At 73.4% G+C, this 48,455-nt stretch carries 31 protein-coding genes and 1 pseudogene; 22 read left to right on the forward strand and 10 right to left on the reverse strand.

The window, feature by feature from the left end:
• Window positions 1-186 precede the first annotated feature (186 nt).
• Entirely contained in the window at window positions 187-1,410 is a 1,224-nt protein-coding gene (locus ABZ951_RS22605; protein WP_344094333.1) for a glycerophosphoryl diester phosphodiesterase membrane domain-containing protein, read from the reverse strand.
• Window positions 1,411-1,588: 178 nt separating this feature from the next.
• Here ABZ951_RS22605 and mtnA point away from each other — a divergent pair, with 178 nt between their 5' ends.
• From mtnA to ABZ951_RS22645, 8 genes and pseudogenes are all read left to right on the forward strand, one after another.
• Window positions 1,589-2,746 (forward strand): S-methyl-5-thioribose-1-phosphate isomerase, encoded by a 1,158-nt coding sequence (gene mtnA, locus ABZ951_RS22610; RefSeq protein ID WP_344094335.1) that lies wholly within the window; start codon window positions 1,589-1,591, stop codon window positions 2,744-2,746.
• A 142-nt stretch (window positions 2,747-2,888) separates the two neighbouring features.
• A complete protein-coding gene (gene mtrA, locus ABZ951_RS22615) occupies window positions 2,889-3,566 on the forward strand; it encodes a two-component system response regulator MtrA (RefSeq protein ID WP_005486885.1) in 678 nt (225 codons plus the stop codon).
• Between the two features lies 1 nt (window position 3,567).
• Window positions 3,568-5,586: an MtrAB system histidine kinase MtrB gene (gene mtrB / locus ABZ951_RS22620; RefSeq protein ID WP_344094339.1), complete on the forward strand. Its 2,019-nt coding sequence runs from the start codon at window positions 3,568-3,570 to the stop codon at window positions 5,584-5,586.
• The gene (locus tag ABZ951_RS22625; RefSeq protein WP_344094341.1) at window positions 5,576-7,417 is read left to right on the forward strand and encodes an LpqB family beta-propeller domain-containing protein; all 1,842 of its coding nucleotides are present in this window, start codon (window positions 5,576-5,578) and stop codon (window positions 7,415-7,417) included. Before mtrB ends, ABZ951_RS22625 begins: the two co-directional genes overlap by 11 nt.
• Before the next feature lie 123 nt (window positions 7,418-7,540).
• Window positions 7,541-8,275, forward strand: a complete 735-nt coding sequence (locus tag ABZ951_RS22630; protein ID WP_344094343.1) for a ComF family protein — start codon at window positions 7,541-7,543, stop codon at window positions 8,273-8,275.
• Window positions 8,276-8,590: 315 nt separating this feature from the next.
• Complete coding sequence (gene raiA / locus ABZ951_RS22635) at window positions 8,591-9,280, forward strand: ribosome-associated translation inhibitor RaiA (protein WP_344094346.1); 690 nt, start codon at window positions 8,591-8,593, stop codon at window positions 9,278-9,280.
• A gap of 206 nt (window positions 9,281-9,486) precedes the next feature.
• Entirely contained in the window at window positions 9,487-10,230 is a 744-nt protein-coding gene (locus ABZ951_RS22640; protein ID WP_344094348.1) for a response regulator transcription factor, read from the forward strand.
• Between the two features lie 64 nt (window positions 10,231-10,294).
• Window positions 10,295-10,411, forward strand: a pseudogene (locus ABZ951_RS22645) (LuxR C-terminal-related transcriptional regulator); the annotation flags it as partial.
• A gap of 76 nt (window positions 10,412-10,487) precedes the next feature.
• Here the strand turns inward: ABZ951_RS22645 and ABZ951_RS22650 are convergent.
• Window positions 10,488-11,699 (reverse strand): crosslink repair DNA glycosylase YcaQ family protein, encoded by a 1,212-nt coding sequence (locus tag ABZ951_RS22650; protein ID WP_344094351.1) that lies wholly within the window; start codon window positions 11,697-11,699, stop codon window positions 10,488-10,490.
• Window positions 11,700-11,759: 60 nt separating this feature from the next.
• Entirely contained in the window at window positions 11,760-12,353 is a 594-nt protein-coding gene (locus ABZ951_RS22655; RefSeq protein WP_344094354.1) for a GNAT family N-acetyltransferase, read from the reverse strand.
• 222 nt (window positions 12,354-12,575) lie between these two features.
• On the opposite strand from ABZ951_RS22655, the gene secA reads away from it, so the two are divergent.
• Window positions 12,576-15,398 carry a preprotein translocase subunit SecA gene (secA, locus tag ABZ951_RS22660; protein WP_344094356.1) on the forward strand — a complete coding sequence of 941 codons (2,823 nt, stop codon included), beginning with the start codon at window positions 12,576-12,578 and terminating at the stop codon, window positions 15,396-15,398.
• A 55-nt stretch (window positions 15,399-15,453) separates the two neighbouring features.
• Here the strand turns inward: secA and ABZ951_RS22665 are convergent, their stop codons facing one another.
• Window positions 15,454-15,909 (reverse strand): Rv3235 family protein, encoded by a 456-nt coding sequence (locus ABZ951_RS22665; protein ID WP_344094359.1) that lies wholly within the window; start codon window positions 15,907-15,909, stop codon window positions 15,454-15,456.
• A 323-nt stretch (window positions 15,910-16,232) separates the two neighbouring features.
• Between ABZ951_RS22665 and ABZ951_RS22670 the strand changes: the two genes are divergently transcribed.
• From ABZ951_RS22670 to ABZ951_RS22685, 4 genes are all read left to right on the forward strand, one after another.
• Window positions 16,233-16,736, forward strand: coding sequence for a hypothetical protein (locus ABZ951_RS22670; RefSeq protein WP_344094362.1), 504 nt, complete (start codon window positions 16,233-16,235; stop codon window positions 16,734-16,736).
• 51 nt (window positions 16,737-16,787) lie between these two features.
• Window positions 16,788-17,468: an HAD family hydrolase gene (locus tag ABZ951_RS22675; RefSeq protein ID WP_344094364.1), complete on the forward strand. Its 681-nt coding sequence runs from the start codon at window positions 16,788-16,790 to the stop codon at window positions 17,466-17,468.
• A gap of 374 nt (window positions 17,469-17,842) precedes the next feature.
• The gene (locus tag ABZ951_RS22680; RefSeq protein WP_344094366.1) at window positions 17,843-22,846 is read left to right on the forward strand and encodes an NAD-glutamate dehydrogenase; all 5,004 of its coding nucleotides are present in this window, start codon (window positions 17,843-17,845) and stop codon (window positions 22,844-22,846) included.
• A gap of 84 nt (window positions 22,847-22,930) precedes the next feature.
• Window positions 22,931-24,088, forward strand: coding sequence for a hypothetical protein (locus ABZ951_RS22685; RefSeq protein ID WP_344094368.1), 1,158 nt, complete (start codon window positions 22,931-22,933; stop codon window positions 24,086-24,088).
• Here the strand turns inward: ABZ951_RS22685 and ABZ951_RS22690 are convergent.
• Window positions 24,016-24,531, reverse strand: a complete 516-nt coding sequence (locus tag ABZ951_RS22690; protein ID WP_344094386.1) for a GtrA family protein — start codon at window positions 24,529-24,531, stop codon at window positions 24,016-24,018. The two genes, ABZ951_RS22685 and ABZ951_RS22690, sit on opposite strands and share 73 nt — an antisense overlap.
• A 193-nt stretch (window positions 24,532-24,724) precedes the next feature.
• Between ABZ951_RS22690 and ABZ951_RS22695 the strand changes: the two genes are divergently transcribed.
• The 6 genes from ABZ951_RS22695 (at window position 24,725) to ABZ951_RS22720 (ending at window position 33,737) form a co-directional block, all read left to right on the forward strand.
• The gene (locus ABZ951_RS22695) at window positions 24,725-25,804 is read left to right on the forward strand and encodes an NDP-sugar synthase (RefSeq protein ID WP_344094371.1); all 1,080 of its coding nucleotides are present in this window, start codon (window positions 24,725-24,727) and stop codon (window positions 25,802-25,804) included.
• An 81-nt stretch (window positions 25,805-25,885) separates the two neighbouring features.
• Complete coding sequence (locus ABZ951_RS22700; RefSeq protein WP_344094374.1) at window positions 25,886-26,695, forward strand: polyprenol monophosphomannose synthase; 810 nt, start codon at window positions 25,886-25,888, stop codon at window positions 26,693-26,695.
• A gap of 184 nt (window positions 26,696-26,879) precedes the next feature.
• Window positions 26,880-28,391 (forward strand): hypothetical protein, encoded by a 1,512-nt coding sequence (locus tag ABZ951_RS22705; protein WP_344094376.1) that lies wholly within the window; start codon window positions 26,880-26,882, stop codon window positions 28,389-28,391.
• Window positions 28,388-29,656, forward strand: coding sequence for a glycosyltransferase 87 family protein (locus tag ABZ951_RS22710; protein ID WP_344094379.1), 1,269 nt, complete (start codon window positions 28,388-28,390; stop codon window positions 29,654-29,656). The genes ABZ951_RS22705 and ABZ951_RS22710 overlap by 4 nt, the downstream gene beginning before the upstream one ends.
• A gap of 2 nt (window positions 29,657-29,658) precedes the next feature.
• Window positions 29,659-32,589: a CDP-glycerol glycerophosphotransferase family protein gene (locus tag ABZ951_RS22715; protein WP_344094381.1), complete on the forward strand. Its 2,931-nt coding sequence runs from the start codon at window positions 29,659-29,661 to the stop codon at window positions 32,587-32,589.
• Window positions 32,586-33,737: a glycosyltransferase gene (locus ABZ951_RS22720; protein WP_344094384.1), complete on the forward strand. Its 1,152-nt coding sequence runs from the start codon at window positions 32,586-32,588 to the stop codon at window positions 33,735-33,737. The genes ABZ951_RS22715 and ABZ951_RS22720 overlap by 4 nt, the downstream gene beginning before the upstream one ends.
• A 91-nt stretch (window positions 33,738-33,828) precedes the next feature.
• Here the strand turns inward: ABZ951_RS22720 and ABZ951_RS22725 are convergent, their stop codons facing one another.
• The gene (locus tag ABZ951_RS22725) at window positions 33,829-35,478 is read right to left on the reverse strand and encodes a glycosyltransferase family 2 protein (protein WP_361280549.1); all 1,650 of its coding nucleotides are present in this window, start codon (window positions 35,476-35,478) and stop codon (window positions 33,829-33,831) included.
• Between the two features lie 83 nt (window positions 35,479-35,561).
• Here ABZ951_RS22725 and ABZ951_RS22730 point away from each other — a divergent pair, with 83 nt between their 5' ends.
• Window positions 35,562-37,142 (forward strand): glycosyltransferase family 39 protein, encoded by a 1,581-nt coding sequence (locus ABZ951_RS22730; RefSeq protein ID WP_344097988.1) that lies wholly within the window; start codon window positions 35,562-35,564, stop codon window positions 37,140-37,142.
• A gap of 188 nt (window positions 37,143-37,330) precedes the next feature.
• Here the strand turns inward: ABZ951_RS22730 and ABZ951_RS22735 are convergent, their stop codons facing one another.
• From ABZ951_RS22735 to ABZ951_RS22750, 4 genes are all read right to left on the reverse strand, one after another.
• The gene (locus ABZ951_RS22735; RefSeq protein ID WP_344097989.1) at window positions 37,331-38,212 is read right to left on the reverse strand and encodes a carbohydrate ABC transporter permease; all 882 of its coding nucleotides are present in this window, start codon (window positions 38,210-38,212) and stop codon (window positions 37,331-37,333) included.
• A complete protein-coding gene (locus ABZ951_RS22740; protein ID WP_344097990.1) occupies window positions 38,209-39,558 on the reverse strand; it encodes a sugar ABC transporter permease in 1,350 nt (449 codons plus the stop codon). The genes ABZ951_RS22735 and ABZ951_RS22740 overlap by 4 nt, the downstream gene beginning before the upstream one ends.
• A 13-nt stretch (window positions 39,559-39,571) precedes the next feature.
• The gene (locus ABZ951_RS22745; RefSeq protein ID WP_344097991.1) at window positions 39,572-40,951 is read right to left on the reverse strand and encodes an extracellular solute-binding protein; all 1,380 of its coding nucleotides are present in this window, start codon (window positions 40,949-40,951) and stop codon (window positions 39,572-39,574) included.
• Between the two features lie 189 nt (window positions 40,952-41,140).
• Window positions 41,141-44,518: an FtsK/SpoIIIE domain-containing protein gene (locus tag ABZ951_RS22750; protein ID WP_361280552.1), complete on the reverse strand. Its 3,378-nt coding sequence runs from the start codon at window positions 44,516-44,518 to the stop codon at window positions 41,141-41,143.
• 556 nt (window positions 44,519-45,074) lie between these two features.
• Between ABZ951_RS22750 and ABZ951_RS22755 the strand changes: the two genes are divergently transcribed.
• Window positions 45,075-46,847, forward strand: a complete 1,773-nt coding sequence (locus tag ABZ951_RS22755; RefSeq protein ID WP_344098147.1) for a serine/threonine-protein kinase — start codon at window positions 45,075-45,077, stop codon at window positions 46,845-46,847.
• Between the two features lie 194 nt (window positions 46,848-47,041).
• Complete coding sequence (locus ABZ951_RS22760) at window positions 47,042-48,358, forward strand: serine/threonine-protein kinase (protein ID WP_361280554.1); 1,317 nt, start codon at window positions 47,042-47,044, stop codon at window positions 48,356-48,358.
• Window positions 48,359-48,455 lie beyond the last annotated feature (97 nt).

The following is a 48,455-nucleotide window of genomic DNA, read 5'->3' on the forward strand; positions in this document are numbered from 1 at the left end:
CATGGGGGACCGTGTGGGAGAGTAGGACGCCGCCGAACAATTTTTGATGAAAGCCCCGGTGGGAACTTCGGTTCCTACCGGGGCTTTCTGCATTTCCCGAACGAATACGAATACGATCCCGAACGAATGCGACGCACACACAAACGTGCCGGGCCCTTCCGTAGAAGGGGCCCGGCACGTTTTTTGTCATTCACCCGCGGCGCGCGCGAGCTCCAAGTCCAGGGACTCACGACGAATGCGCTGATCCATATACAGCAGCGCCGTCATCCCCGCAGAGAGCGGAAGAGCGATCGTCGAGCTGATGACAGCTCCGATCCCCGCACTCACCAGGCCCGCCCAGCTCATCGGATCGACCGAAGCGCCGCCGTTGACGAGCATCTCCACCAGACCGATGGGCAGCTGCACCACCATCGAAATCACCAGAGTGAGGAACAGCGCCAGCAACTGCACACCGAAAACCCGCCACCAGGCACCCTGCACCAACTTCGCGGAGCGTCGCATCGCCGCGAGCACACCCTGCTTCTCCAGCATCAGCGCCGGCGCCGCCAGGCTGTACCGGATCCACAGCCACGTAGCGACCACCATCGCCACGAGACCACCCAGAACAGTGATCCCGCCCGCCGCACTCTCGGCGCCCGCCGCGTAGAGCAGCACCCCGCCGCCGAGCCCCACGACACAGACACCGGCCATGAGCAGCGGCACCAGGACCAGCAGCCCGCACATACGGCCCAGCTGCGGCCGGGCACTGCGCCACGCCTCCCCGGCCGAGGTCGACCGCCCCAGCACCGCGCGGCTGACCATGACCGTCAGCATGGCCGTGGCGATGATCGAGCCCAGCAGACCGACCGCCCAGGCGACACCCGTACCGGAGAGACTGTCACCTATGGTCCGCAGGAACTCCCCGGGGTTCGCCGTATCGGCTTCCGAGAGCTCCCGCAGGTCCGGCACGTCCTTCAGCCACAGGCCCGTGACCACGGTCGCCACCGATTGAGTGGCGAGGGCCAGCGGAAAGGAAATGCCCAGAACCGTGCGCCAGTTCAGACGCACCGTGCGGATCGTGCCCTCGATGAGCTCGCCGACGCCCAGTGGACGCAGCGGGATCACGCCGGGCTGCGGCGCACGCGGGGGAGGGGCCCAGCCGTTGCCGCCCCAGCCCCCGTGCCCGCCGTTCTCCCGCTTTCCCCCGGTGCTCCGGGCGCGGTCCCGGGCCGGACGGCGGGGGGCCGGCGGGCCCGCGGCAGGAGTGGACCAGGTGCCCTCGGGCGGCTGCTGCCGGGCCCACTGCGAAGAGGGCGCCGCCTCGTCCGCACCGGTGGCCCGATCCGCCGGAGCGGGCTGTTCCGGAGCGGGTGGCGCCTGCTCGTCGGAGGGGGAGGGCCCGGGCGAGACCCGGCCCGGAGTGTCGTTCATTGTCAGTCGCTCCTTCTCGGTGCCCGTTCGCCGGGTTCGGCGATGACACGAATGCTGGCAATCGTGTCACGGCGCCGGGGCGCCCGACGGGCCACGGCGGGGCGCGCACCGGAGCTCGTACGAGGGAGGTCGACAAGGGCACCTTCAATACTCGGAGCGACACGGGCAGACTGGACAGATGGCCGATCAGTACGCGGTACCCGCGGAACCCGCCCTTCCTTCCGACGTGCCCGCCCTGCGCTGGGACGAGCCCCCCGAAGGGCCGGTGATCGTCCTCCTCGACCAGCGCCGGCTCCCCGCCGAAGAGGTCGAGCTGGTCTGTACGGACGTTCCGGCGCTGGTCGAGGCGATACGCTCCCTCGCCGTGCGCGGCGCGCCGCTGCTGGGGATCGCCGGCGCTTACGGCCTGGCCCTCGCGGCCGTGCGCGGCTTCGACGTCGACGACGCCGCCGAGACCCTGGCCCACGCCCGGCCCACCGCCGTCAACCTCGGTTACGGAGTGCGGCGTGCCCTGCGGGCGTACCACGCCGCCGCCAAGGGCGGCGCCGACAGCGAGCGCGCCGCCGCGGCCGCCCTCGCCGAAGCCCGCGCCCTGCACCGGGAGGACGCCGAGGCCAGCGCGCGCATGGCCGGACACGGGCTGGCCCTGCTGGAGGAACTGCTGCCCGGCGGCGGCTACCGCGTCCTGACCCACTGCAACACCGGCGCCCTCGTCTCCGGGGGCGAAGGCACGGCCCTCGCCGTAGTGGCCGCCGCGCACCGTGCGGGGCAGCTGAGGCGCCTGTGGGTGGATGAGACGCGGCCCCTGCTGCAGGGGGCGCGGCTGACCGCGTACGAGGCCGCACGGGCCGGTATGGCGTACACGCTGCTCACCGACAACGCGGCCGGGTCGCTCTTCGCGGCGGGTGAGGTCGACGCGGTCCTCATCGGCGCGGACCGGATCACCGCGGACGGTTCGGTGGCGAACAAGGTGGGCAGCTATCCGCTGGCTGTGCTCGCCCGCTACCACCACGTGCCGTTCATCGTGGTGGCACCGGGCACCACGGTCGACCTCGGGACCGCGGAAGGCGCGGACATCGAGGTGGAGCAGCGGCCGGGGCACGAGGTGACGGAGTTCGCCGCGGTGCCCCCGGCCGGAACGGGTGGCGAGGTGGGCACCGGCGTGCCGGTGGCACCGCTGGGGACGCAGGCGTACAACCCTGCGTTCGATGTCACACCACCGGAGCTGGTGACCGCGATCGTCACGGAGAACGGCGTGGTCTCGCCGGTCACACGGCAAGGTCTGGCGGAGCTGTGTGCCAGAGCGCGAACGGGACTTGGGAGTGTGCCGGGCTGATTTCCACAGGCGATATCCGCACCGGGCGGCAGGGCCCGAAGGTGTCCCTGGTCAATGGGACACACCGGAAAGTGTCACTCACGACAGGTGAGCTGTGTCACCCGGCTCTATGGACCGGATGCGAAAATGGGATGATGTCGATATGAAGGGACGCGTCCTTGTCGTCGATGACGACACCGCACTGGCCGAGATGCTCGGCATTGTGCTGCGTGGTGAGGGTTTCGAGCCGTCGTTTGTAGCGGATGGCGACAAGGCACTTGCTGCTTTTCGTGAGGCAAAGCCGGATCTGGTGCTGCTCGACCTCATGCTGCCCGGACGGGACGGCATCGAGGTCTGCAGGCTGATCCGGGCCGAGTCCGGAGTGCCGATCGTGATGTTGACCGCCAAGAGCGACACGGTCGATGTGGTGGTCGGACTGGAATCCGGGGCTGACGACTACATCGTCAAGCCGTTCAAACCGAAGGAGCTGGTGGCCCGTATCAGGGCACGTCTGCGCAGGTCGGAAGAGCCGGCGCCGGAGCAGCTGGCGATCGGTGACCTCGTCATCGACGTGGCCGGGCACTCGGTCAAGCGCGAGGGCCAGTCGATCGCGCTGACCCCGCTGGAGTTCGATCTGCTCGTCGCCCTGGCCCGTAAGCCGTGGCAGGTGTTCACCCGTGAGGTGCTGCTGGAGCAGGTCTGGGGCTACCGGCACGCGGCCGATACCCGGCTGGTGAACGTGCACGTCCAGCGGTTGCGCTCGAAGGTCGAGAAGGACCCCGAGCGGCCGGAGATCGTGGTGACCGTGCGGGGCGTGGGCTACAAGGCCGGGCCGAGCTGACATGTCGGGCAACGGTGCCGCCCCGGAGCGGGGCGTGGGGCGGCCCGTCGACACGGCGGGCGGCATATCTCTCCGCCGGCGGCTGCGGCGCGCCGGACGGCTGCTGTCCGACGGCGCGGCCGCCGGGTCCGTCCACCCGGTGCTGAGGCTGTACGTGCGCTGGGTGCGGCGCCCGCTGCTGCCCGCGATGCGGCTGTGGCGGCGCAACATTCAGCTGCGGGTGGTCGCGACGACCCTGCTGATGTCGGTCGGCGTGGTGCTGCTGCTCGGCGTGGTCGTCATCGGACAGGTGCGCAACGGGCTGCTGGAAGCCAAGCGGCACGCCTCGCAGAGCCAGGCCGAGGGCGGATTCAAGGCGGCGCGGGACGCCGCCGACAGCGACACCCGGGGCGGTCAGGACGCCGCGCAGTCCGGCGCGCGCGGGACCACCGACTCCGGGGCCTGGCTGACGGCCCAGGTGCAGCAGCTCGCCAGCGGCGGCCAGGGCGTCTACCACGTGGTGGCCCTCAGCTCGGGCGGCACCAGCGCCTCGGCCGGCGGCCCGCGCGGCCCCAGGGCCTCCGGCGAGGTCGACCCCGAGCTCAGCATCCCCGCCGACCTGCGCAAACAGCTCGACACCAAGACGGGCGCGCTGGAGCGGTCCGGGACGGTGAAGCACGACGCTTCCGACGAGGGCGAGCCCGCGCTGATCGTCGGCAAGCGCATGTACGACGTCAACGGCGAGCCGTACCAGCTCTACTACCTCTTCCCGTACACCCAGGAGGAGAAGTCCCTCAGCCTGGTCAAGGGCACGCTGGCGACCGCCGGGGTGTTCGTGGTCGTCCTGCTGGGGGCCATCGCCTGGCTTGTGGTGCGGCAGATCGTGACGCCCGTGCGGATGGCGGCCAGCATCTCCGAGCGGCTGGCGGCCGGTGTTCTGCAGGAACGGATGAAGGTCACCGGCGAGGACGACATCGCCCGTCTGGGTGAGGCTTTCAACAAGATGGCACAGACGCTCCAGGTGAAGATCCAGCAGTTGGAGCAGCTGTCGCGGATGCAGCGGCGGTTCGTCTCCGACGTCTCGCACGAGCTGCGCACCCCGCTGACGACCGTACGGATGGCCGCCGAGGTCATCCATGAGGCGCGGGGCGACTTCGACCCCGTCACCGCGCGCTCCGCGGAGCTGCTGTTCGGGCAGGTCGACCGCTTCGAGTCGCTGCTCTCCGACCTGCTGGAGATCAGCCGTTTCGACGCGGGCGCCGCGGCGCTCGAAGCCGAGCCCGTCGACCTGCGGGATGTGGTCAACCGCGTCCTCGAAGGGGCGCAGCCGCTCGCCGAGCGCAAGGGCACCGGCCTGATCGTCCAGGGTGCCGAGCAGCCGGTGATCGCCGAGGCGGACGCGCGGCGCGTCGAGCGGGTCCTGCGGAACCTCGTGGTCAACGCGGTCGAGCACGGTGAAGGACGGGATGTGGTCGTGCGCCTGGCCGCCGCCGGCGGTGCCGTCGCGGTCGCGGTGCGTGACTACGGTGTGGGCCTGAAGCCCGGCGAGGCGACGCGGGTCTTCAACCGCTTCTGGCGGGCCGATCCCGCCCGTGCCCGGACGACGGGCGGCACCGGCCTGGGCCTGTCGATCGCCGTCGAGGACGCGCGGCTCCACGGCGGCTGGCTGCAGGCGTGGGGCGAGCCCGGCGGCGGTTCGCAGTTCCGGCTGACGCTGCCGCGGACGGCGGGGGACGCGCTGCGCGGTTCGCCGATCCCGCTGGAACCCGACGACTCGCGGCGCAACCGCGGACTGAACGAATCCGGAGTGCCGCCGACCGTGGCGGGCCGCAACGGCGGAGTGCCGGCGCAGGGCCAGGGGCAGTCGCCCGTGCCCGCGCAGACGCGCAGCGCGCCGCCGTCGGTGGACCCGACGGCGCTGCCGGGCAGCGGGGCACGGGTCGTCGCACGGCCCGGGGGCGCGCCCTTCGACAGGGCCGACGGCGCCGGGGCAGGACGGGCCGGACGGGCCGGACACGAAGGGCAGTCGCGTGGGCGCTGAACGAAGACGACACCGCCCGGAGCGGGGTGCGCGGCGGCGCTCGGCTGGTCTCGGCGCGCTCGCGCTCAGCGGCGCGCTGCTGGCGGGCTGCGCCTCCATGCCGGACAGCGGAGAGGTCACCGAGGTCGACTCCTCGCGGCGGGCCGACGCCGACTCGCAGGTGCGGGTGTACGGCGTCGCGCCGCACAAGGGGGAGCAGCCGCAGGAACTGGTGGCGGGCTTCCTCGAGGCGACGACCAGCGACGACCCTGACTACGCCACGGCCCGGCTGTACCTGGCCAAGAGCGCGAAGCGGAAGTGGGAGCCCGGCTCGGTGACGACGGTGCTGGCCGGCCCGCCCCAGGTGAGCGTCGAGCGCACCGGGGACCGGGCCGAGGACTACACCGTCACCCTCACCGGCAAGCAGATCGCGAGGATCGACGCCAAGCACGCGTACAAGCCGGACGAGCGCCCCTACCAGACGCAGATCCACATGGCGCGGGAGGACGGCGAGTGGCGCATCGACGCCCTGCCGCCCGGTGTGGTGCTCGGGAACGCCGACTTCCAGCGGATCTACCGTTCGGTCAACAAGTACTACTTCGCGGAGCTGGGCGCGGGCGGCCCGGACCGCGGGCGGAACGTGCTCGTCGCGGACCCCGTCTATCTGCGCAAGCGCATAGACCCCGTGACCTCCACGGTCAAGGCGTTGCTGGACGGGCCGACGAGCTGGCTCAACCCGGTGGCCTCGACGGCCTTCCCGACGGGCACCCAGGTGGTGGACCAGCGGCTTTCCCTGGACGACTCGAACGCGCTGAAGGTGCGGCTGAACAAGGCGGCGTCGGCCACCAGCCAGGACCTGTGCCGGCGCATGGCGGCGCAACTGCTCTACACCGTGCAGGAGCAGTCGGTGAAGGTCAGCCAGGTCACGCTGCAGCGCGAGAACGGCTCGCAGCTCTGCACGCTGGGGCGGGAGGAGGCCCGGTCGTACACGCACGACCCGAGCTCCGGCCCGCCCGACCGGCAGTACTTCGTCGACGCGCAGCACCGCATGGTGAGCCTGGCCGACGGCGAGAACACCGCCCGGCGCGTGCCGGGCCCCTTCGGCGCGGACAACGGCGTGCAGCTGAAGTCGGTGGCGGTGGACCGCGGCACCGCGCCCCGGGCGGCGGGCGTGGCGGCCAACGGCCAGGCGCTGTACGTCGCGGAGCTGGAGTCCGGCGCGCCGCTGGGCGACGCCCGGCTGACCGTCCGGGGCAGTGGCAAAACGGGTCTGACGCCGCCCAGTTGGGACGGGCTGGGCGATCTGTGGGTCGCGGACCAGGACCCGGACCGGCCGCGGTTGCTGCGCCTGCCCGGCGGGACGGGCGCGCCCGAGGAGGTCCAGGTGCCCCGGCTCGACGGCGGGCGGATCACCGGGCTGCGGGTGGCCGCGGACGGGGTGCGGATCGCGCTGCTGGTGACGAAGGGCGACCGGACGACCGTGAAGCTGGGCCGCGTCGAGCGGCGCGGCGGCGCCGGGAAGCCGAGCCTTTCGGTGCAGGAACTGCGCTCGGTGGCGCCGCGGTTGGAGCAGGTCGACGCGGTGTCGTGGGCCGGCGGCAGCCGGCTGCTGGTGGCGGGGAACGAGCAGGGCGGCCTGCAGCTGTTGCAGTACATCGAGACCGACGGTTCGGTGTCGAACGCCTCGGCGCTGCCCGGGATCACGGGCGTGCGGGGAGTGGCCGCGCCGGAGAACGCGTCCAAGGTGTCGGCGCTGGTCGCCGAGCGGGACGGCGGGATCGTACGCCTGCTGCCGGACACCAATTGGAAGCTGGTGACCAAGGAAGGGTCGGCACCCGTCTACCCCGGGTAGCCGGGCAGCCGGGGTGGCCAGGAGCTGAAGGGCCGGGAGCCCGGTGCTCGTGCCGGGGTCCCGTGCCCCTGCGGGTTTTCCACAGGGGTGGCAGCGGCGACCGCCCGGCGGGACAGTGGATGCATGCGCGGGTGGTGGCAGGAGATCACCGGCCTGGTGCTGCCGGCGGACTGCGCGGGGTGCGGCCGGCAGCGGACGGTGCTGTGCGAGCGGTGCCGTGGCGCGCTGAGCGGGGGCCCGGCACGGCGGGTGTGGCCGGACCCGGTGTCGGCCGGGCTGCCGCCCGTTCACGCGGCGGCACGGTACGGCGACACGGTGCGATCGGCGCTGCTCGCCCACAAGGAGAGAGGCGCGCTGGCGCTGGCCGGGCCGCTGGGGGCCGCGCTGGCGGGAGCGGTGCACTCGGTCGTCCACGACCGGGCCGGGGCCCCGGGCGGTGGCATACGGGCCGGGGCGGGGCCGTTTCTGCTGGTGCCGGTGCCTTCGGCGCGGCGGGCGGTCGCGGCGCGGGGGCACGACGCGGGGCGGCGGATCGCGCTGGCCGCCGCGAGAGAGCTGCGACGGGAGGGTACGCCTGTTCGGGTGGCGGCGCTGCTGCGGCAGCGCAGACTCGTCGCCGACCAGTCCGGGCTGGACGCGGAGCTGCGCGGGGCGAATGTCTCGGGGGCACTGGGGGTAGCCGAGGGGGCGGAGCGGTTGCTGATGGGGGAAGAGCCGGTGGTGCTGGTGGATGACCTGATGACGACCGGAGCTTCGCTGACCGAGGCCGCCCGGGCCGTCTCCCGGGCGGGTGGCGAGGTGCTGGGAGCCGCTGTGGTGGCCGCGCCTTCGCGTTCCTTCGGAATAAACCGGAACTGACCGGGAACGCGATTCGTTCCTGATGGAAACGGCGGGAAAACACCTGAATGGAGGTACGTCCCGGTAGGGACTACCGACAGTCGTCCGAGCGAGATATGTTCGGTTGTGAGGAATGGCAGGTGCTATGCCTCTTATCTCCGAATGGCGCGTTTCGCGCGCTTTCGCGGATGCTGGAAGTCGACGGGGTGTAGACCTGCCGATGGGGGAGGAGGAGGTGACAACCGCCTAGTCGGTGGCTCCGGGTATCCCCGGAGTCTGTTGCAAGAGGGATGCGCTCCGCACCTTCGGCGGGGCGATCCGGGAACGGAGTTCTGCGTGGACATCGTCGTCAAAGGCCGCAAGACCGAGGTGCCCGAGCGCTTTCGCAAGCACGTGGCCGAGAAGCTGAAGCTGGACAAGATCCAGAAGCTCGACGGCAAGGTGATCAGCCTCGACGTGGAGGTGTCCAAGGAGCCCAACCCCAGGCAGGCCGACCGCTCCGACCGTGTGGAAATCACCGTCCGTTCCCGTGGACCGGTGATCCGGGCGGAAGCAGCGGCTGCCGACCCGTACGCCGCGCTGGACCTGGCCGCCGGAAAGCTGGAAGCGCGGCTGCGCAAGCAGAACGACAAGCGTCACACCCGCCGGGGCAACGGACGGATTCCCGCGAGCGATGTCGCGTCGACCGTGATCGGTGCCGCGGAGCTCACCGACAGCGGTGAACTCGTCGCGGACCACCCGGTGGACGGCGTGCCGGTCACTCGTATGGGACCGCTGGAAGTCCAGGGCGAAGGCCCCCTGGTGGTCCGGGAGAAGACCCACACCGCCGCTCCGGTGACACTCGACCAGGCGCTCTACGAGATGGAGTTGGTCGGTCACGACTTCTATCTGTTCGTCGACTCCGAGAGCAAGATGCCCAGTGTCGTCTACCGGCGGCACGCGTACGACTACGGCGTCATCCGTCTCAACGCCGACCCGCTGTTCGAAGCGGAGCCGGGCGGTGCGGGCGGGGCGCTCGGCGGCTGAGTCCATCCCGCTGTGAACGGTGCCCTTGGAGTGCTGCCGCACTCCGGGGGCACCCCCGTGCGAGTGCGGTATCCCCGCCCGGCCGCCCGGCATGAAATCATGGCCGGGCGGCCAACCGCCGGTTCGCCGAAACCGGTTGGCGCGCAGCAGCAGACTGCAAACCGTGAGGGGCTCTGGGCCTTCAGGGGCCTTCAGGGGGAGGAACGATGGCGGACAGGTTCGGGCCCGTACCGGTGCCCGGCGAGGACGACGACGAGGGCGCCGGCGGCGACCGGGGCACGACACGCGAGGACCCCATCAGGGTGCTGGTCGTGGACGACCACGCGCTCTTCCGCCGGGGGCTGGAGATCGTCCTCGAACAGGAGGAGGACATCCAGGTCGTGGGCGAGGCCGGTGACGGTGCCGAGGCCGTGGACAAAGCCGCCGACCTGCTGCCCGACATCGTTCTGATGGATGTCCGCATGCCCAAGCGGGGCGGCATCGAAGCCTGTACCTCCATCAAGGAGGTCGCACCCAGCGCCAAGATCATCATGCTGACGATCAGCGACGAGGAAGCGGATCTCTACGACGCGATCAAGGCGGGGGCGACCGGCTACCTCCTCAAGGAGATCTCCACCGACGAGGTGGCCACCGCGATCCGGGCCGTCGCGGACGGTCAGTCGCAGATCAGCCCCTCGATGGCGTCCAAGCTGCTGACCGAGTTCAAGTCGATGATCCAGCGCACCGACGAGCGCCGGCTGGTGCCGGCGCCCCGGCTCACCGACCGGGAGCTGGAGGTGCTGAAGCTCGTCGCGACCGGTATGAACAACCGTGATATCGCCAAAGAGTTGTTCATCAGCGAGAACACGGTGAAGAACCACGTCCGGAACATCCTGGAGAAGTTGCAGTTGCACTCTCGGATGGAGGCTGTGGTGTATGCGATGCGGGAGAAGATTCTGGAGATCCGCTGACGCGGGCTGACGCTGCTGCTGCCGCGGCTGGGGGTCCGGGGGTTATCCCCCGGGGAGGCGCAGTATCAGCGAGAACACGGTGAAGAACCACGTCCGGAACATCCTGGAGAAGTTGCAGCTGCACTCTCGGATGGAGGCTGTGGTGTACGCGATGCGGGAGAAGATTCTGGAGATCCGCTGACGGCGGGCCCAGGACCGGCCCAGGGCTGTGCCCGGGACCGGGCTGTGCCCGGACCGTGCTCAGGACCGCCCCCGAGTCAGGCCAGGGCCGTGACCAGAGCCGCCGCCAGTGCGGGGCTGTCGCAGCGCTCTATGCGCACCGTGTCGCAGCCCACCCACTCGGCGGCCTCCCGGAGGGCCCGGGCCATGGGGGCCACCGCCTCGGGGCCGTCGAGCGACACCTGCCGGGCCACCAGCGTGCCGCCCTCGCGAGCCGGATCCACCCGGCCCGCCAGGCGCCCGCCCGTCAGCAACGGCATGGCGAAGTATCCGTGCACCCGCTTGGGCTTGGGCACATACGCCTCCAGCCGGTGGGTGAAGCCGAAGATCCGCTCCGTGCGTGGCCGGTCCCAGACCAGGGAGTCGAAGGGCGAGAGCAGCGTCGTGCGGTGGCGGCCCCGCGGCGGTGCGGCCAGCACCGCCGGATCCGCCCAGGCCGGCTTGGACCACCCCGCCACCTCGACCGGCACCAGGCCCGTGCCCTCGATGACCGCGTCCACCTGATCGCCCTTGAGGCGGTGGTAGTCCGCGAGGTCCGCCCGCGTCGCGACGCCCATGGCCGCGCCCGCCTGGGCCACCAGACGCCGTATGCACTCGGTGTCGGTGAGGTCGTCATGGAAGAGCGGCTCCGGCACCGCCCGCTCCGCCAGGTCGTACACCCGCTTCCAGCCGCGGCGCTCGGTGCAGACGACCTCGCCCGTGTCGAGCAGCCACTCCACCGCGATCTTCGTCTCCGACCAGTCGTACCATTCCCCGCCGTTCTTCGCGCCGCCCAACTGCGTCGCCGTGAGGGGGCCGTCGGCCTTGAGGCGGTCACGGACGGCCGCGCAGGAGCGCTCGGCGTCCTTCATCACGTGCCAGCGGTGGCCCCGCGCCTGGAAGGCCCGCCGCCGGAACGCGAAGAGCGGCCACTCCTCGATGGGCAGGATGCACGCCGCGTGCGACCAGTACTCGAAGCTGTGCGGCGGCCCGGGGGCCGCCTCCGCCGCGCGCGGCGTCCAGTACGCCGACTCGACCGGGCCGCGGCCGACCGCGCCCAGCCGCGCGTACGGCACCAGCTCGTGCGACCGGGCCAGCACCGAGATGGTGTCCAGCTGGACGGCGCCCAGCTGCCGCAGCACCCCGCGCACCCCCGCCCGGCGGTCCGGGGCGCCGAGCAGTCCCTGGGCCCGCAGGGCCATGCGCCGCGCCTCGCCGGCCGACAGGTGGTGTGCGGGCGCAGGGCCCTTGGCAGCGGCGGCAGTTGTCATGCTGGAGACCATGCCGCCAGCCTAGGGGCGGCCACTGACAACGCCCGGTCCCCCGTCCGGTCAGCCGCGCTCGGGGTAGGGCAGGTACGGCGTTTCCGAGGGCTGCCCCAGGTCCGAGGGCAGCAGGGAGGCGATCCACGCGTCACGGCGCGTACCGGAGTGCAGGATCTTCGCCCGCAGGGTGCCCTCCATGCGGAACCCGATTTTGCGGGCGACCGCCCGGGAGGCTTCGTTGCCCGCCTCCGCGTACCACTCCATCCGCTCCACGCCCAGGTCCGCGAAAGCCCAGCGGATCACCTCGCGCGACGCCTCCACCGTGTACCCCCGGCCGCGCTGCTCCTTGGCCGCCCAGTAGCCGAGCTCCGCCTGCCGCTCGGGCGTGCGCAACTGGGCGAGCCGCACCAGGCACATCGCCCCCGCCAGCTCGCCGGTTTCCCGGGAGAAGAAACCGAACGTGTACATGGAGTCATCACGCCAGCCGTTCGGACAGGTGTCCCCGATGAACACCTCGGCGTCCTCCGGCCGGTAGGGGGACGGCACGCTGGTGTAGCGCGGGATGTCCGGGTCCTGACAGGCCGCGTGCACGGCTTCCGCGTCGGAAGGGGCGAAGGGGCGCAGCAGCAGGCGCTCGGTCGTGAGGGTCAGGGGCTCCATGCGCGGAGTCTAGATTCCGGGGGCCCGGCACCTTCGGGAATATCCGTTCGTTCCATATGCGGGTGACAACCCGGCCTCGGTGCCGACGGACCTCCCGGCGCGGCGGGGTCCTCGCTTACGATGGCCGTTGCGGCGGGGACTGTCCCGTCGTGCCCGCGCACCTTCCCCTGCCTGCGGCGGGGGACCCCAGTGCCAGGCCCGACCGGCAAGGAGTCAGCCTACGTGTCCGTCTTCGGCAAGATCATGCGTGCAGGAGAAGGCAAGATCCTGCGCAAGCTGCACCGCATCGCGGACCAGGTCAATTCCATCGAAGAGGACTTCCTCTCCCTCTCCGACGCCGAGCTGCGGGCTCTGACCGACGAGTACAAGCAGCGCTATGCCGACGGTGAGAGCCTGGACGACCTGCTCCCCGAGGCTTTCGCGACCGTGCGCGAGGCGGCCAAGCGCGTCCTCGGCCAGCGCCACTACGACGTCCAGCTCATGGGCGGCGCGGCCCTGCACCTCGGATATGTCGCGGAGATGAAGACCGGTGAGGGCAAGACCCTCGTGGGTACGCTCCCCACCTATCTGAACGCCCTGTCGGGCAAGGGTGTCCACCTGATCACGGTGAATGACTATCTGGCGGAGCGCGACTCCGAGATGATGGGCCGGGTCCACAAGTTCCTCGGGCTTTCGGTCGGCTGCATCCTCGCCAATATGACCCCGGCGCAGCGCCGTGAGATGTACGGCTGCGACATCACCTACGGCACCAACAACGAATTCGGCTTCGACTACCTGCGCGACAACATGGCGTGGTCGCAGGACGAGCTGGTGCAGCGCGGCCACAATTTCGCGGTGGTCGACGAGGTCGACTCCATCCTCGTCGACGAGGCCCGTACGCCGCTGATCATCTCCGGCCCGGCCGACCAGGCCACCAAGTGGTACGGCGACTTCGCCAAGCTCGTCACCCGCCTCACCAAGGGCGAGCCGGCCAACCCGCAGAAGATGATCGAAGAGACCGGCGACTACGAGGTCGACGAGAAGAAGCGCACGGTCGCCATTCACGAGGCCGGCGTCGCCAAGGTCGAGGACTGGCTGGGCATCGACAACCTCTACGAGTCGGTCAACACCCCGCTCGTCGGTTATCTGAACAACGCCATCAAGGCGAAGGAACTGTTCAAGAAGGACAAGGACTACGTCGTCATGGACGGCGAGGTCATGATTGTCGACGAGCACACCGGCCGTATCCTCGCCGGCCGCCGCTACAACGAGGGCATGCACCAGGCGATCGAGGCGAAGGAAGGGGTGGACATCAAGGACGAGAACCAGACCCTCGCCACGATCACCCTGCAGAACTTCTTCCGCCTCTACGACAAGCTCTCCGGCATGACCGGTACGGCGATGACCGAGGCCGCCGAGTTCCACCAGATCTACAAGCTCGGTGTGGTGCCGATCCCGACGAACCGCCCGATGGTCCGCAAGGACCAGTCCGACCTGATCTACCGGACCGAGGTCGCGAAGTTCGACGCGGTCGTCGACGACATCGCGGAGAAGCACGAGAAGGGCCAGCCGATCCTGGTCGGCACCACGTCCGTCGAGAAGTCCGAGTACCTCTCGCAGCAGCTCGCCAAGCGCGGCATCCAGCACGAGGTCCTCAACGCCAAGCAGCACGACCGTGAGGCGTCGATCGTCGCCCAGGCCGGCCGCAAGGGCGCCGTCACCGTCGCCACCAACATGGCCGGCCGTGGTACGGACATCAAGCTCGGCGGCAACCCCGACGACCTCGCCGAGGCGGAGCTGCGCCAGCGCGGCCTGGACCCGGTGGAGCACGTCGAGGAGTGGGCGGCCGCGCTGCCCGCGGCCCTGGAGCGGGCCGAGGCCGCGGTCAAGGCCGAGTTCGAAGAGGTCAAGTCGCTCGGCGGGCTCTATGTGCTCGGCACCGAGCGCCACGAGTCGCGCCGTATCGACAACCAGCTGCGCGGCCGCTCCGGCCGTCAGGGCGACCCGGGCGAGTCCCGCTTCTACCTGTCGCTGGGTGACGACCTGATGCGGCTGTTCAAGGCCCAGATGGTCGAGCGCGTGATGGCCATGGCCAATGTGCCCGACGACGTGCCGATCGAGAACAAGATGGTCACCCGCGCCATCGCCTCCGCGCAGTCCCAGGTCGAGCAGCAGAACTTCGAGACGCGTAAGAACGTCCTGAAGTACGACGAGGTGCTCAACCGCCAGCGCGAGGTCATCTACGGCGAGCGCCGCCGCGTCCTGGAGGGCGAGGATCTGCAGGAGCAGATCAAGCACTTCATGGACGACACCATCGACGACTACATCCGCCAGGAGACCGTCGAGGGCTTCGCGGAGGAGTGGGACCTGGACCGGCTGTGGAGCGCGTTCAAGCAGCTCTACCCGGTGAAGGTCACCGTCGAGGAGCTGGAGGAGGCGGCCGGCGACCGCGCGGGCATCACCGCCGAGTTCATCGAGGAGTCCATCAAGGACGACATCCACGAGCAGTACGCGGCCCGCGAGGCGCAGCTGGGTTCCGACATCATGCGGGAGCTGGAGCGCCGCGTCGTGCTGTCGGTCCTCGACCGCAAGTGGCGTGAGCACCTCTACGAGATGGACTACCTCCAGGAGGGCATCGGCCTGCGCGCGATGGCCCAGAAGGACCCCCTGGTCGAGTACCAGCGCGAGGGCTTCGACATGTTCCAGGCCATGATGGAGGGCATCAAGGAGGAGTCCGTCGGCTACCTGTTCAACCTGGAGGTCCAGGTCGACCAGCAGCTGGAGGAGGTCCCGGTGCAGGACGCGGCCCGCCCGTCCCTGGAGAAGGACGTCCAGGACGCCGTGCCCGCCGGTGCCCGGCCCGAGATCCGTGCCAAGGGCCTCGACGCCCCGCAGCGGCCCGACCGGCTGCACTTCTCGGCCCCCACGGTGGACGGCGAGGGCGGTGTCGTCGAGGGCGACTTCGCCAGCGACGACCGCCCGACCCGCTCCGCGGCGGACGGCATGACGCGCGCGGAGCGCCGCAAGGCCCAGAAGAACAGCGGTGGCCGCCGCCGCAAGAAGTAACGGCGGACAGCGGCGGCGGGGCGGGGCACGGAAAAGGTGCCCCGCCCCGCCGCTGTCATGTGCGGGCCCCGCCCAGCTCGACCGCCGCGCACCGCCACCGCCGGTCCGTGCCGCGCTCCAGGCGGAACGCGAGCGCGTGCAGCCGGTCGCCGACGACGACCCGGGCGTACGCCTCGATCACTCCGGGCCGGGGCAGGAACTCGCCGCAGTGCCGGACGAACGGCGCGCGGCCCGGCGGCGCGGGCCGCAGCGGTGCCTGCGGGGCCAGCACGGCGAGCTGGTCGTACGCGGCGCCGAGGGTGTGCCCGAGCATCCAGTGGACGGGGCGCTGGCCGCTGAGGGTCAGCAGCAGCCGCTCCGCGAACCAGTAGCGGGGCAGCCGCTCCCGCTCCCGGCGGCGGGCCGCCGGGGCCGGCTGGGGGCGCCGGGCGTCGGTGCGGCGCGGTGGCGCCGTCCTGCCGCCCGGGCCGGTCGTCCTGGCCGTCCGGGTGGAGCCGGTGGTCCTGTGCATGCTGATCGCCCCCGAGGTGCCGGGCCCGGTGGATTACCGGGCGGTAGCTTCGGCGGTGATCTTCCCCAGGGGGCCGGGGAGCGGCAAGGACGGGCCGCCGCCCCGCGGCCGCCCGCACGGGTTCACCTATCCGGGCGACCGCGAGGTCCCGGCGCTCTTCGCGGCCCTGTTCGCGGCCCTGTTCCCGGGCCGCCCGCGGGCGGCCCGGTGGACGGATCGGGGCCGTCCGCACCAGGGCTCCCGGCACTTCGAAGGGGGACCTGCGCCCGTATGCTGGCAGCACGGTTCGTCAGTCTTCAGGCTCTTTCAGGAAAGCGGCTGTCATGCGCGTCTACGTCCCCCTGACCCTCTCCGGTCTCGCCGAGGCGCACAGGACCGGGCAGCTGGGCCCCGCCCCGCTGGACGCGTTCGCCGTCACCCCCGCGCTGCGCGAGTGGTACCTCTCCGAGGACGTCGAGGAGCTGGAGTACGCGGCCCTCGGCCGGGCCGCCCAGGCGTCGCTGCGCATGCTCGCCACGGACCCCGCAGCCGCGCGCCGCCGGGTCGTCGTCGCCCTCGACGTGGCCGACGGGGCCACGGCCTTCGACCCGGACAGCGGCCTGGACCGGTCCACGATCGGCGGGGTGCGCCTCACCGCCGCCGTGCCCCTGGCGAAGGCGGCGGCCGTCCACATCGACTCCGGCGACGCCGAGGCGGACGTCGCGGCCGCGGCGGCGGCGCTGGGCGCGGCGGACCTGGGTGACGACGACGCGCAGTTCACCGTGGACGGCGCGGAGGACCACGAGCTGATGTGGTTCGGCGTTCAGGAGATTCCCGGCCTTCTCTGACGGCGCCCGGCCGGGGCGGCATTGTCAGACCCGATCGGTACGGTCTTCGTCATGGGGAAGCACGTGGCACACATCGTCTGGGACTGGAACGGCACGCTTTTTCACGACATCGACGCGGTGATGGCGGCCACCAACGCCGCCTTCGCCGAGATCGGCCTGGAGCCGATCACCCTGGAGCGGTACCGCGAGCTGTACTGCGTCCCGATCCCGCTGTTCTACGAGCGGCTGATGGGCCGCCTGCCCACCCCGGCCGAGTGGGACCACATGGACGTGGTCTTCCACCGCCACTATCAGGACCACCGCGTGCGCTGCGGCCTCGCGGACGGCGCCGAGGACCTGCTGGCACGCTGGCAGGCCGCCGGCCGCACGCAGTCGATCATGTCCATGCACGGGCACGAGGACCTGGTGCCGCTGGTCCGGGGCTTCGGCATCGAGCGGAGATTCGTCCGCGTCGACGGCCGTACGGGCCCGTCGGGCGGCAGCAAGGCGGAGCACATGGTCCGCCACCTCGCCGGGCTGGAGGGCATACCGCCCCGGCGGACGGTCGTCGTGGGCGACGCCCTCGACGACGCGGTCGCCGCCGCGCACGTGGGCGCCCACGCCGTGCTGTACACCGGGGGCTCGCACAGCCGGGCCGGGCTCGCCGGCGCCGGGGTGCCCGTGGTGGACACCCTGGCGGAGGCGGTCAGGGAAGCGGAGCGGCTGGTCGGCGAGGGCCGGGAAGCGGGCTGAGCGTGCGCCGGAGATGGCTGAGAGTCACCCAGGGCGGAAGGGTGGGCGCGTCGCTGTCCATACCGTCAAAGTTCCGCCCCGGGTTTTGTACACAAACGGCTCATGACGCCGCCCGGGGGAAGAGCGATAGCCTTACCAGGTGATCAGCGCGATATCCAGCAGGGGCGACGGCGCCCCTGTCCTGCGCCCGGAGCGCCACCGCGCCCCGGCGGCCGCTGGTCCCCCGTATCGGGTCCGTCCGACGAAGTTGGTCGAGAACGCCCCGATCACCTCTCATTCCGGCATACCGTCGAGGACGACCGGATACCCCGCGTCGCGGCGTGATGCCTCCACCACCTATGTCACGCAATGGCGCGCGACAGGAGCCAGAGGACATGCAGACCAAGCTGGACGAAGCCAAGGCCGAGCTGCTCGAGCGGGCGGCCCGTGTCGCTGAGAACAGCCCGGCCGGGGGGCAGCAACCGACCGGGCCGAAGGGCGAGGGCAGTCTCGACCCGGAGACTCTGACCGCGTACCTCCAGCGTTACTACCTGCACACCGCGCCCGAGGATCTCAGCGGCCGGGACCCGGTCGACGTCTTCGGCGCCGCGCTCTCGCACTACCGGCTCGCCGAGAACCGGCCGCAGGGCACCGCCAACGTGCGGGTGCACACCCCGACCGTCGAGGAGAACGGCTGGACGTGCACCCACTCCGTCGTCGAGGTCGTCACCGATGACATGCCCTTTTTGGTGGACTCCGTCACCAATGAGCTCTCCCGCCAGGGGCGCGGCATCCATGTCGTGATCCACCCCCAGGTCGTCGTGCGCCGTGACCTCACCGGCCGCCTGCTGGAGGTCCTCGGCTCCAACTGCGACGCCCACGGCTCGGGCAAGGACGCCGTCCTGCCCCACGACGCCCTCACCGAGTCCTGGATCCACGTCGAGATCGACCGCGAGACCGACCGCGGCGACCTCAAGCAGATCACCGCCGACCTGCTGCGGGTCCTCTCCGACGTCCGCGAGGCCGTCGAGGACTGGGGCAAGATGCGCGACGCCGCGCTGCGCATCGCCGACGGCCTGGCCGACGAGCCCACCGCCGACGACGTGCCCGAGTCGGAGGTCGGCGAGGCCCGCGAGCTGCTGCGCTGGCTGGCCGCCGATCACTTCACCTTCCTCGGCTACCGCGAGTACGAGCTCACGAAGCTCGCCACCGACACCGGCGAGGAGGACGTGCTCAGCGCCGTCCCCGGCACCGGGCTCGGCATTCTGCGCTCCGACCCCACGCACCACGACGAGGGCCACCACGCCGGCCCCGTCTCCCCCTCGTTCAACCGGCTGCCGGCCGACGCCCGCGCCAAGGCCCGTGAGCACAAGCTGCTCGTCCTCACCAAGGCCAACAGCCGCGCCACCGTGCACCGCCCCTCCTACCTCGACTACGTCGGGGTGAAGAAGTTCGACGCCGACGGCAATGTGATCGGCGAGCGCCGCTTCCTGGGCCTGTTCTCCTCCGCCGCGTACACCGAGTCCGTGCGCCGCGTCCCCGTCGTGCGCCGCAAGGTCTCCCAGGTCCTCGCGGACGCCGGTTTCACCCCCCACAGCCACGACGGCCGCGACCTGCTCCAGATCCTGGAGACCTACCCGCGCGACGAGCTCTTCCAGACCCCGGCCGATCAGCTGCGGGCCATCGCCACCAGCGTGCTCTACCTCCAGGAGCGCCGCCGGCTGCGGCTGTACCTGCGCCAGGAGACCTACGGGCGCTACTACTCCGCGCTCGTCTACCTGCCGCGCGACCGCTACACCACCGGCGTCCGGCTGCGGCTGATCGACATCCTCAAGGAGGAGCTCGGCGGCAGCAGCGTCGACTTCACCGCCTGGAACACCGAATCGGTCCTCTCGCGGCTGCACTTCGTCGTGCGCGTCGAGTCCGGTTCCACCCTGCCGGACCTCACCGACGCCGACGTCGAGCGGATCGAGGCCCGGCTGGTGGAGGCCGCCCGCTCCTGGGCGGACGGCTTCGCCGAGACGCTGACCGCCGAGGTCGGCGAGGAGCGCGCCGCCGAGCTGCTGCGCCGCTACGGCCAGGCGTTCCCCGAGGGCTACAAGGCCGACCACAACCCGCGCAGCGCCGTCTCCGACCTCGGTCACCTGGAGAAGCTGACCACGGCCGGCGGCGGCCACGACTTCGAGCTCAGCCTCTACGAGCCGGTCGGCGCGGGCCCCGGCGAGCGCCGCTTCAAGATCTACCGCACGGGTGAGCCCGTTTCGCTCTCCGCCGTCCTGCCGGTCCTGCACCGGCTCGGCGTCGAGGTCGTCGACGAGCGCCCGTACGAGCTGCGCTGCTCCGACCGGACGACCGCCTGGATCTACGACTTCGGTCTGCGGATGCCCGAGCGGATCGAGGGCGACGACGCGCGCACCCGCTTCCAGAACGCCTTCGCGGCGGTGTGGACGGGCGTCGCGGAGAACGACAACTTCAACAAGCTGGTGCTGCGGGCCGGTCTCGACTGGCGGCAGGCCATGGTGCTGCGGGCCTACGCGAAGTACCTGCGGCAGGCGGGCTCGCCCTTCAGCCAGTCCTACATGGAGGACACCCTCAGCACCAACGTCCACACGACGCGGCTGCTGGTCAACCTCTTCGAGGCGCGGATGTCGCCGGCGCTGCAGCGCGCCGGGCGGGAGCTGATCGACGGGCTGCTGGAGGAGCTGGACGGCGCCCTGGACCAGGTGGCGAGCCTGGACGAGGACCGCATCCTGCGGGCCTTCCTCACCGTCATCAAGGCCACGCTGCGCACCAATCACTTCCAGCGCGACCCCGAGGGCAAGCCGCACGGCTACCTCTCCCTCAAGCTCGACCCGCAGGCCATGCCCGAGCTGCCGGCGCCGCGCCCCGCGTACGAGATCTGGGTGTACTCCCCGCGCGTCGAGGGCGTGCACCTGCGCTTCGGCAAGGTCGCGCGCGGCGGTCTGCGCTGGTCCGACCGGCGTGAGGACTTCCGTACCGAGGTCCTGGGCCTGGTCAAGGCGCAGATGGTGAAGAACACCGTCATCGTGCCGGTCGGCGCGAAGGGCGGCTTCGTCGGCAAGCGGCTGCCGGACCCGGCCGTGGACCGTGACGCGTGGCTGGCCGAGGGCATCGCCTCGTACAAGACCTTCATCTCCGGTCTGCTCGACATCACCGACAACATGGTCGGCGGCGAGGTCGTCCCGCCCAAGGACGTCGTGCGCCACGACGGCGACGACACCTACCTCGTCGTCGCCGCCGACAAGGGCACCGCGACGTTCTCCGACATCGCCAACGAGGTCGCGCAGTCCTACGGCTTCTGGCTCGGGGACGCCTTCGCCTCCGGCGGTTCGGCCGGCTACGACCACAAGGGCATGGGCATCACCGCCCGCGGCGCCTGGGAGTCGGTCAAGCGCCATTTCCGCGAGCTCGGCCACAACACGCAGACCGAGGACTTCACGGTCGTCGGCGTCGGTGACATGTCCGGTGACGTCTTCGGCAACGGCATGCTGCTCTCCGAGCACATCCGCCTGGTGGCCGCGTTCGACCACCGGCACATCTTCCTCGACCCGACGCCGGACGCGGCCGTCTCCTACGCCGAGCGCCGCCGGCTGTTCGAGCTGCCCCGCTCCTCCTGGGCCGACTACGACACCTCCCTGCTGTCCCCGGGCGGTGGCATCCACCCCCGTACGGCCAAGTCGATCCCCGTCAACGCGCACGTGCGCCAGGCGCTCGGCATCGAGGCGGGCGTCACCAAGATGACCCCCGCGGAGCTGATGAAGGCCATCCTGCGCTCGCAGGTGGACCTGCTGTGGAACGGCGGCATCGGCACGTACGTGAAGGCGTCCACCGAGTCGCACGCGGACGTAGGCGACAAGGCGAACGACGCGATCCGCGTCGACGGCCAGGACCTGCGGGTCAAGGTCGTCGGCGAGGGCGGCAACCTGGGCCTGACCCAGCTCGGCCGGATCGAGTTCGCGCTGAGCGGCGGGCCGGAGTCCGCCGGCGGCCACTCCGTCGGGGGGCGCTGCAACACCGACGCCATCGACAACAGCGCCGGTGTCGACACCTCCGACCACGAGGTGAACATCAAGATCCTGCTCAACTCGCTCGTCATCGACGGCGACATGACCGTCAAGCAGCGCAACAAGCTCCTCGCGGAGATGACCGACGAGGTCGGCGAGCTGGTCCTGCGCAACAACTACGCGCAGAACGTGGCGCTGGCCAACGCGGTCGCCCAGGCGCCCAGCCTGCTCCACGCGCACCAGCGGATCATGCGCCGCCTCACCCGGGACGGCCACCTCGACCGGGCCCTGGAGTTCCTGCCCACCGACCGGCAGATCCGCGAGCGGCTCACCGCCGGCCGGGGGCTGACCCAGCCGGAGCTGGCGGTCCTCCTGGCTTACATCAAGATCACCGCCGCCGAGGAGCTGCTCGCCACCGGGCTGCCGGACGACCCGTACCTGGAACGGCTGCTGTTCGCCTACTTCCCGCGGGCCCTGCGGGAGTCCTTCGGCGAGCAGATCGACGGGCACGCGCTGCGCCGCGAGATCATCACGACCATCCTGGTCAACGACACCGTCAACAGCGGTGGTTCGACCTTCCTGCACCGCCTGCGGGAGGAGACCGGGGCGTCGCTGGAGGAGATCGTGCGGGCGCAGGCCGCCGCCCGGGAGATCTTCGGTCTCAACGGCGTCTGGGACGCCGTCGAGGCGCTCGACAACGTCGCCGCGGCCGACGTGCAGACCCGGATCCGGCTGCACTCGCGGCGGCTGGTCGAGCGCGGCACGCGCTGGCTGCTCAACAACCGCCCGCAGCCGCTCCAGCTGGCGGAGACCATCGAGTTCTTCCACGACGGCGTGGCCACCGTCTGGAACGAGCTGCCCAAGCTGCTCAAGGGCGCCGACATCGACTGGTGGCAGTCCATCCACGACGAGCTCGTGGCGGCCGGGGTGCCGGACGAGCTGGCCGTGCGGGTGGCGGGCTTCTCCTCCGCCTTCCCGGCGCTGGACATCGTCGCCGTCGCGGACCGCACGGGCAAGGCGCCGCTGGACGTCGCCGAGGTCTACTACGACCTCGCCGACCGCCTGCACATCACCCAGCTGATGGACCGGATCATCGAGCTGCCGCGGTCCGACCGCTGGCAGTCCATGGCCCGCGCCTCCATCCGCGAGGACCTGTACTCGGCCCACGCGGCGCTCACCGCCGACATCCTCTCCGTCGGCAACGGCACCTCCTCGCCGGAGGAGCGCTTCCGGGCGTGGGAGGAGCGCAACGCGGCGATCCTGACCCGGGCGCGCACCACGCTGGACGAGATCCACGGCTCGGACTCCTTCGACCTGGCCAACCTCTCGGTGGCCATGCGGACGATGCGGACCCTGCTGCGGACCCACAGCTGACGCTGGAGTGAACAAGGGGCGCCCCCGGGGAGAAATCCCCGGGGGCGCCCCTTTTGCCGGGTTGAGGCGTGTTAAGAGAGACGGATGAAAGGCGTCTCACGGCTTGCCTCCTCCCCGCGGTGCAGAGAGACCGCCCTCGCGGTCGCCGTCTACCTCGCGGTGGCGGCGCTCGGCTTCGCCGTCCTCCTGCTGATCGGCCATCACCTCGGGCGCGGCACGGGGGAGCTGCTGCACCGGTGGGACAGCGGCCACTATCTGCGCATCGCCCGGCGGGGCTACCCGGGCGAGCTCACCTACCGGCCGGACGGTGAGCCGGCGTTCAGCAGGCTCGCCTTCTTCCCGCTCGTCCCCGCGCTGATCCGCGGTGTCCACCTGCTGACCACGCTGCCCTACGCCTACGCCGGGGTGGTGGTCTCCTGGTGCGCCGCCGCGGTGGCCGCCGCGGGCGGGTACGCGCTCGTGCGGGCCGTCGGCGGGCGGCCGGGCGCCGGGTACGCGTGCGTGGCGCTGTGGGCCTGCTCGCCCTACGCGTTCGCGCTGTGGGTGCCCTACTCGGAGGCGGTCTTCAGCGCCGCCGTCCTCTGGGCGATGGTCGCCCTGCTGGCACACCGCTGGCTGACGGCCGGCGTGCTGTGCGCCGTGGCCGGGACGGTGCGGCCGACCGCCGCCGTGCTGATCGGGACGGTGGTGCTGACCGCCGGGTGGGCGGCGGTCCGCGGGCGGGACGGGTGGCGGCCGTGGGCGGCGCTGGCGGTGGCGCCGCTGGGGCTGGTCGGCAGCTGGCTGTTCCTGGGGAGCCGGGTGGGGCGGGCGGACGGCTGGTTCGAGGCGGAGCGGGCGTGGGGGCAGTCGTTCGACTACGGCCGGGGCACCGCGCGCGTCCTGGGCGACATCCTGCTGTACCGCGATCCCGGGCGGGTCGCGGATGTGCGCGGCGCCGTGGTGCTCGCGCTGGTGCTGCTGACGGCCGTCGCGGTGCTGGCCCTGGCGCTGGACCGGAACGTGCCGTGGCCGCTGGTCGTGCTGGTGGCGGGGGCGTGGGTGCTGATGGTCGGAACGCCTGCTTCGCCGCTGTCCAAGCCCCGCTTCATGCTGCCGTTCCTGCCGGTTCTGCTGCTGTTGGCGGCGCGGCCGCTCGCGCGTGCTCCGCTGGGGGTGCGGGTGGGTCTCTACGGTGGAGGTGCGGTGGTCTCGGGGTGGTACGCGGCGGGGTTGCTCGTGCTGTTCGTGGGGTCGCCGTGATGCGCGGGGTCGTCGGGGTGGGGGCCTGGGCTGCGGCCGTGGTGCGGCAGCGCCCGGAACACCCAGGCGCGGTAGGACCAGAAGCGGAACAGGGTGGCCGCGCCGATGCCCAGGAACTTGAAGAGGTTGCTCTGGAAGGGGGTGTCCCGGCCGAAGCCGTAGGTGGCGATGTAGAGGACCCCGTTCTCGATCACCAGGCCGACGGCGCTGAAGACGGCGAAGAGGGCGATCTCCCGGCTGCGGTGGCTCTTGTCGCGGTCGCGGTAGGTGAAGTACCGCAGGCCCAGGTAGTTGAAGGCGATGGCGACCACCGTCGCGATCACACTGCACCGGACGACCGGCAGGTCCGTGGTGGCGCGGCAGAGGTTGAAGACCGCGAGGTTGACGAAGATCCCCAGGCCGCCGACCGTGCCGAACTTGGCGAATTCCCGTCCGAGGGCCAGCAGCCCGGACGGCTGTGTCCCTCTCGGCTGCCCCGGCGTGCCGGGTCGCCTGGATGTCCTCGGTCGCAGGGGTCGCAAGGGCCTCTCCCGATACGCTCGCCACGCAAAGCAGACATTTGCCGCAGAGAACTGATTGTAGTGTAAATTGCCGCAAAAAATGACGCAGTGCTACGACGACGGCGAGGACAGTGGCATGACAGAGGCGGTACTGCTCGTCGGCGGCAAGGGAACCCGGCTCCAGCCGCTGACCCTCAACACGCCGAAGCCGATGGTCCCGGCCGCCGGGGTGCCCTTCCTCGCCCACCAGCTGGCCCGCGCCCGGGCCGCCGGCATCGGCCACGTCGTCCTGGCCACCTCCTACCTCGCCGAGGTCTTCGAGCCCTACTTCGGCGACGGGTCGGCCCACGGGCTGCGGCTCACCTACGTCACCGAGGACCTGCCGCTGGGCACCGGCGGGGCCATCCGCGGCGCCGCCGACGCGCTGACGGCGGGCCCCGGCGAGCCCGTCCTCGTCTTCAACGGCGACATCCTCACCGGCGTGGACATCAGGGGGCTGCTGCGCCGCCACGCGCAGGCGCGGGCCGACGTCACCCTGCACCTGACCCGCGTCGCCGACCCCCGCGCCTACGGCCTGGTGCCCACGGCCCCCGACGGGCGCGTCCTCGCCTTCACCGAGAAGCCGCGGCACCCGGAGGAGATCGTCACCGACCAGATCAACGCCGGGACCTACGTCTTCCGGCGCGAGGTCGTCGACGCCATCCCCACCGGCCGGCCCGTCTCCGTGGAGCGCGAGACCTTCCCCGGGCTGCTGGCCCGGGGCGCCCTCCTGCACGGCGTGGTCGACGCCTCGTACTGGCGGGACCTGGGGCGCCCCGCCTCCTTCGTCCAGGCGTCGGCCGACCTCGTGCGCGGTGTCGTCCGCTCGCCCGCCGTCCCGGGCGAACCGGGGGAGTACCTGCTGCTGCCCGGCGCACACGTCGAGGCCGGGGCCCGGCTCGGCGGCGGCACGGTCGTCGGCGCGGGGGCGTACGTGGCGGCGGGCGCCGGCGTCGAGGGGTCCGTCGTCCTGGACGGGGCGCGCATCGAGGCGGGCGCGCGGGTGCGCGCCAGCATGGTCGGACGGCGCGCCCGGGTGGGCCCGCGGACCGTGCTCGACAGCGCGGTGATCGGCGATCTCGCCGACATCGGCGCGGACAATGAACTGCGCGACGGAGCCCGCGTCTGGTGCGGCATGACCATCCCCGCCGCCGCCATCCGCTTCTCCGCCGCCTGACGTCCGCCGCCCCGCCGTCCGGCCCGGCCCCGGGCCGCCACCCACCGTGCCCCACCGTGCTCCACCGACAAGGACAGGCCCATGAGCGCACCCAGCAACCCCGCCGGCCTCACCCCGCTGCCCGCGGAGTGGAGCCGCACCGCGACGACCGTGGTCATGCCCACGTACAACGAGGCGGACAGCCTCCCCGTGACGGCCGAGGCGGTCATGGCGCTGCCGCTGGACGGGCTGCGGCTGCTGGTCGTCGACGACAACAGCCCCGACGGCACCGGCAAGATCGCCGAGGACCTCGCCGAGCGGTACCAGGGGCCGCAGGGCCCCCGGATGTCCGTCCTGCACCGCACCGCAAAGGACGGCCTCGGCCGCGCCTACGCCGCCGGGATGGCCCGCGCCGCCGACGACGGCGCCGCCTACGTCATCCAGATGGACGCCGACGGCAGCCACCCGGCCGCCAAGATCCCCGAGCTGCTCGGCGTCGCCCTCGCCACCGGGGCGGACGTCGTCGTCGGCAGCCGCTACGTGCCCGGCGGCAGCCTCTCCGACGCCTGGGCCGCCCACCGCAAGCTGCTCTCCCGCTGGGCCAACGCCTACGCCAGCACCGTCCTCGGCACCCGCGTCCGCGACATCACCGGCGGCTTCAACCTCTGGAGCGCGGCCGCGCTGCGCGCCATCGACCTCGACACCGTCGACAGCGCCGGATACAGCTTCCAGGTCGAGATGAAGTACCGGGCGCTGCGGGCCGGGCACACGGTCATGGAGGTGCCGATCCACTTCGAGGACCGCGCCGCGGGCGAGTCGAAGATGAACCTGGCGGTGCAGCTGGAATCCGTGGCCATGCCATGGCGCCTGCGGACGAGGGCCGCCCGTGCCTCCGGCGACCGCACCCGCTGAACGGGTGACCCCGCGCGCCGTCGCCGGGGTCCTCGGGGGCGTCCGCGCGGTCGGGTCGTACGCCAGGAGGGTGTGGCCCGCGGTACGCGGGGCGGGCGAGCGCGAGGCGGAGGGCCGCTCCCGTACCGGGCATGCCCGAACGAACCAGGCAACGGCCCCCGGCTACCGCCGGGAGGTGCCCCCGGTGCCGGGCGTCACGGGCCGGACGGGGCCGGGCCCGTACGCGTCCCACCGGATGGCCGCCGTCGCCGCCCTCCTGCTGGTCACGCTGCTGCTCCTGATGGCCGTGCGGCTGCCGTGGGCCGGAGACCTGGGCATGCACGCCGCCGTCCTGGAACGGCTGCGCGCCGACCCGGCCCACCCGGGCAACCCGCTCGTGGACGCCGACACCCCCAGCCCCTACTACTCGCCGTGGACGGTCCTGCTGGCGCTGCTCGCCTCCGCGACCGGCCTGGGCACCTTCACCGTGCTGCGGCTGGCCGCGCTGGCCGCCCTCGTGCTGCTCGTCACCGGCGTCCGCGCCTTCGTCCGCACCCTGACGCCCGGCCGGGCGGCGGTGCCGCTGGCGCTGCTGTGCCTGCTGTTGCTGTACGGGACGCGGCTGTTCGCGTGGAGCGGGTTCCCTGGGCTCACCTCGCTGTCGCTCACGCTCGCCTATCCGAGCGCCTTCGCGTGCGGCCTGGCCTTCCACCTGTGGGCGCTGCTGCGCGGCGCCCTGGCCGCCGGCCGCGGGCTGCCGGCCTTCCTCGGCCTGGGCCTGCTGCTCGCCGGGGTGCTGCTCAGCCACCAGTACACCGGGGCGGTGGCCGCGCTCGGCGCCGCCGGCGTCCTGCTGGGCGCCCGGCCGTGGCCCGCCCGCGCGGTTCTGATCCGGGTGGGCGCGGGGGCCGTCCTGGCGGTGGCGGTCCTGGCCTGCTGGCCGTACTACTCCTTCTTCTCGCTGCTCGGCACGGACGGCCTGGACGACATCCACCGGCCCCTCTACGACCATCTGGGTACGAAGTTCTGCCTGGCGCTCCTGGGGATCGCGGCCCTCGCCGCGCGCTGGTGGCGCGACCGCCGCGACCCGCTGGTGCTCTTCTTCGCGCTGGGGGCCGCGGTGTTCGCCGCGGGCGGGCTGAGCGGCCACCACTCCTGGGGGCGGATCCTGCCGGCGGTCCTCCTCCCCGCCCAGCTCGCCCTGGCCGTCGAGACGGCCGAAGCGACGGGCCGGCGGCTGCGGACGGCGGTTCTCCCGCTGACGGCCGCGGCCCTGCTCGCCGGGGCGTGGACCCAGGCCGGAGTGCTCACGTACGTGCTGCGCCCGGCGGCGATCCCGCCCGTCCTGCGGCACGTGCACACGATCGCGCTCTGGCCGCCGTACGGACGGGTGGCGCGCGAGGTGCCCAAGGGGGCGACGGTGATGACGGACGACTATTACGCGCTGCGGATGATCCCCGCCTACGGGCCCTACACCGTCGCCCCCGCCTACCCCGACATCTTCCTGCCCGACGAACGCCGGCGCCGCGACGCCACCCGCCGCTACTTCGCCCCCGCCACCTCCCGGGCCGAACGGCTCGCGCTCCTCAGGGAGTACCGCGTGCGCTGGGTCCTGCAGAAACCGGGCCGGCCCGGTCTGCCGCCGGACGACCCCGCGCTCGGCAGGGCCGTGCGGGCCCCCGGCGGGCTCACCCTCTCGGAGGTGGCCGTCCGATGAGCGCGCCCGACGCCCTCGCCCGGTGGCTGCGCGGCCGGGCCCCCTGGCCGGTCCTCGCGGTGGCACCGCTGTGGGGCGCCCTGTACGTGGTGAAGGTGCTCAGCGGCTCGCGCGCGGCCATCGACAACGCGGTGGTGGTGCGGGCCGCCCGGACGCTGCTGGAGGGCGGCTCCCCGTACGCGGACAAACGGTTCCTCTACCTGCCGGGCGCGGTCTTCGCGGCGGTGCCCCAGGCGCCGGTCCCCGACCGGGTGCTGTTCTACGCGGTGCCGGTGGTCACCGCCGCGCTCGTCCTGGTGGGGGTGGTGCTGGCGCTGCGGATCTTCGGGGTGCGGGCGGACAGCCGGCTCGCGGCGGCGATGACCGCCGGGCTCGGGCTGTTCCTGCCGTTCTACGGGATCGTCCACCTCGGCAACTGGACAGTGCTGTCCGTGGTGGCGTTCCCGGCCGCCCTGCTGCTGGCCCGGCAAGGGCGCTGGTGCGGCGCCGCGGTGGTGATCGGCGCGGCCGTCGCCCTGAAGCCGATGCTGGTGCCGGTGCTGCTGCTGTTCGTCCTCGCCCGGCAGTGGCGGGCCCTGGCGTGGGCCGTGGGCGTGCCCGTCGCGGTGTCCCTGGCGGCGGCCGTGGCACTGCCCCGGCCGGAGCTGTTCTTCACCCGGACGCTCCCTTTCCTGCTGCACGGCCAGGACGCGTACGCGCGCCCGTTCGACGCCTCGTGGCCGGCCGTGCTGCCCCGGCTGGGCGTGCCGCAGCCGCTGGCCGTCACCCTCGCCGCGCTCGCGGCGGTGGCGGTGCTCGTGGCGGCGCGGGCGCGGTGGCGGGCCGGGGGAGACCAGGGGCTGCGGCTCGTGGAGTGCGCGTCGCTGCTGATGCTCGCGGCGTTCCTGGTGTCGCGGCCGTCGTTCCTGCACTACATGCTGGTGGTACTGCCGCCGCTCGTGGCGTCGGTGGTGGAGCGGACGGCCGCCGTGCGCTCGGTGTGGTTCTGGCTGCCGATGCTGCCGCAGGTCGCGGGGGTCCGCTGGCCCTACCTGGAGACCACGCAGCGCCACGCCTTCAAGGACATCGTCCTGATCACCGGGGTGGCGGCGGCCCTGGCCCTGCACGCCTGGAGACTGCGGGCGCGACCGCCGGACGAGGTGACTGTCAGTGGTCGCCCCTACGCTTTCCGTAGTGGCCGCGATTCACCGAATCGCGCCGATGGTTCTGATGGCGCGGAATGCGCACATCAGGACAATAGTGCTGACCGCACGGAAATGAGGTGACTGTGACCACCGCACACCCTCTCCCCGGCCCCGACGTCAGCGTCGTCGTGATCGCCTACAACGACGCCGAGCGGCTCCCGCGCGCCGTCCGGTCGGTCCTCGGCCAGTCGCTGCGCAACCTCGAAGTGATCATCGTCGACGACTGCTCGACGGACGACACCTTCACGGCCGCCCGGCGGCTGACCGCGGCCGACCCCCGCGTGCGCGGCCTGCGGCTGCCCGCCAACAGCGGCGGCTGCAGCGCCCCGCGCAACGCCGGCCTCGACACCGCCCGCGCCCCCTACGTGATGTTCCTCGACAGCGACGACGAACTGCCCCACCACGCCTGCAAATCGCTGCTGCTCACCGCGGAGGAGACCGGCGCCGACTTCGTCACCGGCGAGGTGACCCGCCTCTTCGAGGAGAGCGGCACCAGCGGCCTGTGGTACCCCGAGCTCTTCGACGACGTGAAGGTGTTCGACGGCATCCGGGCCGCACCGCGGTACTTCCTGGATCACCTCTCCACCAACAAGCTCTACCGCGCCGATTTCCTCGCCCGGCACCACCTGCGCTTCCCCGAGGGCATGCACTACGAGGACCAGCTCTTCACCGCCCGGGCCTTCACCCTCGCCCGTGCCTTCGCGGTCGTCCCCTGGCCCGTCTACACCTGGCGGCTGGCCGCCGACCCGGACCGGCCCTCCATCTCCTCCAGCCGCCACCACATCCACAACGTCGAGGACCGGATCACCGCGGCACGCCTCATCGACGCCTTCCTGGAGGAGTCGGGCAACGCCGACCTGAGGCCGGCGAAGGACGAGAAGTTCCTCCGCCACGACCTCCGCCTCTACCTCGGCGACCTGCCCTTCCGCGACCCGGGCTGGATCGAGGCGTTCGCCGGCACCGTCGCGCCCTACCTGCGCACCCTCGCCCCCGAGGCCCTCGCCGCCCTGCCGCGCGAACAGCGGGTCTGCCAGTACCTCCTGTGCGCCGGGCGGCTCGCCGAGGCCGCCGACTGCGCCCGCAGCCTCGACCGGCCCCGGCTCGCCCCCCGCCACGTCGTACGGCACGCCGGGCGCACCTACTGGGGCCAGTCCCCGCCACCGGACGCGGCGGCGGCCGCCGCGCTCGACATCACCGAGTGGCGCCTCGCGGAACAGCCCTTCCTCACCGGCCCCCTGCGCCACGAGGTGGTGCGCATCGACCCCGCCGGAGCGGTGCTCCGGTTCCACCTGCGCACCTACGACCCCGCCGGGCTCCTGGCCGACCCCGGGCCGATCACCGCCGAGCTGCGCATCGCCACCACCACGGATCCCCTCACCGTGCCCTTCCGCTACGACCCCGCGCCACCGGGCGGCGGCCCGCCGGAGTACCGCACCGCCGAGGTCGACCTCGACCCCGCCAGGATCCCCCTCGAAGCCAAGGGGTTCCGGGGGCGCCGCCACCCCGTCGTCGCCCTGCGGCGGCTCGGCCTCACCCGCACCGATCCGCTGCTGGCCCCCGCCGACCTGCCGCCGCTGCGCACCCGGCTGCCCCAGCACGGGCCCCTGACCGGGCACATCGTGCGGGTCGCCTGCGAGGACCACGGCGCGGGCCGGCTGCAGCTCACCTGGGAGCGCGCGGGCGCCCTCGGCCGCGCCGAGGCCGTCGCCCCCCGCCTCACCCCCGTCCGGCGCCGCGTCCACCGGCTCGCCCACCGCGTCACCGGGCCCCGCGCCAAGGCCCTCACCTACCACGAGCTGCAACGCCTGCCCATCGACGACGAACTGGTCGTCTTCGAGGCGCTGGAAGGCCGTGGCTACGCCGACAGCCCCCGCGCCCTCCACGAGGAACTCCAGCGGCGCGGCCTGCCGCTGCGCGCCGTGTGGTCCTACTCCGGCAGCCGCTCCTCCTACCCCCCGGGGGTGCCCCTGATCCGCCGGGGCAGCTGGGAGTACGTCCGCGCGCTCGCCCGCGCCCGCTACTGGGTCGACTCGCACGGCTTCCCGATGATCTACGGCAAGCGGCCGGGCACCCGCTATCTGCAGACCTGGCACGGCCAGGCGTTCAAGCACATGGGCTTCGACGTGCCGGAGCTGCGGCTCGCGAGCCCGGAGCGGCAGCGGCAGCACCGCGAGACGGTGGCCCGCTGGGACGCCCTCATCGCGCCCAGCGCGGAGTTCGAACGCACCTTCGTCCGCGCCAACGGCTACACCGGCGAGCTGCTGCGCACCGGCCTGCCCCGCAACGACGCGCTCGTCCGCTGGAACGACCCCGAACAGCGCGACCGCGCGAGCCTCGCACGGCAGCGGCTGGAGATCCCCGACGGGCGCAGGGTGCTGCTGTACGCGCCCACGTTCCGCGACGGCGCCCGCGGCAGCGGCGAGTCCGTCCGGGTGGACCTGGCGGAGCTGGTGCGCCGCACCGGCGAGGAGTGGACGGTGGTGGTCCGCCCGCACTACTACGAACGCTTCACCGTGCCCCGCGAGCTGGGCCACGCGGTGCGCGACGGCAGGGACTTCCCGGACCTCAACGACCTGCTGCTCGCCTCCGACGCCCTGCTCACGGACTACTCGTCGGTGATGTTCGACTACGCCAACCTGGGCCGGCCCATCCTGCTCTACACCGACGACTACGCGCGGTACCGCTCCTCCGCGCGCGGCACGTACTACGAGCTGCCCGACATCGCCCCCGGCCCGATGCTCACCACCACCGCCGAACTGGCCGCGGCGCTGGCCGACCTGGACGCGGTGCGGGAGGAGTGGGCCGGGGCGTACGGCCGGTTCCAGGCGAGGTTCAACCCCTACGAGACCGGCCGGTCGAGCAAGACCGTGGTCGACCTGTTCTTCGAGGGCACCGGGGCGGCCGGCACCACCGCGGCACCCGCCGGGGAGTGCGGCCGGCCGGAGAGATCCGGCGCCCGCAGGGAGCGGGGGGAGCGCGAAGAACGCGAAGAGCTCGGAGGGAGAGGCCGGTGAGCCCGCGCAACCTTTTCCTCGTCGGCATCGACGTGGACTCCATGGGCGGGTCGCAGCGCGTCCTGCACACCCTCGCCCAGGGGTTCGCCGAGCGCGGCCACCGCGTCGACCTGATCGGCATCCGCCCGAGCCCCGAGCCCCACACCTACACCGCCGACCCCGCCTACCGGCACACCACCCTCTACACCGCACCGCCCCCGCCCCCGTGGCGGGCCACCTCCTTCGCCGAGCGGCTGAGCCCCGCCCGGCTGTACGAGGCGCGCGCCGGACGCCGCGAGCGGGACCGGGCCCGCGCCCTGCTGGCCCGGCGCTTCGCCGAGGTCCGCGACGGCTACGTCCTCATCGGCTCGCCCTGGGCGGCAGTCTGGCTGAAAGCGGTGCAGTGGCCGCACCTCTTGGGCATCGGCCAGTACCACGAGTCGTTCCTCCAGGCCCGCTGCTCGGTCAACCTCCAGCTGATCCTCCGTCACTATCCGGCGCTGGAGAAGGCGGTGTTCCTCAGCGAACCGGACGCGGCGGAGTTCCGCCGCCACAGGCTGCCGAACACGGCCGTGATGCCCAACCCCCTGCCGTTCACCCCCGGCGCGCCGGCCCCGCTCGACACCCGGCGCGTCGGCGCGGTCGGCCGCCTGGAAGCGGTCAAGCGGCTGGACCGGCTCATCGACGCCTTCGCCGCGGCCTGCGCCGGCCCAGACGGCGCCGAAGCATGGGAGCTGCACCTCTTCGGCGACGGCCCCCAGGAGGCGGAGCTGCGCGCCCGGGCCGGGCGCCTCGGCATCGCCGACCGGGTCCGCTTCCGAGGCAGCGTCCGGAACATGTCCGCGGCCTACCGGGAGCTGTCCGTCCTGGCCCTCACCAGTGAGCGCGAGGGCCGCCCCATGGCGCTCGCCGAGGCGTCCGCGACCGGCGTGCCGTGCGTGAGCTTCGACCTGTCCGGCGGGGTGCGCGAGCTGGTCGACGACGGCCGCACGGGAACGCTCGTACCCCCCGGTGACACGGCAGGGTTCGCCGCGGCCCTGCGGCAGCTGATGACGGACGGGGCGCTGCGCGAACGCTACGGCCGGGCCGCGCGCCGCCATGTCGCGGGACTGAGCCTGCCGGTGGTCCTGGACCGCTGGGAGGCGATGTTCGAGGAGATCGACCGGTAGCGCGGTCGGGGAAACAGGGGGGATGACGATGCCGGGAGGGGACCGGGCCCGGGAGACCGCGGCCGCGCCGCCGCGCCGCGCCCCGGCGCGGCTACGCCCGGCGCAGCCGGCGCCGGACGATGCCCAGGGCGCAGTGCAGCCCGGGGGCCACGCGCAGGGCGAGCGAACCGCTCGCCGTCGCGTACGGCCGGGCCAGCAGCACCCCGTGGCGCAGGCTGGGCAGCGCCGAGCGGTGCAGGCCGCGCCCGGCCGCCCGGACGGAGGTGCGCAGGGAGGCGCCCTCCGCGCAGTGGATCCGCACCCGGAGGTCCCAGGTCTGCGGTGCCGTGCCGGCGCCGTCGCGGAGGCCGAGGTCGGCGAGGGCGGTGAGCCCGAGCGAGAGGCGGGCGCCCCACCCGGAGCCGCCCGCGGTCAGCGGCACGCCACGCGTGAGGCTCGCGCCGCCGCCCCGGCGGCGCAGTTCGACGTCGGCGGTGAGGGGGCGGGCGGCGGCCAGCCGCCCGTAGAGGTCGTGCACCCGCAGCCGCAGGACGACCTGGGGGCGGCCCCGGGCGCGCGGCCGGGCGTCGACGGTGACGGGCAGCTGGTGGGTGGGGACGGCGTCCGGGCCCGTGAGCCCGTCCAGGGGCGCCCCGGGGAGGTCCACCGCCCAGACCGGGCCGCCGCCGGCCGCGGCGTAGGGCGGCAGCAGCCGGGCCGGGCGCGCGGCGAGCTGGGCCAGCCGCCCGAGGTCGCGCGGCGCCTCGGAGGCCAGGACGACCCGGGCGGCCCAGCGGGCCGGGGGCCGGGCGGCGCGCAGCTCCGCCTCCTCGAACCCGGCCAGATAGCCGCGGGTCACCCGCCACCACGCGTGCCGGTAGCCGGGGCTGCGGGCGGGCAGCTCGCGGACGTACATGCGCAGGTCGTGGTCGAGGAACTTCACCCGGGCGGCGCGGGCCAGCGGCTTGCTGCCCGCGTCGAGGAAGACCTCCACGCTCCGCCGGTGGGCGGCCACGCGCGCCTGCCAGTTGGTGATGCGCTCCCGGTCGAGGGAGATCGACGGCGCGGCGGCGTCGCGGCGCACGTTCCAGATGTAGACGGGCTCGGGCACGATCGCGATGCGGGGCGAAGCCGCCATCACGCGCGCGGCGAAGACGAAGTCCTCGTAGACGAAGCGGCCTTCGGGGAAGGCGATGGCGTGCTCGGCGAGGAAGGCGCGCGCGTAAAGCTTGTTGACGCAGAGGGTGTCGTGGAGGAGCGCCGGGCGGTCCTCGGGGGAGCGGTGGACGGCGGCCCGCCGGTAGAGGCCGGGCTGCCAGCGGGTGTCGCGCCCCTGGGGCAGTTCACGGCGGACGCACAGGCCCGCCGTCACCGGCGTGCCGTGGCGCAGCGCGGCCCGCAGCAGGGCGTGTGCGGCGCCCAGGGGAAGCGTGTCGTCGCTGTCCAGGAACATCACGTACGGCGCGGTCGCGGCCCGGACGCCGTCGTTGCGCGGGGTGCCGCAGCCGCCGCTGTTGACCGCGCGGTGGATCACCCGCAGGCGCGGTTCGGCGGCGGCCAGGTCGTCGAGGATGCCGGCCGTGCGGTCGGTGGAGGCGTCGTCCACGGCGATGACCTCGGCGACGGCCGGCCCCTGGGCGAGGGCGGAGCGCACGGCGGTCCCGATGTGTGCGTCGTCGTCGAAGCCGATGACGACGACGCTGACCTGTGCCGCGAGCGGGTCCGGTGCGGGCCCTGGGGTGCCGCTGTCGCCTGCTGCCATAAAAAGCATTTTTACCTACAAAGCACTGTGAAACGGGTCATTCCATGCCCGGGCGTGGTCGATCGGTACAGGGAGGCACCGCGATGGGCGGGGTGAACGGGACGGACGAGCGCAGGGCCACCAGGGGGAGGGAGCGGACCGGCGCGCCCGGGCCGGACGCGCCCGCGCCCCCGCCCCGGCCGCGCGAGGGCCCGGCCACCGCCGGCCGCCGGGCGGCCACCGCCGTGCTCGTCCCCGCCGCCGTGATGCTCTGCCTCGGCCTGTGGGGGCTCGACCGGGGCACGATGTGGCGGGACGAGAGCGCGACCTTCCAGATCGCCCGCCGCTCCCTGCCCGATATGGGGCACCTCCTCGGCTCGATCGACGCCGTGCACGGCCTGTACTACCTGCTGATGCACCCCGTGCTGGCCGTCCGCCCCGACGAGATCGCCCTGCGGCTGCCGTCCGTCGCGGCCTCCGCCGTCACCGCCGGACTCGTCGCGGCCCTGGGATGCCGGCTGGCCGGGCCCCGCGTGGGCCTGTGGGCCGGGCTGCTCTACGCCGGCGCGCCCTTCGTCAGCCACTACGCCCAGGAGGGCCGCTCGTACGCCCTGGTGGCCACCGGCGCCGCCCTGGCGACCTGGCTCCTGGTCCGGGCCGTCGAGGGCGGCTCGCACCGGCGGTGGGCCGGCTACGGCGCGGTGGTCGCCGCGACCGCGCTGCTGCACGAGTTCGCGATCCTGCTCCTGGCCGCCCACGCCGTGACGCTGCTCGTCTCCCGGCTCCGGTGGCGGGTGTGGCGGGCGTGGGGGTGCGCGGCCGCCGGCGCGTGCGCGGTGCTGGTGCCGCTGGTGATCGTCTCGCGCGGACAGAGCGCCCAGGTCTCCTGGATCCGCACCCCCGGCCCGGAGCAGGCCGAGGCCCTCCTGCGCGCCTTCGCGGGCCCCGGCGACCTCGTCCTTGCCGTCACCCTCCTCCTGGCCGCCGTGGCCCTCCTCGCCCCCCGGCCCCGCAACGGCCCCCTGCACCTGACGGCCGTCGCCCTGCCCCTCGCGCTCGTCCCGCCCGCGCTGCTCTACGCCGCCGCCCAGTACCAGCCGCTCTTCCTCGACCGGTACCTGCTCTTCTGCCTCGCGGGCGTGCCGCTGCTCGCCGCCGCGGGCGCCGACCGGCTCCTCGGCCTCCTGCCCCCGCGGCGGACCGCGCTCGCCGCCGGAACCGCCGCCGTGGCGGCCGCGTTCCTCTGGCAGCTGCCCGTCCAGGAGCGCGAGCGCCTGCCCACCAGCCGGGGCGACGAGCTGGCCCGGCCCGCCGCGGTGGTCGCCCGGCTGGCCCGGCCGGGCGACGCGGTGCTGTTCCTGCCGCTCCACGAGCGCCGCACCGCCCTCGCCTACCCCGGCGCCTTCGCCGGCCTGCGCGACCTCACCCTCGGCCGGTCGCCCGCGGCCTCCGGCACCCTCTTCGGCGAGGAGGTCGCCACGGCCGGGCTGCGGGAGCGGCTGTCCCGGCTCCCGCCCGGCGCCCGGGTGTGGGTGGTCCAGGACACCCTGACCGTCGGCACCCGCTGGTTCCGCGCCCAGCGGGCCGAGCACGAGAAGACCCTCGTCCTCGACCGGCTCTGCCGGGAGGAGTCCTCGGTGTACGTGCGCGGGGGCGCCGTGTCGCTCTACGTGCGGCGCGAGTGAGCGGGCCCGCTGTCCGCCAGGACTTCGGCTGCGGTTTCGTCGCTGCCGGTTGCCGCCTGCGGCGGCGAGCGCCCTGCGGGCGCGTCCTCAAAGGCCGGACGGGCTGATACGGCTGAGCTCAGCCGATACCAGCCCGTCCGGTGACGGTGCGCCCCATGAACCGCGGACAGCGCCCCCGGCCGGCGCCCCTACTTGACCGCGCCCGCCATGACGCCGGTGACGAACTGCCGCTGGAAGGCGAAGAAGACGGCCAGGGGGACGACCATGGAGAGGAAGGCGCCCGACGCGAGGATGTCGATGTTGTCGCCGAACTGGCGCACCTGCTGCTGCAGGGCCACCGTGACCGGCGGGTTGCCGCTGTCCGCGAAGATCAGGGCGATCAGCATGTCGTTCCACACCCACAGGAACTGGAAGATCCCCAGCGAGGCGATGGCCGGGCCGCCCAGCGGCAGCACGACCCGGAAGAACAGCCGCACCTCGCCCGCCCCGTCCAGCCGGGCCGCCTCCAGGAGCTCACGGGGGATCTCCGCGAAGAAGTTCCGCAGCAGGAACACGGCGAAGGGCAGCCCGAAGGCGGTGTGGAAGAGGACCACGCCCGGGGTGCTCTCGAAGATGCCCAGGGTGTTGAAGAGCTTCGCCACGGGGATCAGCGCCACCTGCACCGGCACGACGAGCAGGCCGACCACGCCGATGAACCACCAGTCGCGGCCAGGGAAGTCCAGCCAGGCGAAGGCGTAGCCCGCGAGCGCCCCGATCAGCACCACCAGCACCGTCGCGGGAACGGTGATCAGCGCCGTGGTCAGGAGGGACTTCATCACCGTGTCGTTGTGGAAGAGGGCGCTGTAGCTCTCGGTCGTGAGCTGCGCGGGGTCGCCGAAGACCTTCCACCAGCCCGAGTACGCGATATCGCGCTTGTCCCGGAAGGAGGAGATCAGCAGCCCGACGGTGGGCATCAGCCAGAACAGCCCGACCACGACGAGGAAGACGCGCATGACGCCCCCGCCGAGGCGGCCGGCGATCCGCGCCGGCAGCGACCGTTTCCCCCGAACGACCGTGTCCAAAGAGGTCATCGCTGCCGCTCCTTCCGGATACGCCTGATGTTCACGAGCATCACCGGCAGCACGAGCAGCAGCAGGAAGACGGCGATGGCACTGCCGACGCCCTGGTTGACGTCGGTGCCGAAGGACGACTGGTAGAGCTGGAGGGCCAGGACGTTCGCCTTGTCGAGGCTCGCCCCCGGCGCGATGATGTAGACGAGGTCGAAGATCTTCAGCACGTTGATCATGAGGGTGATCAGGACGACCGCGAGCACCGGCGCCAGCAGCGGCACCGTCACCCGGCGGAAGACCTGCCACTCGGTCGCGCCGTCCACCCGCGCCGCCTCCAGCAGCTCGCGCGGCACGCTCGCCAGCCCCGCCGCGATGAGGACCATCGCGAAGCCCGCCCACATCCAGATGTACGCGCTGATGATCGCCGGGGTGACGAGCGAGGGGCCCAGCCAGTCGACGCCGTTGTAGTGCGCGGCGAAGTTGGCCGCGGGCAGCCGCAGCCGGGCGCCGTCCGCCGCCGCCGGCAAGGTGAAGGTGCCGTCGGCCGCCGTGGTGGCCGTGGCGACGGTCCGGTGGCCCTTCACCGCCTCCACCTTCACGCCCTTCAGGGCCTTCTCGCCCCGGTCGATCACGCCCTCGGTGCCCCCGCCGCCCCGGGTGAAGTCCCGCCACACCGTGCCCGTGACCTTCCCGGCGACCTCCCGCGCGGGAACGGCGTCCGCCGCGCCCTTGAGGTCCACCGGTTTGACGGCCACCAGGGGCAGCGCCACCGGGCTGGCCGCCGCGGCCGCCGCCCGGGTGGTGAACGCCCCGCCGTCCGCCCCGAGGCGCGCGCCGGGGCGGGGGTGCGCGCCGGGGTAGGGCGCGGGCTCGCTGAAGGTGTCGTGAATGCCCACCCACATGGCATTGGCGACGCCCCGCTCCGGGTTCTGCTCGTACACCAGCCGGAAGATGATGCCTGCGGCGAGCATCGAGATCGCCATCGGCATGAAGACGACGAGCTTGAACGCCGTTCCCCAGCGGACCCGTTCGGTGAGGACCGCGAAGATCAGGCCGAGCGCGGTGGCGACGGACGGAGCCACGATCACCCAGATGATGTTGTTCTTCAGGGCGGTGCGGATCCGGTCGTCGGTGAAGACCTCCTGGTAGTTGTCGAAGCCCACGAAGCCGTTGCCGGAGGCGTCGAAGAGGCTGCGGTAGACGGAGTAACCGATGGGGTAGACGACGAGGGCGCCCAGCAGGGCCAGCGCGGGCAGCAGGAAACAGGCCGCCACCCAGGGTCGGGTGCCCATCACGGTCCTGGGCTTCTTCGCGGGGGTCACGGGCGGTCCGGAGGCCGCGCCGCCGCCCGCTGTCGCGGTCGACATGGTGCAGCTCCCGTCAGCTCGTGAACGCCTCGGCCGCGTCGGACTCCAGCTTCCGCTGGGTGCCCGCCACGTCACCGGGGTTCTTCAGGAAATCCTGGAGGCGCTTCCACTCGCCCTGCCCCGGCTTGCCGCCGAAGGAGGCGGGGGCCAGGTCGGACATGTCGAAGCGGAAGTCGTCGCCCGCCGAGACCAGCGCCCCGGCGATGGAGCGCAGCACGTCGTTGGGGTAGGCGGCGAGATCGAGGTTCTTGTTGGCGGAGAGGAAACCGCCCTCCTTCGCCCAGACGCGTGCGGCGTCGGTGGAGGAGAGGAACGTCAGCAGGGCCTGCGCGGCCCGGCTGTCCTTGAGCACCACCCCCACGTCGCCACCGGTGACGACCGGCGGCCGGGCGCCCACCGCGGGGAAGGGGAAGACCTTGGCGTCCTTCCCTATGGCCGCCTTGGTGCTGATGATGTTGGCCGCGGCGAAGTCGCCCTCGAAGACCATGGCGGCCTTCGCCTCCTCCCCGCCGATGAACGTCTGGGTGACGGAGGCGGGGAAGGGGGTCTGAACCGCGCCGTCGTTGCCGTCGGCCAGCAGCTCCTTCTTGCCGAAGAGCTGCCCGAGCGAGGTCAGGGCGTCCTTCACGGACGGGTCCGTCCACTTGATCCGGTGGCGGGCGAGCTGGTCGTACTTCTCCGGGCCCGCCTGGGAGAGGTAGATGTTCTCGAACCAGTCGGTGAGCGTCCAGCCGTCCGCTCCGGCCACGGAGACCGGGGAGATGCCGTAGTCGGCGATCAGCTGGGCGGCCCGCAGGAATTCCGCCCAGGTCTTGGGCTCCTTGGCGCCGGCCGCGTCGAAGACCGCGGTGTTGTACCAGATGAGGGATTTGTTGCTGACCTTGAAATAGACGCCGTACCGCTTGCCTTCGAACGAGCCGAGGTCCTGCCACCCTTGGGTGAAGTTCTTGTTCAACTGTGCGGTGGCCTCGCTGCCGAGCGGCTTGAGCCACCCCTTGCGGCCGAACTCCTGCAACACGCCCGGCTGTTGCAGCATGGCCACATCAGGGGGGTCGCCCCCGGCGACCTTCGAGCCGACGAAGGAGGACATGTCGTCGCCGCTCGGCACGAACGCCACCTGGGCGCCCGTCCGCCGGGAGAACTCGTCCAGGACCTTGGTGAAGCCCTTCTGCTCGGCGCCCGTCCACACGGCGGTGACCTTGAGCTTCTGGCCTTTGAGCTGCGGCAGTTCGACGGTGCGCGGAACGGCGTCCGACGAGCTGCCGGCGCCCGGCCCGGCGGCGCCGTCGTCCTTCTCGTCGCTGCACCCCGCGGCCGTCAGGGCCAGGGCCGCCGCCACGGCCAGGGCCAGTGCCCCGCGCGCCCTCCGAGTTCTGCGAAGCGATCTGCCCATTGCGGCCCCTCCCCGTACGAGCTCCCCGCAGACCGGCGACCGCCCCGCTGCCCGGCGCCGCCCGCCTCCCGTGCGACAGTCCTACGCCCGCCCGCAAGCTGCCGCAATACCGTCTCCGGTGCCAACTCCCCGATCGTGACCGGGCCGTGATGAGCCACCGCACCTTTGAGGGCGGTGGGAAGGGGCGGGTCAGAGCAGCGGTGGGGCGGCCTCCGCTCCCGCCGACTGCGCGGCGCGCTGCAGGGCGCTGGCGAGCAGGGCGAGATCCGTCGGGCCGTTGCCCAGCTCACGCAGCGGACGGCGGGTCGGCGGATCGCCCATGCGCTGCCAGTCCAGCGGCACGACCGTCGGGCGGAGCGTGGCCGTCCGGGGGATGCGGCCCGTGACCCGGCCGGCCTGGAACGGGGTCGTCGCGTCGTCGTCCGGACGCATCAGCCGGCCGCGGCCCGGCGCGGGCTCACCGGCACCGCCGTCCGCCGCGCCGCCGTCCCCCGAAGGGGGCGCGATCTCCAGCGTCGCGCGCAGGCCGGCGCGCTCGACCGCCGCTGTGTCGGCCGTGCGCTCCGGCCGGCCGGAGGCCGCGACCAGATGCACACCGAGCCGCTCCCCGTCCCGCGCGACGGCCTCCAGGGCCCGCACCACGGAACCCGCCGCCGGGCGGCCCGTACTGCCCAGCGCCGGGGCGACCAGGGCGTCGAAGTCGTCGACGAGGACCACCAGGCGGGGCAGGGCGGTCGACGCGGTCAGCGACGGGCCGCCCCGCTGAGTGCGGAGCTTGAGCGTGCCGCTCGGCGCGGACTCCAGATCGCCCGAGGCGTCCGCCGGGCGCCGGGGGGAGACGATCTGCGCGGCGGCGACGGCGGCGTGCTGGGTGTGCCAGGCGGTGAAGTCGAGCCGGCCCAGCAGCTCGGCCCGGCGCTTGAGCTCGGAGCTGAGCGCCTGGGCGAACTCCCGCATCCGCACCGGGTCGGACGCCGCGAGATAGGTGGAGACGTGCGGCAGGTCCGTGCACAGCCGCAGCCCTTCGCCGCGCTCGGCCCCGGCGCCGTCGACGAGCACGAGCGAGAGCCGGTCGGGGCGGTCCGCGGCGGCGAGCGAGGCGGCGAGGGAGCGCAGCAGCTCCGTCTTGCCGCTGCCCGCGCCGCCCTCCACCAGCAGATGGGGCCCGTCGGCGGCCAGATCCACGGCGAGCGGGCCGTGCGGGCCCGCCCCCAGCACGGCGACGGCGCGCCCGCCGGGCCGGCTGCCGCGGTCGGTGGCCGCCGCCCAGCGGGCCGTCAGCGAGGCGGGGGTGGCCCGGGCGAGCCCCAGTTCGTCCAGCAGGCGTGACGTCCGCGGCAGGGCGGCCACCACGCGCGAGACCTGCCCGTCCACCGCGTGGGAATCCGCCGTGCGCAGGGGCGCCAGGGCCCGGGCGAACCGCTCGGCCCAGGCCCCGGACACGGCGTCGACGGCCGCGACCACCGAGGTGCCGGCCGGGCCGCCGGGCTCACCGGACCACGGCGCCGGCCCGTCGGCCGGGGCCAGGGCGTCCCGCGGCAGCCCGTACGGGCCGGCCGGGGCGGGGCGGGTGTCGACCGCCGAACCCGGCGCGCCGACGGGCGGCGGGTACGGGCCGGCGGCCTCCGGGGCGGGCCCGGCCGGGCCCGCCGGCGGCGTGCGGTGGATGACCTGGACGACCGTGGCCACATCGCCGCTCAGCAGGGCCACCGCACCGCAGTGCGGGAAGGCGGGCGAGGCGCCGCGGGCCGTGGCCAGGGTCGCGGACACCGGCGAGGCGGGGGTGGTGGCCGGGGCGTCCGCCAGGCACAGCACGTGGATGCCCGCCGCGGGGCCGCCCACGGCCAGCCGGGAGACGGTCTCGCGGAGCTCCGCCGAGCCGGGGTCGCCGTCCACGACGAGGACCGTGTACGGGCCGCTGTGGTGCTCCGCGGCCGCCGCGACGGCAGGCGGGGGCGCCGCCGCCCAGTGCGGGCCCAGGGGCCCCTCGTCGAGACGGCGGACGAGCTCGGCCGTGCGGGCCGCGGCCTGCTCGCGGTCGTAGGCCACCAGGAGCCGGGAGTCCTGCCCGCGCACCGGGCGCAGCTGCGGAAGCCAGCCCAGCCAGGCCCACTCCGCGAGCCGCTCCTCCGCGGGGCGCGAGCGGTCCGCGCTGATCAGGACGAGCTCCAGGGACGCGGGCGAGTGCAGCGCGGCCAGCTGGGCGAGCACCGACCGGGCCAGCCCGGACAGCCGGGCCCGGGGGCCGGCGAGGCCCAGTGCCCCGGCCTGGCGCAGCCCGACCGTCACCGGCACGGAGGCCAGGACGGTGCCGTCGGCGTTGTGGCGGTCGGCGGTGCCCAGCCGGACGGTCAGCAGATCGGGGTGGCCCGGGCCGCGCTCCCACAGGCGGGGGCCGGGGCCCAGGGCCGTCAGCAGCACGTTCGCCGGGTCCGGCCAGCGCTCGCGGAGCTCGGCCGCCGCGGTGCCGGCGTCCTCGGCGGCCCTGGCCTCCTCGGACCGGTCGTCCGTGGCCAGGGGCGTCATCGCGCCCCGCCCGCCGGTCAGCCGCCGGGCCCACGCGCTTATGCCGCTCTTGCGGCCGCCGCGCCGCGGGGTCTCCGCCTCGGACGCTCCCGGCGCACCGGTCGCCGCGCCCGCCGGGGCGTGCGCGGCGTCGGCCGCGCCGCTCAGGGGCACCCCGCGCCCGCCGTGCGTGACGGGGCTGTCCTCCGCGTACGAGGGGGAGCCGGGGGTGCCGGTGGCGAAGACGGCGGTCCCCAGCGCGGTGGCGGTGGGGCCGTGGCCGTCCGGGGTGCGCAGACCGCCCGGGGCGCCCAGCCAGAAGCCGGACGCCGGGGCGGCCACCGGGCCCTCCGGCCCGGTGGCTCCGGCGAGCGGGCCCGCGCCGGCGGCCACCCGCAGGTGGCCCTCGCCGTCCGGGGCGGCCGGGAGCACGCTCGGGCCGGCGTCGCCGGCGCCGTGCAGGCCGAGGACGGACTCGCCGACCCGCAGCAGCGCGCCCGGCGCGAACGGGACCGGCTGCCGGCCGACCGCCTCGCCGTCCAGGGCCGTGCCGTTGGTCGATCCGAGGTCCCGCAAGGTGACGCTGCCGTCGTCGGAAAGGGTGACGGCGCAGTGCAGCCGGGAGACGTCGGGGTCGTCGAGGGGGACGTCCGCCGCGGTGGAGCGGCCGATGCGGACCTCTCCGCCGTGCAGCAGGTGCACCCCGCCCGCGTCCGGCCCTGAGACGACGTGCAGCCGGGCCGCGGCCTCCGGGGTCCCGGAGGGGAGCACGCCCGCGTGCCGCTCCGGATCGGCCGGGGCGCCCAGCGACAGGACCGCGCCGTCGATCAGCGGGGGCTCGCCCAGGGCGCAGCGCTGCGGGTCGAGCCGCTCGGCGCCCGCGTAGACGACGACGGCCCCGCTGCCGAGGTCGCAGCCGGCCGCCGCGACGGCGGTCGCCAGGCCGTTCGTCACGCCGGCGAGGGCGGTCCCGGCGGGGGCGGTCACGAGCACGTCGCAGGCGCGAGTGGCGTTCGTGGTGTGGCCGCTGAGCGGCCCGAGGACGGTCAGCCTGATCTGCATCGCCGTCAACGGTCCCTTCCTGCCCCTGGTGTGCGCGACAGGGGCAAGAAAGCTTCCCGCAGCTTCCCCCACCGTGCACGGGCGCGTCGGCACGTACAGGTCACCACGTCGCGCGGGGCCGTCCGGTCCCTCCCCACCGCATCCGTGCTGCGAGCATCCTTGCACCTGCCGCCGACAACGCGCCCGGCGAGACCCAATTCGTGATCTTGAACGACGATCGGAGTGTGCGAAAAAATGCCGATGGTGAGCGGGAAGTGGCGAGGAACCCCTGAGAACCGTTCATTGCTGGCTCATTTATTACTGTCTGTCGACGCTCATTGCCGTGTTTTGCGGACTTTCTTATGAGCCCAGCGCGCGGACGCCGGCTGCCCGCCCGCCGCCGCCCCCGCACCCCGCCGTCAACAGTGGCAACCAACTGCCCGGAACGTGCGTCTTCACCACAAGCCCCCCCGGATTTCCCCAGACCGGTGGTCCGTACGACGGCACTACAGTGGGCGCAAGGCCGAGCACGACAGAGGCCATCGCAAGCATGGATCACGATCAGGGAGCGCATGACGTGCGGCCGGTAGGCAGCAAGTACCTGCTCGAAGAGGTGCTCGGACGCGGCGCGACGGGCACCGTCTGGCGAGCCCGCCAGCGCGAGGCGGCCGGGGCCGAGGCCGCGGTGGCCGGGCAGCCCGGCGAGACCGTGGCGATCAAGGTGCTCAAGGAGGAGCTGGCCAACGACGCGGACGTCGTGATGCGCTTCCTGCGGGAGCGCTCCGTCCTGCTGCGGCTCACCCACCCCAACATCGTCCGCACCCGGGACCTCGTCGTCGAGGGCGATCTCCTCGCCCTCGTCATGGACCTGGTCGACGGGCCGGACCTGCACCGCTACCTGCGCGAGAACGGGCCGTTCACCCCGGTGGCCGCCGCGCTCCTCACCGCCCAGATCGCGGACGCCCTCGCCGCCAGCCACACCGACGGCATCGTCCACCGCGACCTGAAGCCCGCCAACGTCCTCCTGCGGGACGACGGCCGGGCGATGCACCCGATGCTCACCGACTTCGGCATCGCCCGCCTCGCGGACTCACCCGGCCTCACCCGCACCCACGAGTTCGTCGGCACCCCGGCCTACGTGGCGCCCGAGTCCGCCGAGGGCCGCCCCCAGACCTCCGCCGTCGACATCTACGGCGCGGGCATCCTGCTGTACGAGCTCGTCACCGGCCGCCCACCCTTCGCCGGCGCCACCGCGCTGGAAGTCCTCCACCAGCACCTCAGCCAGGAGCCGCGGCGCCCCACGACCGTCCCCGAGCCCCTGTGGACGGTCATCGAGCGCTGCCTGCGCAAGCGGCCCGAGGAGCGGCCCTCCGCCGAGAGCCTCGCCCGCGCGCTGCGCGTCGTCGCCGCCGGTGTCGGCGTGCACGCCTCGCCCGCCCAGGCGGAGGCCGCCCTCGGCGTCGCCGGGCTGCTCGACCCCGACCCCGAGCCGGCGCTCGTCCCGGGCACGGGCGCGGGCACCCCCGGCGGCGGCCCCGGCGACGCCGAGCCCACCCAGGTGCTGCCGTCCAACGCCGGCGCCTACGACCCGGACGCCGCGACCAGCTTCCTGCCCGCGACGCCCCCGAACGCCCCCGACGCCGACGCCACCAGCGTCCTGCCCACCGGCTCCGGGCCCCGGGGCGGCGCCGACCCGACCCGCGCCATGCCGCCCGTGCCGCCCGGCCCCCCGGGCGGTGACGGCGAGCACCCGTGGCAGACGCAGATGCGCGCGGCCCGCGACCGCAACGACCAGACGCAGGTGCAGTACCTCGACCCGAGCGAGGACCCGCTGCGCCGCCGCCCCCAGCGCCGCCCGGGGCCGCCGCAGCCGCAGCCGCAGCACCCGCCCCGGCAGCAGCCCCGGCCGCCGCAGCCCCAGCAGTACGGGCAGCAGTACGCGCCCCAGCCGCCGCAGCCGCAGCGGTACGCGCCGCCGCAGCCGTACGCTCCGCAGCATCCGCCGCAGCGGCAGCAGCCCCAGCACCAGCCACAGCAGCAACCGCGCCACCAGCAGCCTCAGCCGCAGCGCTACGCCCCCGAGCCCCAGGCGCCCCGCCGGGAGCCGAGGCCGCCGCGCCCGCCGCGCCAGCGCAGCGCCAACCCCATGCGGATCCCCGGTCTGGGCTGCCTCAAGGGCTGCCTGTTCCTGATCGTGATCATGGTGGTCGGCTCCTGGCTGGTGTGGGAGTTCACCCCGCTGAAGGACTGGGTCGCCGACGGCAGGAGCTTCTGGGACACCACCTGGGGCTGGATCACCGACGTGAAGGACTGGGTCTCCGGTCTCGGCTCCTCCTCCGAGGGCCCGTAACCCGGCACCGGTCGCGGTGACGCCCGGCGGTGTCGGCACGGTGGTGTGGATTTGTCGACACCTGACGGGTGTTTTCCGCCGCAGAAGTGACGGTTGGGCCAGGATCGGTGTCCCCAACGTCTCCCCGGCCGCGTAGCTTTGTCGCCACGCGACCTGACGGACGTCGGAGGACCCGGAAAGGAACCCGAACAGCCTTGGCACGGAAGATCGGCAGCCGGTACACCGCCCACCAGGTCCTGGGGCGCGGCAGTGCCGGCACGGTGTGGCTCGGCGAGGGGCCCGAGGGCCCGGTCGCCATCAAGCTCCTGCGCGAGGACCTCGCCTCGGACCAGGAGCTCGTCGGCCGGTTCGTCCAGGAGCGCGCGGCCCTCCTCGGCCTGGACCACCCGAACGTGGTCGGGGTCCGGGACCTCGTCGTCGACGGCGCGGACCTCGCCCTGGTCATGGACCTCATCCGCGGCACGGACCTGCGCACCCGCCTCGACCGCGAGCGCCGCCTCGCGCCCGAGGCCGCCGTCGCCATCGTCGCGGACATCGCCGAGGGCCTCGCCGCCGCGCACGCCGCCGGGATCGTGCACCGTGACGTCAAGCCGGAGAACGTCCTCCTCGACATGCAGGGCCCCCTCGGCCCCGGCGGGGCGCACCCGGCGCTGCTCACCGACTTCGGCATCGCCCGCCTGGTGGACTCCCCCCGCCCCACCCGGCCCGGAGCCCCCGCGGGCACCGGCGGCCCGGACGGCCCGGGCGGTCCGGCACGGGGGACGAGCCCGCGCAGCGTCATCGGCACGCCCGACTACCTCGCCCCCGAGATCATCGAGGGTCTGCCGCCGCGCGCCTCCGTGGACGTGTACGCGCTCGCGACCGTCCTGTACGAGCTGCTGGCCGGCTTCACGCCGTTCGGCGGCGGCCACCCCGGGGCCGTCCTGCGCCGCCACGTCACCGAGACCGTGGCACCGCTGCCCGGCATCCCGGACGAGCTGTGGCAGTTGATCGTCCAGTGCCTGGCCAAGGGGCCCGCGTCCCGGCTGCGCGCCTCGGAGGTGGCGGCCCGCCTGCGCGAACTGCTGCCGGGTCTCGCCGGCATCCCGCCGCTCGACATCGACGAGCCGGAGGACGGGCCCGAGCCCGGCCCCGGCGGCGAGCGGGACGGCTCCTACGACGCGGACGCCGTGCCGTCCGCCGCGCCGCGGCGCCGGGGGGTCGTGCCGCTGGTGCCGGGGGCGGTCGCCGACTCCAGTCGCGAGACGCACACGAGCATGCGGGTGCCGACCCCGGCCGAGCTCGCCGGCGGCGCGCACGGCACGGCCCGCGCGCCGCGCGCCGCGGGCCAGCGCCGGGCGGGCTCCGCGCGGCACCGCTCCGCGGCGGAGACCCGGCGGCGCCGCGTCAAGCTCGGCGCCGCGGCCGTGGCACTGGCCGCGGCGGCGGGGGTGGGCGGCTGGTTCGCGGTGGCCGGCGGCCACGACTCGGGCGACGCGAAGCCGGGCATGCACCGGACGGACCCGCCGTAGCCTTGCCGGCGGGGTGTGGGGGTGCACCACCGCTGCGCGGCGGTGTCCTCAATCGCCGGACGGGGGGGTGTGGGGGGGGGGGGGGCCCCACCCCCCC

It is taken from the genome of Streptomyces sp. NPDC046215, assembly GCF_040646215.1.
Lineage (GTDB): Bacteria > Actinomycetota > Actinomycetes > Streptomycetales > Streptomycetaceae > Streptomyces > Streptomyces stramineus.

What these genes read in the sequence shown, in the direction of transcription:
- ABZ951_RS22710 (WP_344094379.1), top strand. Translation starts at nt 28,388, where the DNA reads ATGAGCGCGCCCGACGCCCTCGCCCGGTGGCTGCGCGGCCGGGCCCCC.
- ABZ951_RS22745 (WP_344097991.1), bottom strand. Translation starts at nt 40,951, where the DNA reads ATGGGCAGATCGCTTCGCAGAACTCGGAGGGCGCGCGGGGCACTGGCC.
- ABZ951_RS22725 (WP_361280549.1), bottom strand. Translation starts at nt 35,478, where the DNA reads ATGGCAGCAGGCGACAGCGGCACCCCAGGGCCCGCACCGGACCCGCTC.
- ABZ951_RS22730 (WP_344097988.1), top strand. Translation starts at nt 35,562, where the DNA reads ATGGGCGGGGTGAACGGGACGGACGAGCGCAGGGCCACCAGGGGGAGG.
- mtrA (WP_005486885.1), top strand. Translation starts at nt 2,889, where the DNA reads ATGAAGGGACGCGTCCTTGTCGTCGATGACGACACCGCACTGGCCGAG.
- ABZ951_RS22680 (WP_344094366.1), top strand. Translation starts at nt 17,843, where the DNA reads ATGCAGACCAAGCTGGACGAAGCCAAGGCCGAGCTGCTCGAGCGGGCG.
- ABZ951_RS22655 (WP_344094354.1), bottom strand. Translation starts at nt 12,353, where the DNA reads ATGGAGCCCCTGACCCTCACGACCGAGCGCCTGCTGCTGCGCCCCTTC.
- ABZ951_RS22650 (WP_344094351.1), bottom strand. Translation starts at nt 11,699, where the DNA reads ATGACAACTGCCGCCGCTGCCAAGGGCCCTGCGCCCGCACACCACCTG.
- ABZ951_RS22670 (WP_344094362.1), top strand. Translation starts at nt 16,233, where the DNA reads ATGCGCGTCTACGTCCCCCTGACCCTCTCCGGTCTCGCCGAGGCGCAC.
- ABZ951_RS22675 (WP_344094364.1), top strand. Translation starts at nt 16,788, where the DNA reads ATGGGGAAGCACGTGGCACACATCGTCTGGGACTGGAACGGCACGCTT.
- ABZ951_RS22740 (WP_344097990.1), bottom strand. Translation starts at nt 39,558, where the DNA reads ATGTCGACCGCGACAGCGGGCGGCGGCGCGGCCTCCGGACCGCCCGTG.
- ABZ951_RS22630 (WP_344094343.1), top strand. Translation starts at nt 7,541, where the DNA reads ATGCGCGGGTGGTGGCAGGAGATCACCGGCCTGGTGCTGCCGGCGGAC.
- ABZ951_RS22605 (WP_344094333.1), bottom strand. Translation starts at nt 1,410, where the DNA reads ATGAACGACACTCCGGGCCGGGTCTCGCCCGGGCCCTCCCCCTCCGAC.
- ABZ951_RS22750 (WP_361280552.1), bottom strand. Translation starts at nt 44,518, where the DNA reads ATGCAGATCAGGCTGACCGTCCTCGGGCCGCTCAGCGGCCACACCACG.
- ABZ951_RS22685 (WP_344094368.1), top strand. Translation starts at nt 22,931, where the DNA reads ATGAAAGGCGTCTCACGGCTTGCCTCCTCCCCGCGGTGCAGAGAGACC.
- ABZ951_RS22665 (WP_344094359.1), bottom strand. Translation starts at nt 15,909, where the DNA reads ATGCACAGGACCACCGGCTCCACCCGGACGGCCAGGACGACCGGCCCG.
- ABZ951_RS22695 (WP_344094371.1), top strand. Translation starts at nt 24,725, where the DNA reads ATGACAGAGGCGGTACTGCTCGTCGGCGGCAAGGGAACCCGGCTCCAG.
- ABZ951_RS22640 (WP_344094348.1), top strand. Translation starts at nt 9,487, where the DNA reads ATGGCGGACAGGTTCGGGCCCGTACCGGTGCCCGGCGAGGACGACGAC.
- ABZ951_RS22700 (WP_344094374.1), top strand. Translation starts at nt 25,886, where the DNA reads ATGAGCGCACCCAGCAACCCCGCCGGCCTCACCCCGCTGCCCGCGGAG.
- mtnA (WP_344094335.1), top strand. Translation starts at nt 1,589, where the DNA reads ATGGCCGATCAGTACGCGGTACCCGCGGAACCCGCCCTTCCTTCCGAC.
- ABZ951_RS22735 (WP_344097989.1), bottom strand. Translation starts at nt 38,212, where the DNA reads ATGACCTCTTTGGACACGGTCGTTCGGGGGAAACGGTCGCTGCCGGCG.
- mtrB (WP_344094339.1), top strand. Translation starts at nt 3,568, where the DNA reads ATGTCGGGCAACGGTGCCGCCCCGGAGCGGGGCGTGGGGCGGCCCGTC.